The organism is Cupriavidus sp. TMH.W2 (assembly GCF_050847365.1).
Classification (GTDB): domain Bacteria; phylum Pseudomonadota; class Gammaproteobacteria; order Burkholderiales; family Burkholderiaceae; genus Cupriavidus.
Window position 1 is genome coordinate 1,417,579 of the sequence record NZ_CP193793.1, and the last position, 54,529, is coordinate 1,472,107.

General features: G+C 66.6%; 51 protein-coding genes, 1 pseudogene and 1 riboswitch (2 of these 53 running past the window's edge). Of the genes and pseudogenes, 20 read left to right on the top strand and 32 right to left on the bottom strand.

Features of this window, described 5'->3' with window-relative positions:
* The 6 genes from ACREYQ_RS24015 to ACREYQ_RS24040 form a co-directional block, all read right to left on the bottom strand.
* A protein-coding gene (locus ACREYQ_RS24015; protein ID WP_432260494.1) for a Rieske 2Fe-2S domain-containing protein crosses the window boundary here: on the bottom strand, positions 1-537 show its 5' portion. It extends 513 nt beyond the left edge of the window; 537 of the gene's 1,050 nt are visible here — the first part of the coding sequence; it begins with the start codon at positions 535-537; its stop codon lies off the left edge, out of view.
* A gap of 34 nt (positions 538-571) precedes the next feature.
* Positions 572-1,555: a PDR/VanB family oxidoreductase gene (locus tag ACREYQ_RS24020; RefSeq protein WP_432260495.1), complete on the bottom strand. Its 984-nt coding sequence runs from the start codon at positions 1,553-1,555 to the stop codon at positions 572-574.
* A gap of 118 nt (positions 1,556-1,673) precedes the next feature.
* Positions 1,674-1,820, bottom strand: a complete 147-nt coding sequence (locus tag ACREYQ_RS24025; RefSeq protein ID WP_432260496.1) for a hypothetical protein — start codon at positions 1,818-1,820, stop codon at positions 1,674-1,676.
* A gap of 144 nt (positions 1,821-1,964) precedes the next feature.
* The gene (locus tag ACREYQ_RS24030) at positions 1,965-2,885 is read right to left on the bottom strand and encodes a LysR family transcriptional regulator (RefSeq protein WP_432260497.1); all 921 of its coding nucleotides are present in this window, start codon (positions 2,883-2,885) and stop codon (positions 1,965-1,967) included.
* Positions 2,886-2,941: 56 nt separating this feature from the next.
* A complete protein-coding gene (locus ACREYQ_RS24035) occupies positions 2,942-4,330 on the bottom strand; it encodes an NTP/NDP exchange transporter (protein WP_432260498.1) in 1,389 nt (462 codons plus the stop codon).
* A 12-nt stretch (positions 4,331-4,342) separates the two neighbouring features.
* Positions 4,343-5,260, bottom strand: a complete 918-nt coding sequence (locus ACREYQ_RS24040) for an aldo/keto reductase (protein WP_432260499.1) — start codon at positions 5,258-5,260, stop codon at positions 4,343-4,345.
* 198 nt (positions 5,261-5,458) lie between these two features.
* Between ACREYQ_RS24040 and ACREYQ_RS24045 the strand changes: the two genes are divergently transcribed.
* Genes ACREYQ_RS24045 through ACREYQ_RS24060 form a run of 4 tightly spaced genes read left to right on the top strand, consistent with a single transcriptional unit; the run spans position 5,459 to position 8,802 of the window.
* Complete coding sequence (locus ACREYQ_RS24045; RefSeq protein ID WP_432260500.1) at positions 5,459-6,322, top strand: branched-chain amino acid ABC transporter permease; 864 nt, start codon at positions 5,459-5,461, stop codon at positions 6,320-6,322.
* On the top strand, positions 6,319-7,341 hold the full coding sequence (locus tag ACREYQ_RS24050; protein WP_432260501.1) for a branched-chain amino acid ABC transporter permease: 1,023 nt from the start codon (positions 6,319-6,321) through the stop codon (positions 7,339-7,341). Before ACREYQ_RS24045 ends, ACREYQ_RS24050 begins: the two co-directional genes overlap by 4 nt.
* On the top strand, positions 7,338-8,090 hold the full coding sequence (locus ACREYQ_RS24055) for an ABC transporter ATP-binding protein (protein WP_432260502.1): 753 nt from the start codon (positions 7,338-7,340) through the stop codon (positions 8,088-8,090). The genes ACREYQ_RS24050 and ACREYQ_RS24055 overlap by 4 nt, the downstream gene beginning before the upstream one ends.
* Positions 8,083-8,802, top strand: coding sequence for an ABC transporter ATP-binding protein (locus ACREYQ_RS24060; RefSeq protein ID WP_432260503.1), 720 nt, complete (start codon positions 8,083-8,085; stop codon positions 8,800-8,802). The genes ACREYQ_RS24055 and ACREYQ_RS24060 overlap by 8 nt, the downstream gene beginning before the upstream one ends.
* Position 8,803: 1 nt before the next feature.
* Here ACREYQ_RS24060 and ACREYQ_RS24065 read toward each other — a convergent pair whose 3' ends face one another.
* The 7 genes from ACREYQ_RS24065 to ACREYQ_RS24095 all read right to left on the bottom strand — a co-directional run bounded on the left by ACREYQ_RS24065 (position 8,804) and on the right by ACREYQ_RS24095 (position 15,340).
* The gene (locus ACREYQ_RS24065) at positions 8,804-9,184 is read right to left on the bottom strand and encodes a type II toxin-antitoxin system VapC family toxin (protein WP_432260504.1); all 381 of its coding nucleotides are present in this window, start codon (positions 9,182-9,184) and stop codon (positions 8,804-8,806) included.
* Positions 9,181-9,387 (bottom strand): type II toxin-antitoxin system VapB family antitoxin, encoded by a 207-nt coding sequence (locus ACREYQ_RS24070; protein ID WP_432260505.1) that lies wholly within the window; start codon positions 9,385-9,387, stop codon positions 9,181-9,183. Before ACREYQ_RS24070 ends, ACREYQ_RS24065 begins: the two co-directional genes overlap by 4 nt.
* Before the next feature lie 219 nt (positions 9,388-9,606).
* Positions 9,607-10,779 carry an ABC transporter substrate-binding protein gene (locus ACREYQ_RS24075; protein WP_432260506.1) on the bottom strand — a complete coding sequence of 391 codons (1,173 nt, stop codon included), beginning with the start codon at positions 10,777-10,779 and terminating at the stop codon, positions 9,607-9,609.
* 150 nt (positions 10,780-10,929) lie between these two features.
* On the bottom strand, positions 10,930-12,291 hold the full coding sequence (locus ACREYQ_RS24080) for a GntP family permease (RefSeq protein ID WP_432260507.1): 1,362 nt from the start codon (positions 12,289-12,291) through the stop codon (positions 10,930-10,932).
* A 223-nt stretch (positions 12,292-12,514) separates the two neighbouring features.
* The gene (locus tag ACREYQ_RS24085) at positions 12,515-12,907 is read right to left on the bottom strand and encodes a RidA family protein (RefSeq protein ID WP_432260508.1); all 393 of its coding nucleotides are present in this window, start codon (positions 12,905-12,907) and stop codon (positions 12,515-12,517) included.
* A gap of 52 nt (positions 12,908-12,959) precedes the next feature.
* Positions 12,960-14,432, bottom strand: a complete 1,473-nt coding sequence (locus ACREYQ_RS24090; protein WP_432260509.1) for an N-acyl-D-amino-acid deacylase family protein — start codon at positions 14,430-14,432, stop codon at positions 12,960-12,962.
* A gap of 2 nt (positions 14,433-14,434) precedes the next feature.
* On the bottom strand, positions 14,435-15,340 hold the full coding sequence (locus ACREYQ_RS24095; protein WP_432260510.1) for a MurR/RpiR family transcriptional regulator: 906 nt from the start codon (positions 15,338-15,340) through the stop codon (positions 14,435-14,437).
* Between the two features lie 239 nt (positions 15,341-15,579).
* Here ACREYQ_RS24095 and ACREYQ_RS24100 point away from each other — a divergent pair, with 239 nt between their 5' ends.
* The 3 genes from ACREYQ_RS24100 to ACREYQ_RS24110 are packed head-to-tail and all read left to right on the top strand — an operon-like array spanning position 15,580 to position 18,495.
* The gene (locus ACREYQ_RS24100; protein ID WP_432260511.1) at positions 15,580-16,848 is read left to right on the top strand and encodes an amino acid deaminase; all 1,269 of its coding nucleotides are present in this window, start codon (positions 15,580-15,582) and stop codon (positions 16,846-16,848) included.
* Between the two features lie 13 nt (positions 16,849-16,861).
* Positions 16,862-17,797 carry a sugar kinase gene (locus ACREYQ_RS24105; protein WP_432260512.1) on the top strand — a complete coding sequence of 312 codons (936 nt, stop codon included), beginning with the start codon at positions 16,862-16,864 and terminating at the stop codon, positions 17,795-17,797.
* A 53-nt stretch (positions 17,798-17,850) separates the two neighbouring features.
* Complete coding sequence (locus ACREYQ_RS24110) at positions 17,851-18,495, top strand: bifunctional 4-hydroxy-2-oxoglutarate aldolase/2-dehydro-3-deoxy-phosphogluconate aldolase (RefSeq protein WP_432260513.1); 645 nt, start codon at positions 17,851-17,853, stop codon at positions 18,493-18,495.
* Positions 18,496-18,585: 90 nt separating this feature from the next.
* Here ACREYQ_RS24110 and ACREYQ_RS24115 read toward each other — a convergent pair whose 3' ends face one another.
* From ACREYQ_RS24115 to ACREYQ_RS24150, 8 genes and pseudogenes are all read right to left on the bottom strand, one after another.
* Positions 18,586-18,717 (bottom strand): entericidin A/B family lipoprotein, encoded by a 132-nt coding sequence (locus ACREYQ_RS24115; RefSeq protein WP_010814145.1) that lies wholly within the window; start codon positions 18,715-18,717, stop codon positions 18,586-18,588.
* Positions 18,718-18,877: 160 nt separating this feature from the next.
* Positions 18,878-20,194 carry a GGDEF domain-containing protein gene (locus ACREYQ_RS24120; RefSeq protein WP_432260514.1) on the bottom strand — a complete coding sequence of 439 codons (1,317 nt, stop codon included), beginning with the start codon at positions 20,192-20,194 and terminating at the stop codon, positions 18,878-18,880.
* Positions 20,195-20,487: 293 nt separating this feature from the next.
* Entirely contained in the window at positions 20,488-21,801 is a 1,314-nt protein-coding gene (locus ACREYQ_RS24125) for a hemolysin family protein (protein ID WP_432260515.1), read from the bottom strand.
* 228 nt (positions 21,802-22,029) lie between these two features.
* On the bottom strand, positions 22,030-22,371 hold the full coding sequence (locus ACREYQ_RS24130) for a PAAR domain-containing protein (protein WP_432260516.1): 342 nt from the start codon (positions 22,369-22,371) through the stop codon (positions 22,030-22,032).
* Positions 22,337-23,002, bottom strand: coding sequence for a hypothetical protein (locus tag ACREYQ_RS24135; RefSeq protein WP_432260517.1), 666 nt, complete (start codon positions 23,000-23,002; stop codon positions 22,337-22,339). The genes ACREYQ_RS24130 and ACREYQ_RS24135 overlap by 35 nt, the downstream gene beginning before the upstream one ends.
* 219 nt (positions 23,003-23,221) lie before the next feature.
* Positions 23,222-23,764 (bottom strand): hypothetical protein, encoded by a 543-nt coding sequence (locus ACREYQ_RS24140; protein WP_432260518.1) that lies wholly within the window; start codon positions 23,762-23,764, stop codon positions 23,222-23,224.
* The gene (locus ACREYQ_RS24145; protein ID WP_432260519.1) at positions 23,758-26,580 is read right to left on the bottom strand and encodes a glycoside hydrolase family 19 protein; all 2,823 of its coding nucleotides are present in this window, start codon (positions 26,578-26,580) and stop codon (positions 23,758-23,760) included. Before ACREYQ_RS24145 ends, ACREYQ_RS24140 begins: the two co-directional genes overlap by 7 nt.
* A gap of 57 nt (positions 26,581-26,637) precedes the next feature.
* Positions 26,638-28,971: pseudogene (locus ACREYQ_RS24150) on the bottom strand (type VI secretion system Vgr family protein).
* 301 nt (positions 28,972-29,272) lie between these two features.
* Here ACREYQ_RS24150 and ACREYQ_RS24155 point away from each other — a divergent pair.
* A complete protein-coding gene (locus ACREYQ_RS24155) occupies positions 29,273-30,166 on the top strand; it encodes a helix-turn-helix domain-containing protein (protein ID WP_432260520.1) in 894 nt (297 codons plus the stop codon).
* Here the strand turns inward: ACREYQ_RS24155 and ACREYQ_RS24160 are convergent.
* Positions 30,141-30,548 (bottom strand): acyloxyacyl hydrolase, encoded by a 408-nt coding sequence (locus ACREYQ_RS24160; RefSeq protein WP_432260521.1) that lies wholly within the window; start codon positions 30,546-30,548, stop codon positions 30,141-30,143. The two genes, ACREYQ_RS24155 and ACREYQ_RS24160, sit on opposite strands and share 26 nt — an antisense overlap.
* Positions 30,549-30,995: 447 nt before the next feature.
* A riboswitch (FMN riboswitch) is annotated at positions 30,996-31,154 on the top strand.
* Positions 31,155-31,326: 172 nt separating this feature from the next.
* Between ACREYQ_RS24160 and ribB the strand changes: the two genes are divergently transcribed.
* The 4 genes from ribB to ACREYQ_RS24180 all read left to right on the top strand — a co-directional run bounded on the left by ribB (position 31,327) and on the right by ACREYQ_RS24180 (position 35,119).
* The gene (gene ribB, locus ACREYQ_RS24165) at positions 31,327-32,022 is read left to right on the top strand and encodes a 3,4-dihydroxy-2-butanone-4-phosphate synthase (protein WP_432260522.1); all 696 of its coding nucleotides are present in this window, start codon (positions 31,327-31,329) and stop codon (positions 32,020-32,022) included.
* A 102-nt stretch (positions 32,023-32,124) separates the two neighbouring features.
* Positions 32,125-32,634, top strand: coding sequence for a surface-adhesin E family protein (locus ACREYQ_RS24170; protein ID WP_432260523.1), 510 nt, complete (start codon positions 32,125-32,127; stop codon positions 32,632-32,634).
* Positions 32,635-32,797: 163 nt separating this feature from the next.
* Positions 32,798-33,025, top strand: a complete 228-nt coding sequence (locus ACREYQ_RS24175; protein ID WP_432260524.1) for a hypothetical protein — start codon at positions 32,798-32,800, stop codon at positions 33,023-33,025.
* A gap of 402 nt (positions 33,026-33,427) precedes the next feature.
* On the top strand, positions 33,428-35,119 hold the full coding sequence (locus ACREYQ_RS24180; RefSeq protein ID WP_432260525.1) for a mechanosensitive ion channel family protein: 1,692 nt from the start codon (positions 33,428-33,430) through the stop codon (positions 35,117-35,119).
* A 26-nt stretch (positions 35,120-35,145) separates the two neighbouring features.
* Here the strand turns inward: ACREYQ_RS24180 and ACREYQ_RS24185 are convergent, their stop codons facing one another.
* Positions 35,146-35,568: an RT0821/Lpp0805 family surface protein gene (locus tag ACREYQ_RS24185; protein ID WP_432260526.1), complete on the bottom strand. Its 423-nt coding sequence runs from the start codon at positions 35,566-35,568 to the stop codon at positions 35,146-35,148.
* A gap of 197 nt (positions 35,569-35,765) precedes the next feature.
* Between ACREYQ_RS24185 and ACREYQ_RS24190 the strand changes: the two genes are divergently transcribed.
* From ACREYQ_RS24190 to mdoH, 3 genes are all read left to right on the top strand, one after another.
* Entirely contained in the window at positions 35,766-36,101 is a 336-nt protein-coding gene (locus ACREYQ_RS24190; protein WP_432260527.1) for a hypothetical protein, read from the top strand.
* Positions 36,102-36,482: 381 nt separating this feature from the next.
* Positions 36,483-38,081 carry a glucan biosynthesis protein G gene (locus tag ACREYQ_RS24195; protein WP_432260528.1) on the top strand — a complete coding sequence of 533 codons (1,599 nt, stop codon included), beginning with the start codon at positions 36,483-36,485 and terminating at the stop codon, positions 38,079-38,081.
* Positions 38,054-40,657 (top strand): glucans biosynthesis glucosyltransferase MdoH, encoded by a 2,604-nt coding sequence (gene mdoH, locus ACREYQ_RS24200; protein WP_432260529.1) that lies wholly within the window; start codon positions 38,054-38,056, stop codon positions 40,655-40,657. The genes ACREYQ_RS24195 and mdoH overlap by 28 nt, the downstream gene beginning before the upstream one ends.
* Before the next feature lie 109 nt (positions 40,658-40,766).
* Here mdoH and ACREYQ_RS24205 read toward each other — a convergent pair whose 3' ends face one another.
* Positions 40,767-41,354, bottom strand: a complete 588-nt coding sequence (locus tag ACREYQ_RS24205) for a hypothetical protein (protein WP_432260530.1) — start codon at positions 41,352-41,354, stop codon at positions 40,767-40,769.
* Between the two features lie 392 nt (positions 41,355-41,746).
* Between ACREYQ_RS24205 and ACREYQ_RS24210 the strand changes: the two genes are divergently transcribed.
* A complete protein-coding gene (locus ACREYQ_RS24210; RefSeq protein WP_432260531.1) occupies positions 41,747-42,952 on the top strand; it encodes a Bcr/CflA family multidrug efflux MFS transporter in 1,206 nt (401 codons plus the stop codon).
* 11 nt (positions 42,953-42,963) lie between these two features.
* Here the strand turns inward: ACREYQ_RS24210 and ACREYQ_RS24215 are convergent, their stop codons facing one another.
* On the bottom strand, positions 42,964-43,824 hold the full coding sequence (locus ACREYQ_RS24215; protein ID WP_432260532.1) for a mechanosensitive ion channel family protein: 861 nt from the start codon (positions 43,822-43,824) through the stop codon (positions 42,964-42,966).
* 212 nt (positions 43,825-44,036) lie between these two features.
* Positions 44,037-45,239, bottom strand: a complete 1,203-nt coding sequence (locus tag ACREYQ_RS24220; RefSeq protein WP_432260533.1) for an ammonium transporter — start codon at positions 45,237-45,239, stop codon at positions 44,037-44,039.
* A 467-nt stretch (positions 45,240-45,706) separates the two neighbouring features.
* Between ACREYQ_RS24220 and ACREYQ_RS24225 the strand changes: the two genes are divergently transcribed.
* The 3 genes from ACREYQ_RS24225 to ACREYQ_RS24235 all read left to right on the top strand — a co-directional run bounded on the left by ACREYQ_RS24225 (position 45,707) and on the right by ACREYQ_RS24235 (position 47,174).
* Positions 45,707-45,988 carry an HU family DNA-binding protein gene (locus tag ACREYQ_RS24225; protein WP_010814166.1) on the top strand — a complete coding sequence of 94 codons (282 nt, stop codon included), beginning with the start codon at positions 45,707-45,709 and terminating at the stop codon, positions 45,986-45,988.
* A 169-nt stretch (positions 45,989-46,157) separates the two neighbouring features.
* The gene (locus ACREYQ_RS24230; RefSeq protein ID WP_432260534.1) at positions 46,158-46,643 is read left to right on the top strand and encodes an acyl-CoA thioesterase; all 486 of its coding nucleotides are present in this window, start codon (positions 46,158-46,160) and stop codon (positions 46,641-46,643) included.
* Positions 46,644-46,667: 24 nt separating this feature from the next.
* Positions 46,668-47,174 (top strand): CreA family protein, encoded by a 507-nt coding sequence (locus ACREYQ_RS24235; RefSeq protein ID WP_432262643.1) that lies wholly within the window; start codon positions 46,668-46,670, stop codon positions 47,172-47,174.
* 19 nt (positions 47,175-47,193) lie between these two features.
* On the opposite strand, the gene ACREYQ_RS24240 is transcribed toward ACREYQ_RS24235, so the two are convergent.
* From ACREYQ_RS24240 to ACREYQ_RS24260, 5 genes are all read right to left on the bottom strand, one after another.
* The gene (locus tag ACREYQ_RS24240; RefSeq protein ID WP_432260535.1) at positions 47,194-48,036 is read right to left on the bottom strand and encodes an acid phosphatase; all 843 of its coding nucleotides are present in this window, start codon (positions 48,034-48,036) and stop codon (positions 47,194-47,196) included.
* A 33-nt stretch (positions 48,037-48,069) separates the two neighbouring features.
* Positions 48,070-49,818, bottom strand: a complete 1,749-nt coding sequence (locus ACREYQ_RS24245) for a class I adenylate-forming enzyme family protein (protein ID WP_432260536.1) — start codon at positions 49,816-49,818, stop codon at positions 48,070-48,072.
* Between the two features lie 97 nt (positions 49,819-49,915).
* A complete protein-coding gene (locus ACREYQ_RS24250; RefSeq protein ID WP_432260537.1) occupies positions 49,916-50,680 on the bottom strand; it encodes an SDR family oxidoreductase in 765 nt (254 codons plus the stop codon).
* Positions 50,681-50,911: 231 nt separating this feature from the next.
* Entirely contained in the window at positions 50,912-51,778 is an 867-nt protein-coding gene (locus ACREYQ_RS24255) for an arylamine N-acetyltransferase family protein (protein ID WP_432260538.1), read from the bottom strand.
* 27 nt (positions 51,779-51,805) lie between these two features.
* A complete protein-coding gene (locus ACREYQ_RS24260; RefSeq protein WP_432260539.1) occupies positions 51,806-52,576 on the bottom strand; it encodes a Crp/Fnr family transcriptional regulator in 771 nt (256 codons plus the stop codon).
* A gap of 200 nt (positions 52,577-52,776) precedes the next feature.
* On the opposite strand from ACREYQ_RS24260, the gene ACREYQ_RS24265 reads away from it, so the two are divergent.
* Positions 52,777-53,274, top strand: coding sequence for a DUF962 domain-containing protein (locus ACREYQ_RS24265; protein ID WP_432260540.1), 498 nt, complete (start codon positions 52,777-52,779; stop codon positions 53,272-53,274).
* Here ACREYQ_RS24265 and ACREYQ_RS24270 read toward each other — a convergent pair whose 3' ends face one another.
* On the bottom strand, positions 53,275-54,529 hold the 3' portion of the coding sequence (locus ACREYQ_RS24270) for a sensor histidine kinase (protein WP_432260541.1). It continues 86 nt past the right edge of the window; 1,255 of the gene's 1,341 nt are visible here — the last part of the coding sequence; the start codon falls outside the window, past its right edge; it ends in the stop codon at positions 53,275-53,277. It lies immediately after the preceding gene.

Here is a 54,529-nt window from a genome sequence, read left to right on the forward strand (position 1 = left end):
GACGCCCACATCCTCGCCGGCGGCGTTGCCGATGGTCTTCTTGTGCACGTAGGTGGTGTGCGCCGGATCGACCAGGTTGTCGGTGATATTCAGGTAGTTGGAGCGGAAATGCAGGTACTGGCCATCGACCAGGCCCCAGCCGGGCTCGCCGTAGCGCGGCACCTCGACGATGGCCGCCGGGTCCGCCAGCGCGGGGTCGCCCATCCAGATCCACACGGCGTTATAGCGCTCATGCAAGGGATAGGCGCGCACGCGCGCGGTGGGTGGAATGTTCTGCTGGCCCGGCACCCGCACGCAACTGCCGGTGCAGTCGAAGGTCATGCCGTGGTAGCCGCACTGGACATGGTCGCCCTTGAGCTCGCCCAGCGACAGCGGCGCCAGCTTGTGCGGGCAGCGGTCGACCAGCGCCGCGGGCTGGCCGTCTTCGCGCCGGTACAGCAATACGGGGTCGCCAAGAATGGTGCGCGCCAGCAGCTGGCGGCCCACTTCATGGCTCCAGGCGGCGACGTACCAGGCGTTTCTGACAAAGGTCGACATAAAGGTCTCCGTTCTCGATGGCGTTACGTGGTGTTCAGGCGTCGAGGACCAGTTCGCCGCGGGCGCGTGACACGCACACGCACATCAGGCGTTCCACCTCGTGCTGCCCGGTGCTCAGGGCATAGTCGCGATGGTCCGGCTCGCCGCGCAGCACGCGCTGGGCGCAGACGCCGCATTCACCGCGCCGGCAGTCGAACATCGGGTCCAGCCCGGCGCCGATCATGGCGTCGAGGATGCTTTGCGCGGCCGGCACCTCCAGCGTGATGCCGCTGCGCGCCAGCACCACCCGGCAGGGCTGGTCGCCCGCCTGGGGCACCGTGTTGCCGAACAGTTCGAGATGCACGTTCTCTGCCGGCCAGTGATACGCGCGGGCAGCCGAAACCACGGCATCGATCAACGGGCGCGGGCCGCATACGTAGACATGCCGCCCGGCGGCTGGCGCGCCCAGGATCTGCTCCAGCGGCATGCCGCGCGAAGGCTCGCCGTGGTCGAAATACAGCGTGGCCCGCGCGCTGCCCAGCGCCGCGGCTTCGTCGCGGTAGGGCATGGCCCGCGGCGTGCGGGCCGCGTAATGCAGCTGGAAGGGCTGGCCCGCGCGGTCCAGCCAGCGCGCCATCGACAGGATGGGTGTGATGCCGATGCCGCCGGCAATGAGCACCGCATGATGCGGCGCGGCGTGCAGCGCGAAATCGTTCTTCGGCATGCCGGCGCGCAGGCGGTCGCCGGGTGCCAGGGCGTGCATGAAGCGCGAGCCGCCCGCGCCATGGGCTTCATGCTTGACAGCAATCTCGTAGTGGCCGGACTGTGCGGTGCTGTTGAGCAGCGAGTAGGCGCGCTGCGCGGCGCTGCCGGTGCCATGGGGCTGCACGCAGACCGCAAGGTGCGCCCCGGCGCTGAATGCCGGCAGGGCGCCGCCGTCCGCGGCGCGCAGGATGAGCTGGCGCACCTCGGCGGTCAGCGGCGTGGTCTGCGCCACCACCAGATCAAGGGGCCACTGGATATTGGGTTCGTTGGACATTGCCATGCTCCCGATTGACGAATGCAGGGATCCGGCCGCTGCCGCATGACGCGGCGGCGCAGAGATATCACCGGGGAAGACGGGGGTGCCGGCGCGGCTGCGCTAGCCCCCGTGCAGGTCAGCCGCGCGGGGGCGCGTTGCGCATGGCGTTGCGATAGGCAATCGGAGCGGGGGCGTGCTTCTTGCGCCAGGCCAGCGGGACGCGCCGCAACTGGTGTTGCGTGCGGTCATGCCGGCAGGCGGCGTCGATGGCAAAGTCTGGCATCGTCCTCTTCTTTGCGGGTGGAGGGCTGTAGCGGGATGGGGGAGCGGGGCAAGGCCCGCGCCAGCCATGGATGGCAAGATAAAGGACTTCGCCGTGGCCGCATAGCGGCAAATTTGCAGCGCGCCGATGCAATAAATGCAGTGCTCAGGCGGCCACCGCGCCGGCTTCTTCTTGCTGCAGCCGGCACAGTTCGTCGCGGGCAATCGCAAGGAAGGCGCTGACGGCCGGCGGCAGGGAGCGTCCCGCGCGGACATGGATGCCCAGCGGCGCCGCGGGTGCCGTGCCGGCCAGCGGCACATACGCCAGCTTGTGCGCGGCGCACAGGCTGTCCAGGCCGATGCGGGTCTGGAAGGCAATGCCGACGCCCCGCATGGCCAGCTGGCGCATCAGCTCGAGCGACCCGGTGTGGATGGGCGGATGCGCACCCGTTTCCATGCCGGCCAGCAGTGGGGTGCAGAGGGCATGCAGCGCCAGTTCCGGGTTGGCCAGGATCAGCGGGTAAGCCATGCACTCCGCCACCGTCACCTGCGCGCGGCCCGCCAGGGGGTGCGACGGGGCCATCACCGCGCCAAGGCGGAAATCGCCGCTGTCGATGGTCTGCAGGTCGGCTTGCTGCGCCAGCGCAAAGGCGATGCCGACGTCCGCATCACCGGCCAGCAGTTCGCCGGCGATGTCCCCTGAGCCTTGCGTGCGCAGGGTCAGGCGAACGTTGGGGTGGCGCCGCGCCATGGTTTCGATCACGGCGGGCAGGAAGTCGGCATTCAGGGCTTCAACGGCGGTCACGCGCACTTCGCCGCGTTCCACCCCCTGCAATTGCGCCAGTTCGGCAAGCAGCCGCTGCTCGTCCTGCAGGACGTGGAGCACGTGTTGCGAGAACAGCCGGCCGGCCTCGGTCAGACGCAGGCCGTTGGGCAGCCGGTCGAACAGCGCCGCGCCCAGTTCGTCTTCCAGGTTCAGCAGTTGCCGGTTGACCGCCGAAGCATCCACATGCAGCTTGCGCGCGGCCTCGCGGATCGATCCTGCGCGGGCTATGGCTTCGAAGTAGCGGATGGATTTGGCGTGCATAGTGGTGGCCGATGGTAGCAGAAGCCATCCGGGCATGGCCGCCAGCCGCGGTGGCGTTAGTGCGGCGATGTCGGTGCCCGTGCGGCGGGGCCCGCGCTTGCGTGGTTCCCCGCCTGGGTGTCAGTCGGTCCCGGCTGTCCCTCATGCCGTCGCCCCAGCCACCATCCCAGTGCGGCCCATGCCAGCGCCAGCGCGGCACCCGCCAGCGCCACCGTGGCCGGATGCCCCGACAGGGCATCGACTGCTGTCTTGACCCAGGCGCTGACCGCATCGCCCGCACGGTAGACGGCGGTGTCGATCACGTTCTTGGCCTTGTACTTGGTCTCGGGATCGACCACGGTGAACAACATCTCGCGCCCGGGGCGCAGCAGGGCGTATTCGCCGACGCGGCGCAGGATCATCGCGCCTGCAAGCACGTTGAAAGTTGGCAACATCGCCAGCACGAGAAAGCCGCAGGCCACGGCCAGCGGTACTGCCGTGAGCAGCACGCTGACACCATAGCGGCGTGCCATGCGGCCGGTGAAAAAAAGCTGGACCAGGATGGTCAGCGCCTGTACGGCGGCGTCCAGCGCGCTGAAGACCTGGGTCTGGCGGGTGCGCTCGGGAAATGCCTCGGACACCAGCCGAGCCTGCTCGAAATACAGGAAGGTGCTGGCCGTGGCCAGCAGGATTACGAACAGGCCGATGCCGAGCAGGTAGCGCGAGCGCAGCAGCAGCGACAGCCCGGCCAGCAGCCCGCCGCCGATCGGTTTGGCAGGATCCTGCACCGCGCCGGTGGCGGCTTCGCCTGGCTGCACCACGCCTGCGCCGGCGCGTCGGCGCCAGCCGAACAGCCAGCCCACGCCCGGCAGCGTTGCGGCCAGCAATGTGGCCGACAGCAGCATCAGCCCGGTCAGGCCGATCTGCGGCACCAGCCAGCCGCCCAGCACCGGCCCGGTCAGCCCGCCCGCGCTGGCGCCGGCGGCCAGCAGCGCGAACAGCCGGCGCGCCTGCTCGGGCCGGAACACATCGGCCATCAGGCTCCAGGCCACCGACACCACGAACAGGTTGAACACCGACAGCCAGACGTAGAACACGCGCGCCAGCCAGATGTTGTCGGGCAGGGCGCGCGTGGCCAGCGCAAAGCCCAGCAGGTTGGCGATAAAGAAGGCGTACACCCAGGGCACAAAGCGGCGCCGCGGCAGCCAGGCGCAGACCGCGCCGTACAGCGGGATCGCGGCCAGCATCACCACAAAGGTGGCGGTGAACAGCCACTGCAGGTTCTTCACGCCGCCGGCGATGCCCATGGTCTCGCGCACCGGCCGCAGCATGAAATAGCTGGCGAACAGGCAGAAGAAGAACAGGAAGCCGGCCACCACGGCGCTGGCCTCGCCGGGACGGATGCCGAAGCCGCGCCGCAGCCGGGCCAGGCCGCTGGCAGGCGCAGCGCGCGCCGGATCGTCCATGATCGACAACGCTCAGCGCAGCAGCGCGGCAATACGCTCGCGCTGGCCGGGGTCGGGCATGCGGCCCAGCCCGGCCCCAAGGTTGTCGGCCATGTTGCGTGGTTTGGAGGTGGCCGGGATCGCCGCCGTCACGGCCGGATGGCTGACGATGAACTTCAGGAACAGCTGGCTCCACGAGCCGCAGTCGATATCGCCGGCCCACTCCGGCAGCGGGTGGTCCCTGACCACACGGAACAGGCGCCCGTCCTGGAACGGCCGGTTGACCAGCACCGCCACGCCGCGCGCTTCGCACAGCGGCAGCAGCGTGCGTTCGGCATTGCGCTCGGCCACGGAGTAGTTGACCTGGACAAAGTCCACGCGCTCGCTGCGCACGATCTGTTCCAGCGCCTCGTGCGCGTCCTCGCGGTAATGGGTAATGCCCAGGTAGCGGATGCGGCCCTGTTCCTTCAGCTCGCGCAGCCAGCGCAGGTTGGCCTGCCAGTCGATCAGGTTATGCACCTGCAGCAGGTCGACCTTGTCCACGTGCAGGTCAGCCAGCGAGCGCGCCCATTGCGCCTGCGCCGGTGCACCGGACCGGGCCGAGATCTTGGTGGCCAGGAACACCCGGTTGCGGGCATTGACCGCGCTCAGCAGATCGCCCGTTACGGCTTCGGCGCTGCCGTAGCTGGGCGCGGTATCGATGACCGAACCCTCGGTCTGCAGCAGCAGCCCCAGCACCTCGGCCAGCGGCTTGCGTTCATCGGCGCCGGGGCCGACATTGAAGGTGTCGGCGGTGCCCATGCCGATCACGGGCAGGGCCTCGGTGGTGCCGGGGATGTTGCGGCGCATGGGGACGGCGACGGTGGCGGCATGGGCCGGCAGCACGGGGCCGAGGCCGGCAGCGGCCAGTCCGGCGGCCAGGCTGAGGAATGAGCGGCGGTCGATCGACATGGGGTGGTTCCCGGCAAGTCACTGACTGGTTGACCTTAGGCCGAGTGCGGGGCCTTGTAAACCGTTGCGTTGATGCGAGCGCACATAGCCACGCCGTGCATCGTGGCGCACCGCGTGCGACACTGCGGGGCGCCGGGACCTGCCGGCGACGTGTCAATCACCGCTGTTTCCAACCTTTTCCCCGGAGCCTCTGCGCGCATGGCGAGTCTTCTTGGCGTGTTGTTCGACGGCGTGGCCTACGGCAGCCTGTTGTTCCTGATCAGCGTGGGCCTGTCGGTGACCCTGGGCCTGATGAACTTTGTCAACCTGGCGCACGGCGCCTTTGCCATGCTGGGCGGCTATGTCGCAGTGGTGCTGATGAACCGCGCGGGCGTGCCGTTCCTGCTGGCGCTGCCGGTGGCGTTCGCCGGCGCGGCGGCCGCGGGCTGGCTGCTGGAGCGCACGCTGTACCGCCGGCTCTACCAGGCCAGCCACCTGGACCAGGTCCTGTTTTCCATCGGCCTGACCTTCATGGCGATGGCCGGCGCCAACTACCTGTTCGGTCCCGGCCAGCAGCCGGTGGAATTGCCGGAGATGCTGCGCGGGCAGGTGCGGGTGGGTACGCTGGAGCTTGGCGCCTACCGGCTCTTCCTGGTCGGCGTGGTGATAGTGATCACGCTGGCGCTGGGCTGGCTGGTGTCGCGCACGCGCTTCGGCGCGCAGGTGCGCGCGGCCGTGGACAACCAGCAGGCGGCGCGCGGGCTGGGCATCAACGTCGGCCGCGTGTTCAGCCTGACCTTTGCGCTGGGCTCTGGTCTGGCGGGATTGGGCGGCGGCCTGGGGGTCGATGTGCTGGGTCTCGATCCGTCCTTCCCGCTCAAGTACATGGTGTATTTCCTGCTGGTGGTGGCGGTGGGCGGTGCCGGCACCATGCGCGGGCCGCTGCTGGCGGCGCTGGTGCTGGGTATTGCCGACGTGGCCGGCAAGTACTACGTGCCCGCGGTGGGCGCGTTCGTGATCTACGCGATGATGGTGCTGCTGCTGGTCTTGTTCCCGGCCGGGCTGTACGGGAGGCGGGCATGAAGGCGCTGATCCGGTCGATGCGTGCGCCGGGTGCGGGCACGCGGCATGCACTGCCAGACGGGCGCTGGCATCCCGCTGAATTCGTCTTCTGGCTGGCGCCGGTGGCGGTGTTCTTCCTGCTGCCGGACTACCTGATCCTGGGCAGCCAGGTGCTGATCACCGGCCTGTTCGCGCTGTCGCTGGACCTGATCCTTGGCTACGCGGGCATCGTCTCGCTGGGCCATGCGGCGTTCTTCGGGCTCGGCGCCTATACGGCGGGGCTGCTCGCCGCGCATGGCTGGGGCGAGCCGCTGTCCGGGCTGATGGCCGCCGCCGCGGTCGCGGGGCTGGCGGGCTGGCTGTCGAGCTTCCTGGTGGTGCGCGGCGGCGACCTGACGCGGCTGATGGTCACGCTGGGCATCGGGCTGATGCTGTTCGAGGCTGCCAACAAGGCCGCCTTCCTGACTGGCGGCGTCGACGGGCTGTCCGGCGTGGCCATGGACAAGCTGCTGGGCGTGTTCGGGTTCGACCTGTTCGGCAAGACCGCCTACCTGTACAGCCTGGCCGTGAGCTTCGTGCTGTTCGTGCTGCTGAGGCGGCTCACGCAGTCGCCGTTCGGCCTGTCGCTGCGCGGAATCCGCGAAGGCGCGCGACGCATGCCGGCACTGGGTGCCAATGTGCCGCGCAGGCTGGGTGCGGTGTTTACGGTGTCGGCAGCGGTGGCGGGCGTGGCGGGCGGGCTGCTGGCGCAGACCACCCAGTTCGTCGGGCTCGACGTGCTGGGCTTTCCGCGCTCGGCGGAACTGCTGGTGATGCTGGTGCTGGGCGGCGCCGGGCGCCTCTACGGTGCACTGGCCGGCGCGGCGCTGTTCATGATTGCGCAGGATGTGCTGGCCGGCATCAACCCGGTCTACTGGCAGTTCTGGATCGGCCTGCTGCTGGTGGTGATGGTGCTGTTCGCGCGTGGCGGCGTGATGGGCGCGGTGGATGCGGTACGCACCCGCATTACGTCACGACGCGGGAAAGGAGAGGCGCCATGAGCCAGCGGCTGCAGACTGAAGGCCTGTCGCGCCACTGGGGCGCGTTTGCCGCAAACAGCGAGATCTCGCTGAGCTTCGCGCCCGGCGCGCGCCATGCGCTGATCGGCCCGAACGGCGCCGGCAAGACCACCTTCATCAACCTGCTGACCGGGGCCATCGCGCCCACGGCGGGCCGGATCTGGCTGGGGGAGCAGGACATCACGCGGCTGCCGCAGCATGCGCGGGTGCGCCTGGGCATGACGCGCACGTTCCAGATCAACACGCTGTTTCCCGGCCTGACGGTGCTGGAATCCGTGGTGCTGGCCGTGGCCGAGCGCACCGGCGCGGTCCGGATCTGGTCGCGCACAGTGGCCTCGCAGCGCGCGCTGGCCGACGAGGCCATGGCCGTGCTGGCCAGCCTGCGGCTCGATGCCGACGCCGATACCGAGACCCGCCGGCTGCCCTATGGCAAGCAGCGGCTGCTGGAGATCGCGCTGGCGCTGGCGACGCGGCCGTCGATCCTGCTGCTCGATGAGCCAGCCGCGGGCATTCCCGCCGCGCACAGCGCCGAGCTGTTCGAAGTCATCGCGGCGCTGCCACGCGACATCACCATCCTGTTTATCGAGCACGACATGGACCTGGTGTTCCGCTTTGCCGAGCGCATCACGGTGCTGGTCGGCGGCAAGGTGCTGACCGAAGGCACGCCCGCCGAGATCGCCGCCGACGCGCGCGTGAAGGAGGTCTACCTCGGGGAGGCCGCGCATGACTGAGCTGCTGCGCGTAGAGGGACTGTGTGCGGGCTATGGCGATGCCGTGGTGCTGGACGGCATCGACCTGACGCTCGACGCTGGCGACAGCCTGGCACTGCTGGGCCGCAACGGCGTAGGCAAAACCACGCTGCTGGCCACGCTGATGGGCATGACGCGGCTGCGCGGCGGCACGCTGCGCTGGCAGGGGCGGGACCTGGCGCGGCTGGCGCCGCACCAGCGCGCCCAGGCCGGCATCGGCTGGGTGCCGCAGGAGCGCTGGATGTTCCCGTCGCTGACGGTGGCAGAACACCTGAGCGCGGTGGCCCGGCCCGGGCACTGGAACGCCGCGCGCGTGTATGAGGTCTTTCCGCGCCTGCAGGAGCGGCGCCGCAACCTGGGCAACCAGCTATCCGGGGGCGAGCAGCAGATGCTGGCGATCGCCCGCGCGCTGGTGCTCAACCCCGCGCTGTTGCTGCTGGACGAACCGATGGAAGGCCTGGCGCCGATCATCGTGCAGGAACTGCAGCGGGTGGTCCGCCAACTGATCGGCCAGTCGGGCATGGCGGTGATCGTGGTGGAACAGCATGCGCGGCTGGCGCTGGCGATGACGCAGCGCGCGATGGTGCTGGACCGGGGGCGGGTAGTGCATGCGTCGGACAGCGCCGTGCTGCTGGCGGACAAGGCGCGGCTGGATGCGCTGGTGAGCGTGGGCGGGGGTGACGTGGCTGCGTGACCTAGTGAAGCCTGGGTCGATGCGCCACACCAAAACGCGCTGACAAATCGTCGAGACGCTGGTCCAGTGTCCATAGCCGCGCGCCTGGCGTAATCAAAGTGGAAGCCAGCAATGAGACCTCGACCAGGCCGCAGCCCAGTCCATACAGCTTCTCTTGCTCGATGAACGCCATCACCTCTGTCAGGCTCGCCTGCCTTGCAGGCTGCAGCAGGCCGATGTCGCCAAGTGTCCGGGCACGCGGTGCCGGGGGCGTCCCGCAAGCCAGTTCAACCAGGACCATGGGGTGGGTCAGCGCTTGATCCGACACAAGCAAGCTGAACAGTGCGTCATTGCGGCTCTTGAAATGGTCTATCCACACCGAGGTGTCGACAAGCACGCTCATTTCGCTTCAGGTTCCATGCGGCGACGTGGCACGTCTTCCATGGCGGGGGCGGCGCCACCCAGTGCCGCGAGGCGCTTGGCGGCTTGTACGCGAACGAAAGTCTTGATTGCCTCACGAAAAAGGTCAGATTTGTCCATGCCGGGGTCAGCCACCTCTAGTGCTTGTTCATACAGGGCGTCGTCGATCGTGACGGTCGTGCGCATATCATGCTCCTTGCATCAGATTTGATGTCATTTGGCATCAAAAATAGCATCCAGGCAAGGTTGTTCGCGGGTGTGACGGATCGTTCACGGATGACGCCACCAGTATTTGCTACCGGTGCAAGGGAATCGATGAGAGACGTCGCATTTCGATGGGCGGGGCGAAGTTTGATTCCTGCAGCCGAGTCAGGAATCGCCGACTATTGAAATTGCGCGTGCGGCTTACTTGCCCGAGTCCTTCACTTCCGCAAACTTGTCGAACTCAACGTTGTACAGCTCACCGTTGACCTTCTCGACCTTGCGGATGTAGACCGTCTGCACCACGTCGCGCGTCGCCGGGTCAATGGTGATGGGCCCGCGCGGGCTCTTGATCTTCATGCCCTTGAGCGCGCCGATGACCTTGTCGCCATCGGTGGCGCCGCCGGTCTTCTTCAGGGCCTCATAGATCGCGCCCATGCCGTCGAAGGCGGCCACGGCCATGAAGTTGGGGCGTCCGGCGCCGGGATTGGCCTCGGCAAACGCCTTCAGGAAGGCCTTGTTCTCGGGCGAGTCGTGCGCCATCGAGTAGTGGAACGAGGTGATCACGCCCAGCGTGGCATCGCCCATCGCCGGCAGCACGTGGTCGTCGGTCAGGTCGCCGGTGGCAATCACGCGGATGCCGGCCTGGGCCAGGCCGCGCTCGCGGAAGCCTTTCATGAAGGCCACGCCCTGTTCGCCGGCTGGCAGGAACAGGAATACTGCCTCGGGTTTGGCATCCTTGATGCGCTGGATGAAGGGGGCGAACTCCGGGTTGCGCAGCGGCACCCGGATCGATTCGATCACCTGTCCGCCGCCGCCGATGAAGTTGGTCTTGAACGCGGTCTCGGCGTCGATGCCGGGGGCATAGTCGGCCACCAGCGTGACCACCTTGCGCACGTTGTTCCTGACAGCCCAGGTGGCCATCGGCGCGGAGACCTGCGGCAGCGTCATCGACACGCGCGCGATGTAGTTCGACTTGGTGGTGATGATCGAAGAGGCGGCGTTGAAGATCACCATCGGCTTTTTCGCCTGCTCGGCGATGGGCGCCACCGCCAGGGCCTCGGGCGTGAGGCCGAAGCCGGCCAGCATGTCCACCTTGTCGCGCACCACCAGTTCCTGCGCCAGGCGCTTGGCCACGTCCGGCGCCGGGCCGGTGGTGTCCTTCATGATGATCTGCACCTTGCGGCCGGCCACGGTGTCGCCGTGCAGCTTCTGCCAGGCCTTCACGCCGCCTTCCATCTGCTTGCCGTAGTCGGCGAAGCTGCCGGAGAAGGGCGCGATCAGGCCGATCCTGACCGGTTCGGCGGCCTGGGCGGCAGGCAGCAGGGCAAGCAGGCTGCAGGCCGCGATGGCGCGCAGCAGCGGGGCGATGGTCATGGGATGGTCTCCTCGGTTGGCGCGCGGCGCTGGCGGCCGCATCGAGGAGGCAGTGTATGGGGGCCACGCAGGCAAGGCAATCCCGGCTGATACCGGGGTCTGCCGGCCGCCCGGCGCGCCCCCGGGGCGCGGGGGCGCGGGAGGAAACGCTCAGACCAGCGTGGCCAGGCCCAGCGTCAGCAGCAGTGCCACCACCGAGATGATGGTTTCGCAGACCGACCAGGTCTTGAAGGTCTGGGTCACGGTCATGTTGAAGTACTCCTTGACCAGCCAGAAGCCGCCGTCGTTCACGTGCGACAGGATCAGCGAGCCGGCGCCGGTGGTCAGCACCAGCAGTTCCGGGCGCGTGCCGGGCACGCTGGCGGCGATCGGCGCGACGATGCCGGCAGCGGTGGTCATGGCCACGGTGGCGGAGCCGGTGGCGATGCGGATCATCACCGCGACCAGCCAGCCCAGCAGCAGCACCGAGACATGCGCGTTGGTGGCGACGTCCACGATGGCGTTGGAGACGCCCGAGTCGCGCAGGATGCGCCCGAAGCCGCCGCCCGCGCCAACCACCAGCGTGATGATGGCCGTGGGTGCCACGCACTCGTTGGTGAACTTGAGGATCATTTCGCGGTTGAAGCCGCGCGCCTTGCCGAAGGTGTAGAAGCTAACCAGCGCGGCGATCAGCAGCGCCATCACCGAGTTGCCGATCAGCTTGAGGAAGTCGTTGGCAAAGGTCTTGGGCGTGGCGATCAGGTCGGCCCAGCTGCCGATCAGCATCAGGATCACGGGCAGCAAAATGGTGAACACCGTGATGCCAAAGCCCGGCAGCTGGTGCGAGGCCTTGACGCCTTCGTCTTCCTCGGTGAACTGCGCGGCCAGCGGGTTGACGTCAGGCAGCTTCACGTAGCGGTCCATCAGCTTGGCGAACAGCGGGCCGGCAATGGCGGCGGTCGGGATGCCCACGATCAGCGCGTACATGATGGTCTTGCCGATATCGGCGCCATAGGCCGTCACCGCCAGCAGCGCCGCCGGGTGCGGCGGGATCAGGCCGTGCACCACCGACAGGCCGGCCACCATCGGGATGCCGACCAGCACCATCGACGTGCCGGTGCGCTTGGCCACGTTGAAGGCGATCGGCACCAGCAGCACGAAGCCCACTTCGAAGAACACCGGCAGGCCGACGATAAAGGCGATGGTGACCATCGCCCAGTGCACGTTCTTCTCGCCAAAGAAATCGATCAGCGTGCGCGCGATGCGCTCGGCGCCGCCGGATTCGGCCATCATCTTGCCGAGCATGGTGCCCAGGCCGATCACCAGCGCGATATGGCCGAGGGTGCCGCCGACGCCGGCTTCGAACGACTTGATGATGTCGCCCATCGGCATGCCCACGGCAAAGCCGAGCAGGACCGAGACGACCACCAGGGTAATGAAGGGGTTGAGCTTGAAGCGCGCGATCAGCACCACCAGTGCGATCACTGCGATCAGCGCATACACCAAGAGCGTGGTTCCGGTGACGGCACCCATATTGTCTCCTTGCGTGGAATAAAGGCCGCTTGTGGCGGCAGGGGGTTAGGGTTATTTTTCTCCGCTCGTTGCAAGCGGGGGATAGACATGCATGGTGGCGAGCCCGACTTACGATCAAGCACCAACACGTTGTCCCCGCGAAGGCGGGGACCCAGCGGCTTTATCCCCGCAGGGGACGGGAAGACGCTGGATTCCCGCCTTCGCGGGAATGACGGAATGGGGCTCAGGCCGCCGGCTTCTTGTAGGCGATGCAGTCCACTTCGACCTTGCAGTCCACCACCATGCTCGACTGCACGCAGGCGCGCGCGGGCGGGTTGGCGCCGAAGTATTCCTTGAAGATCTTGTTGAACGAGGCAAAGTCGCGCGTGTCGTCCAGCCACACGCCGCAGCGCACCACGTGCTCGGGGCCGTAGCCGGCCTCGGCCAGGATGGCCAGCACGTTCCTGATGGCCTGGTGGGTCTGGGGCACGATGCCGCCGTCGATGACTTCGCCGTTGACCATCGGCACCTGGCCGGAGACATAGAGCCAGCCGTCGGCCGCGACCGCGCGGGCAAAGGGCATGTGCTGGCCGCCGGTACCGGTGCCGCCTTCGACGCCGAATCGTTTGATGTCCATGGATACTCCTGGGATGTATTGGATATGGGAAAGAAGGGAGGCGGCGCGCCGGTCAGGCCGCGCCGAACCCGGGCCGCGCGCCGCGCGGCAGGAACCGGCCGGCGCGCACGCCGGTGGGCTGGCGCTGCTGCCATGACAGCTCGCCGTTGACCCAGACCGCGGCAATGCCCTCGGCCGGCTGCATGGGATCGGTGAAGCTGGCCGCGTCGCGGATGGTGGCGGCGTCGAACAGCACCAGGTCGGCCCAGTAGCCTTCGCGCACGAAGCCGCGCTCCTGCAGCCCGAAGCGCTCGGCGGACATGCCGGTCATCTTGTTGACGGCCACCGTCAGCGGGAACAGCTCGCGGTCACGGGCGTAGTGGCCCAGCACGCGCGGGAAGGCACCCCAGAGGCGCGGATGCGGCAGCGGGTCGTTGGGCAGCCCGTCCGAACCGACCACCGTGGCCGGATGGCTCAGGATGCGGTCGACGTCGGCGTCTTCCATGCAGTGGTAGACCGCGCCGGCGGGCATCAGCCGGCGCGCGGCCTCGTGCAGGTCGACCTGCCATTCGGCGGCGATATCGGCCAGCAGGCGGCCGCCCATCTCGGGCGCGCCTTCGGACCAGGTCACCATGATGTCGAAGTCGCTGGTGACCTGTTTCAGGTCCAGCGTGGACGAGCTGGCGGTGTAGGGGTAGCAGTCGCAGCCCACCGGCTGCCAGCGCTGGGCGCCGTCGAGCGCGTCCAGCACCTCGGTGCTGCGGCCCCAGTTGTCCACGCCCGCGCATTTCAGGTGCGAGATCACCACCGGCACGCGCGCATGGCGGCCGATACGGAAGGCCTCGTCCATGGCGTCGAGGATCTCGGCAAACTCGCTGCGCAGGTGGGTGGCATAGAGCGCGCCGGCCTTGGCCAGGGGCTCGGCCAGCGCCAGCACTTCTTCGGTCGGTGCGTTGAAGGCATTGGCATAGGCCAGTCCCGTGGACAGGCCCAGCGCGCCGTGCCGCAGCGCTTCCTCGAGTTGCGCGCGCATCGCCGCGATTTCTTCCGGCGTGGCGGCGCGGTCGAAGCGGTCCATATGGTTGCTGCGCAGCGCGGTGTGGCCGACCAGCGCGGCGACATTGACCGCGGGCTGCGCGGCTGCCACCGCATCGACGTAGCTCTTGAAATCCGGATAGCGGAAAGCGTCGGCGTGGCCGAGCAGGTTCATCGGGTCGGGCGGCTCGCCCGCCAGCGCCACCGGCGCGGCGCTGATGCCGCAGTTGCCGACCACCACCGTGGTCACGCCCTGCGACAGCTTGGGCGTCATCTCGGGCTGGCGCACCACGTTGGTGTCGTCGTGCGTGTGCACGTCGATAAAGCCGGGTGCGAGTACCAGGCCGTCGCCTTCAACCACGTGCGCGGCGGCATCGGGGTCGATCGAACCGGGTTCGTCGATGCGGGCGATGCGGCCGTCGCGCAGGGCCACGTCGGCCAGGCGCGCGGCGGCGCCGGAGCCGTCGATCAGCGTGACGCAGCGGATCAGGGTATCGAACAAGTGTGGCATGGTCAGTCTCCCAGCGGCTGGCGGCTGTCGGGGCCCTTACCAGGGCCGCTTTCGCCGCGGTGGGTGTCCAGCACGTACTTGAGCCGGCGCAGGCGCTCCTTGCTCTGGTCCGGCTGCAACAGCGCGCATTGCGTGGCCAGCACGTCCAGCACCATCAGCATGGCGTAGCGCGATGCCGACGGCTTGAAAATGAAATCCGTCTCCAGCGTGCGCACCGGCAGCAGCACGTCGGCGCGCGCGGCCAGCGGCGAGCCCAGTGCGGTCACGGCCACCAGGCGGGCACCGTACTCGCGCGCGATATCGCAGCTGGCCAGCATCTCCGGCACGCGGCCGCTGGCCGAGAAGGCCAGCACCACGTCGTCGCGGCCCAGCGTGGCCGCCACCATCGTCTGCAGCAGGGCGTCCTGGTAGCTCGCCACCGGCTGCCCCAGGCGCGCCAGGCGATGGCGCGCCTCGTCGGCCATGAAGGACGAGCCGCCGCCCATGCCAAAAGCGTAGACCATGCGTGCGCCAAGCAACAGGCGCGCGGCCTGTTCGATGCGCTGGGCGTCCATCAGGCCGCGATTGACTTCCAGTGCGGTCAGGATGTCGGCATGGATGCTGTCGGCCAGCGTGGCCGGGGCGGCTTCACCGGTGGGGGCGGCGCCGGGCTGCAGGAAGCGCGCGCCCACCGCGGTCGCCTGGGCCAGGCGCAGCTTCAGGTCGCGCACGTCGCGGCAGCCAATGGCCTTGGCAAAGCGCGTCACGCTGGCCTCGCTGACGCCGGCCTTGCGCGCCAGTTCATTGATGCTGGCGGCGGCGGCGCCGGCCAGGTCCTCCAGCACCACCTGCGCCACCTTCTGCTCGGCCAGGCGCAGCGCGGGGCCGCGCTCGGCGATGCGGGTCAGGATGTCGAAAGGCGCGGTCATGGGCGGGCAGGTCGGGTCGGTAGACGGGTCGGAAATGCGAATCGGATCGAAATGTGACGGAAGCTGCAGTGGCCGCGGGCAGGGGCTATAACAGTGACTGGCACCTGGTGGAGGAGGGCCGTCGCATCGTCCCGGCTAGCCCTTCCCGGCCTCTGTATGTTACTTTATAACAAGGATGAAATATCTTATTTTCAGGGATATCATTACGTCAATCAGATTTTTTCAGGGTGATGACAAGCATGCGTGAAATAAAGTATCAGGCTGGCGTGATCGATCCGCTCAACAAGGCGCTGGGCCGTATGGAAGGCCCCATCGCCCCGGATGCGGCCGGACAGACCGGCTGGAACCTGTTGCAGGAAGAGTTGAGCCTGCCGGCCGCGGTGCTCTATGAAGACCGGCTTGCGCACAACCTGGAATGGATGCGCCGTTTCATGAACGAGTATGGCGTGCAGCTTGCGCCGCATGGCAAGACCACCATGGCGCCCAAGCTGTTTGCGCGCCAGCTCGGCGCCGGCGCGTGGGGCATCACGCTGGCCACCGCGCACCAGACCGCGGCCGCGCATGCGCACGGTGTCAAGCGCGTGCTGATGGCCAACCAGCTGGTGGGCCGCCGCAATATGGAAATCATCGCGGACCTGCTGCGCGATCCGGATTTCGAATTCTTCGCGCTGGTGGACTCCGCCGCGCTGGTCGACCAGCTCGGCAAGTTCTTCCAGGAACGCGGGCAGAAGCTGCAGGTGCTGCTGGAGCTGGGCGTGGAGGGCGGGCGCACCGGCGTGCGCGACGACGCGCAGCAGCAGGCCGTGCTCGACGCACTGGCGCGCTGGCCGGACGCGCTGTCGCTGGCCGGCGTGGAAATCTACGAGGGCGTGCTCAAGGAAGAGGCCGATATCCGCAAGTTCCTGCAGCGCACCGTGGCGGTAACGCGGCAACTGGCGCAGGAAGGGCGTTTCGGCCGCAGCCCGGTGGTGATGTCGGGCGCGGGCTCGGCCTGGTACGACGTGGTGGCCGAGGAATTCGCGCGCACCGAGATCGGCGCGCCGATCGACATCGTGCTGCGCCCCGGCTGCTACCTGACGCACGACGTGGGCATCTACCGCGCCGCGCAGCAGCGCATCCTGGCCAGCAACCCGGTCGCGCAGAAGATGCGCGAGGGCCTGCTGCCGGCGCTGCAGCTGTGGGCTTATGTGCAGTCGATCCCCGAGCCCGATCGCGTCATCATCGGCATGGGCAAGCGCGATGCGGCCTTCGACGCCGGCATGCCGATCCCCGCGCGCCTGTACCGCCCCGGCACCGAGGCGCCGGTGGACGTCCCTGCGCACTGGGAGGTCACCGGCATGATGGACCAGCACGCCTACCTGCAGGTCAGGCCGGGCGACGACGTGCAGGTCGGCGACATGATCGCCTTCGATATCTCGCACCCGTGCCTGACCTTCGACAAGTGGCGCCATATCCCGGTGCTGGACCGCGACATGCGCGTGATCGACATCATCCAAACCTTCTTCTGACGCAGGCCACCCCATGAGCATCGACATCCTGGCCTATGGCGAGCCGCTGGTGGAGTTCAACCAGCAGCCCGACGATCCGTCTCGCTACCTGCAGGGTTTTGGCGGCGATACTTCCAATTTCTGCATTGCCGCTGCGCGCCAGGGCGCCAGCACCGGCTATGTCTGCGCGGTAGGGGCCGACACCTTCGGCGAACGCCTGCGCGCGCTGTGGACGCAGGAGCGGGTCGACACCCGCCACGTGCACATCGACGCGGGCGCGCCCACCGGCGTCTACTTTGTCTCGCACGACAACCACGGCCACCGTTTCGACTACCTGCGTGAAGGCTCCGCCGCCAGCCGCTACCAGCATGAGCTGCTGCCGCTGGGCGCGATCGCCGCGGCGCGCTACCTGCACCTGTCGGGCATCAGCCTGGCCATCAGCACCAGCGCCTGCGATGCCGGCCTGGACGCGATGGAGCATGCGCGCAAGGCCGGCACCAAGGTCACGCTGGACACCAACCTGCGGCTGCGCCTGTGGTCGCTGGCGCGCGCGCGCGGCATCATGCGCGAGGCCTTCAGGATGACCGACGTGTGCCTGCCCAGCTGGGACGACATCACCGTGCTGACCGGCCTGGACGACCGCGACGCCATCGCCGACTACCTGCTCGGCTGCGGCATCAGCCTGGTCGCGCTGAAGCTGGGCGAGGAGGGCTCCTACGTGGCCACGCCCGAGTCGCGCGCACTGGTGCCGCCGTATCCGGTCAAGCCGGTGGATGCCACCGGCGCGGGCGACTGCTTCGGCGGCAGCTTTGTCGCGCGCCTGGCCGCGGGCGCCGATCCGTTCGACGCGGCACGCTATGCCAACGTGGCGGCGGCGCTGTCGACCACCGGCTATGGCGCGGTGGCGCCGATCCCCGATGCGCAGACCGTGCTGGCCCGGCTGGCGCAGTCGGTGTCGGTCATCGCGTGACACAGTCGCGCTGAATCCCTGTTTTCCTGCAACCCATCCACTCCGAGACAGCCATGCAAAACCAGACTTCCCCGCTGCTTCAACGCCTTGCCGATGTGCCGGTGATCCCGGTGCTGGAATTCCACTCGGTCGACGAGGCCCTGCACGTCAGCGAGGCGCTGGTCACCGGCGGCTTGCCGCTGCTTGAGATCACGCTGCGCACGCCGGTAGCGCTGGAAGCGATCAAGGCAGTGGCGGCAGCCTTGCCTCAGGCCTGCGTCGGCGCCGGCACGGTGCTGAACGTCGAGCAGCTGCACGCCGTGCGCGACGCGGGCGCGCAGTTTGCGGTTTCACCTGGCCTGACCCCGGCGCTGGCCGAGGGCGCGCAGGGCGCGGGCCTCGCGCTGCTGCCGGGCGTGGCCACCGCCAGCGAGGCCATGGCGGCGCTCGAAGCCGGCTTCACCTTCCTCAAGTTCTTCCCGGCGCAGGCCGCCGGCGGGGTGCCGATGCTGAAGTCGCTGGGCGGGCCGCTGCCGCAACTGCGCTTCTGCCCGACCGGCGGCATTGACGCCGCGCTGGCCCCGACCTATCTGGCGCTGCCCAACGTAGTGTGCGTGGGCGGTTCATGGGTGGTGCCCAAGGACGCCGTTGCCAGTGGCGACTGGGGCCGCATCCGCACGCTGGCCGAACAGGCGAAGGCGCTGCGCAACAAGGGCTGAGCACCTGCAGCGCAACAAAAAACGGCACGCCATGTGGCGTGCCGTTTTCATATCGACGCGGACCGGGCCGCATCGGACTGGGCTGGCGGCTTATTTGTGACGGTCCGCCGAGCTTTCGAGCTTCTGGCCACCGCGCTGAATGTCCTGGCCGAGCCCCGCCATCGTGTTGCAGCCAGCCAACAGGGTGGCAAACAAAACGCACCAGATCCAACCTTTCTTCACGCCGGGCTCCTTTTGAGATGTTTGAGAATCTAGAGATTCGTCGATTCAGGGATTGGCGCCAATTTTACCGCCGCTGCGAGCGGCATTGAAATCTGGTATGTGCCAATTTGTAAATCGTGCAACTCACACAACAGCCGGACCCGTGGTAGCGCCAAGGCGCTCAAGTGGCTGGCGTCAGCAGTTCCCGGGCGCGCTGCTGGATCGCCGCATGGGTCTGCAGCAGCCATGCGGCAGGGAACGGCTGCGCCAGCAGGTAGCCCTGGACGCTCTGGCAGTCCCAGGCGCGCACCGCATCCAGCTGCTGGCGGGTTTCGATGCCCTGGGCGCAGACCGACGCTCCGGCATGCCGCGCGAGCCGGCAGGCCTCGTGCAGGCTTGCCGCACGGTCGCCGGCCTGGCGCGCATGGCCCAGGCCCCGCGCGTCCAGCGTGACTTTGTCCGGGTGCAGCGCCGCCAGCGCCTGGCGGCAGGCGGGGCTGTCGTCGAAATTTCCCAGCGCCAGCTGCAGGCCGCGCCGGCGCAGGGCGGCAAAGCGGGCGATGATCTCGGCGTCGGCCGGCACCGCGCTGGCTGGCAGTTCGATACACAGCCGCTGCGGCGCAATGCCGCCCGCGTCGAGTGCCTGGGCCAGGGCTTCGACCATCTGGGGGCGGTGCAACTGCGCGCTCGAGGCCAGCAGCGTGAACTGAAACGGGGCGATCGCCTCGGCTGCGCGCACCAGCGGCAGCACGCTTTCCAGCAGCCAGTTGCCGATCCGGCCGACCAGACCGAGCGATTCCACCGCGGGCAGGAAAGCCTGCGGTGCCACGCGGCCGAGAAGCGGGTGCTGCCAGCGCAGCCGCACGGTGTAGCCGCTGACCGCGGCGCCGGCAAAGTCGGCGCGCGGCTGCAGCTGCAGGCTTAGCTCGCCGCGCTCCAGCGCGTCGGGCAGCGCCGCCAGCAACGGGGCGGCGGGTGGGGCGGCGGGCTTGTCGGCGCGCGCGAGGCCATCGCCGCCCTGGCGGTTGACCCGCAGCATGGCGTCGAAGGCCTGCTGCAGGCTGCGCTCGGCCGGGATGTCCGGATGGTCCATGGCTACGCCGATGCTGCAGGAAATAAACAGTTCGAAGCCATCGAGCGCAAACGGCCGGGACAGGTCGTCGGCCAGCCGGCTGGCTATGGGGCCCGGATCTGGCACGCCGTCGGGCAGTGCGGTGATGACCACCAGGTCCGCCGCCGCGATCCAGTGCATGATGGCCCCGGGCGGCAGCAGGCAGGCGATGCGGGCTTGCACGATGGCCTGCAGCCTGGCCGCACGCCGGGGGCCGAGGGTTTCGCAGACGCTGGCAAATCGGTCCAGGCGGATGGACAGGATGGCCGCCTGCTGGCCGGCGCGGGCGCGGCGTGCGGTCAGCGCGGATACCACGGCGGACGGCTGCATCGAGCCACTCACGCGCCAGGCAGGGGGCGCGGCGATCTCGTCGGCATCAGAATGCATGAATGGTGTTGCGGACAGCCAGGCAATAGCCCTTGCCATACCCGCGTCTCCCCGTACTAGTTATCGATTTCGTCAGCATGGCAACACCATGCGTGCCGCGGCCGCACGCGGGCCGCGAAGCCTGATCATAAGCCAAGGGGAGGGAGCAGATATCGCAAATTGCGCCAAGGTGACTGGTTCGCAACCTGCGTTTGATGTGGGTCAATGCGGCAGCAGTTGGGTGTGATTTGCGATTGACGCTGCCGCCGGAATTCTGCAGCGGCAGTCAACCTGACCAGTGCCGGCTTCGGCCATCAGCCGGTGGTTTCTTCCTCGGGACCGTCCTGCGGCGGCAGGCGCTGGGCCAGCACCTTGTCGATGCGCTTGCCGTCCATGTCCACGATCTCGAAACGCCAGTCGCCCCATTGCACGCTGTCGGCAATCTGAGGCAGGCGGCCCAGCAGCAGAAGCAGCATGCCGGACAGGGTGTGGTAACGCTCCTTTTCCTCCTCGGGCACCTGGCGCAGGCCGATGCGGTCCTTCAGTTCCGGGATCGGGATCAGGCCGTCGAGCAGCCACGAGCCGTCGTCGCGCTGCACCGCCCATTCCTCGCCGGCGGCGTCGGCCTTGAATTCGCCGGTGATGGCCTCGACCAGGTCTTGCAGCGTGACCAGGCCCAGCACTTCGCCGTATTCGTCGATGACAAAGGCCATCTGGCCACCCGAGCCGCGGAAGTTCTCCAGCAGTTCCATGCCCGTCACGCTCTCCGGCACGAACACCGCCGGCTGTGCCGCGCCCTTCAGGTCGGCTTCTTCGCCGCGCAGCCGGCGCGCCAGCAGCTGGCGCGCGCTGACCACGCCGATGATGTCGTGCATGCCGCCGCGCACCACCGGAAAGCGCGAGTGGTCGGATTCCTCGATGCGGTGCAGGTTTTCATCCAGCGTCTCTTCCACGTCCAGGTAGACGACGTCTCCGCGCGGCACCATCAGCGACGCCAACTGCCGGTCGTCCAGCCGGAACACGTTGCGCACCATGGTGTGCTCATGCTGCTCGATCACACCGGCTTCGGAGCCTTCGACCAGCAGCGCGTGGATTTCTTCCTCGGTCACGCCGGGGCCACGGTCGACCTTGGTGCCCAGCAGCCGCAGCACCAGTCGTGTGGAGCCGGACAGTAGCTTGACGAAGGGGGTCGAGGCTACCGCGAGCCAGCCGATCGGGCGTGCCACCAGGCGCGCAATGGCCTCGGGGGCCATCTGGCCCAGGCGCTTGGGCACCAGTTCACCCAGCACGATGGAAAAGTAGGTCAGGCCCGCCACCACGATGGCGGTTGCCACATAGCCGGCTGTCGTAGCCGGGATCCCGAAGCCCTGGAGCCAGATGCCCATTGGCTGCGCCAGCGTGGATTCGCCGACCACGCCGTTGAGCACGCCGATCGACGTGATGCCGATCTGCACGGTGGACAGGAAGCGGGTGGGATCCTCGCCCAGCTTGATCGCCGCAATGGCGCCGCGGTCGCCGTTCTCGATGTGGCGCTGCAGACGTGCCTTGCGGGCTGTGACCAGTGCGATCTCGGACATCGCAAACAGGCCGTTCAGCAGAATCAGCGCCAGTAGTATGGCAATTTCCATCAGGGTGCGCGCCCTCTGCGCGCCGGGTGTTTGAAAAGACCAAGCATACCATTCGCTTATGACGACCCCGCGCCGGGCAAGGTGGCGATGGTGGCGGCTGCCCCGGTCGCGCAGCGATAACCAGTGGAGATAGCTCGATGCCTAATATTCGATAGATAGTTATCGTTGGCAGCGTCAAACTTCTGTCCGTGGCAAAGGTTGGATTCTGCGATTTCGTGCGGCAGGGGCCTATGCAATGCTCACGGACTCGCCCTGCGATGCGATCAGGCGCGGCTTCGGATCACACTTGCACAGGCACCAGTCATAGCTCAACGCCTGTTCGCGGCCATCAGGCCCCCGATTGGGCAGCCGCTCGCCCACGCACACTATCTTGCCTGTTGTCTTGCATTTCGGGCACCAGACGGGGTCGCCCTCATACGCTAACGCCCGACCGTTAAGCATTTCGGCCCGGGAGGTCGCAATGACAGTACCGCTTGTCGTAGTAGTGTCGCCATTGAAAATGTCATGACGCCGGTTCATCGTCCATTCCTTGAAATCATGTCGTGCTGCTGTTGGGTTGCCTGCCGTCATCCAATTGAGAAGGCTTGGGCACGAAATGCCATTGCCCGAACTCCGGGTCGAACATGGCGATTTGATTGCAGTCGGCAATATCACCTGGCGTAAAGGCGATAGCTTCAGCGGCACGCTCAAGCGCCGTGGTCAGGCGGGTAGCGTCCCACATCAAGATTTCCCTGTTGGTTTCTTGCCAGGCAAACAGGCCTGCGGCTTCGCGCAACTTGGCAAATTCCGCCAGCGTTACCGCATCCGCTTCGAACCCTAGCGCCTCGCGCGCCCAGTGATGCATCTCGCGGGAGTATCTGCCGACTGCACCGCGTGGCGTCTGCAGCAGGCATCCGTCACATGCCGGCCAGCCAAGATGGATGTTGGCGATAAAGCCGGCGCCATCCGCGTCTCGAAATAAGTTTCCATCGAGAAGTGATGCTGGCGCTACTTGGCAGGCCTGCCCGAGTGCGCCCCTCATTCCTGCTTCGAGCATGGCATCGAATGGCGACAGGAAGCACGTGATGGCACGGCCATGCTCGGTGGTGGATGAGACAGCGCAGGCGTCTCCGTCATCGTCTTCGAAAATGAGCACGTAGGCGGGAATGTTTTGAAAGAATGCCATTGCCTTATAGCATTCCCCGTTTCTGGAGCCTGGCATGCCCCTCTCGATCAGTTATGCAGTACGTTCGGAAGCCAATTTTCATTATTAGATAATTGTATAAGGAGTAACGTTAATTCATTGTATTTTGAGGTTTTTCCATACTTCCTTTACCTTTGGCAAGGTGCGGCGAGGCATTGCACCAGTGTCCCTAACAACATCGCTGTCATCCCCTTCCAGCATGGAATATCAAGGCTGAGCCGAGCCACTGAATGAGTGTCACCGGCCATCCAATTGCCGGAGGCGTCTTCGAATGGAACTTGCATTCTTGTACGGATACGCGACAACGGCGCCTTTCTTCATTCCGTCCCAACCTTGCCCAAATTTATTCATGACCTTCTCTTGCTTTATAAATGGTGGTCCGTCTCCATCGTGGTTGTATTTGTATATATAAACCTTGTAGAAGTCCCCTTGAAAATCGGCGGCTTGAGAACTTATCGACCACTTTACCAGAACAACAAAACTATCTTTTCTCCAAAAAAGAACAGTAATAATCTGTGGACTTCCTCCTTCTGCATTATATCTATCTATTTCCGAAGATTTAGAATCTCCGCAAAACCAGTTTGTCACTATGTTGTACGGTTGCGTACCAAGTTCATTCATTGCGATCGGATATGGCTCCTGCTTGAACTCCAAGGCGCAACCGCGCTTTATTGACTCTGCTGGGAATATTTTTGATAATTCGCCTGCGGAAAGCGAGATTGACTGCGAAATTACGCCAACTAAAATCAAAAAAACGGCAGCTGCAGTTTTCCTTACCATCCGTTTGCCCCGGTTATTGCTGCATCCCAATCATGTTTGCATGGCTGCCCGTCTTTGTTGAGTATCTCAAAAGCTCGCCTGGCAGCAGCCTTTCTGCGCTCCAAATCTTTTAATGCCGGATTTATGATTTTTGTAACATATCTTGGATTATTTGCGTCGGCCAGAGGATTAAGTTTTCGGCTGCTCCAAAACCAAGCTGACGAGTCTGTGACTGCATGCCAGTTGCTTTCAAGCAATGCGGGATCGGTTGTTATGTCAAGGCCGGTGGCTTGTTTGTATTCGTTGTAGGATGCCAGCCATGTCAAATGCAGAAGGCCACGCCCCCGGTAATCTCTATTCGGATAGGTGTCATCTCCAAACAGAACCACGCCTAACTCACTGTCGTTGTTCACAAGATGGGATTTGGTGTAAGTTTCCATTTGCGCGACGGTCCAGTTCGAATGGAGTCGGCGCAAGCCATTTCTTATGGCGGTATTATATATCCTCCATAATCTGTCCCCGTCGCTATAACGCAGGCTCTCTCTGAATGCGGTGAAGCCGCCGCATTCAACTTCACATTGCCCAAAGAAATGAGAAATGCGGTTGCAGGTGTTTATCTTATATTTTGAGAATGCCGAATTCAATTCTGCAGGGAACGCGTTTGCGTTCAGCTCGCTTATGCTGGGGAATATTTTTTTCAGAATTTCAGACGTTATTCTTAGATCTGTACCGCAATGTGCGCATGATAGTGTCCCCGAAGACTGGAAATTGCTGATCAGCGCGATTGGATGAATATGCAGCACGGTCGCGCTGGCCGGAAAACCCGCCACCTTGCCCTTCACGTCATCCCACCATTGCAGCTTTTTGATCCGCTCCAGGTCGCACAGCCAGTTGTCCCTGGCATTGCGCATCAAGGGCGTGATGGAATTCCACCGGCTCATGTCGCCACCCCATTCGCTCTCGTAGCGGAGGATGACGTGCGATAGTGCCTGGGCGAGCGACGGCAGGCGCATGGCCAACTGGATGGCTCGCGCCGTGACCCTGCCGCCGCCCTTGCCTTTGCCATCCCCGGCGTCCAGTTTTGCTACCGTCTGCTCCAGCTTGAGCAACAGCGCGCTGTTGTTCACCGCCGCCAGCGACGGCTCGAACTCCTTCTGTTCCTTCCAGTTGGCAGCCCCGGTGATGACCAGATTGCGCCGGAAGGCATCGGCGATCTGGATGCCCGTGGCGTCCACGGTTTCGAAGCGGGGCCAGGCCCACGGGCTTTCCCATTTCGTGCCAGGGTGGTTCTTCTCGCATACCCAGCCCCATGCATTCTTGCCATCGGCGGTGCTGAACGGTACATGCCACCAGTTGACCTTCTGGTCGTCGGTGGCCTTGTCTTTGGCCTCCAGGGCGTCCAGTTGTCCGCGCGGGAGGATGAGCGGGAAGCCGTTGGCCGGTTCGGCGACGCCTTGCAGGTCCAGCGGGAACCGGCTCCAGGCCGGCGTGTCATCCCCGGCGTTTGCCAGCTTGGCGCGCTCGATCCAGACCGGCGGACCGTCAGACTGGTAGGCGACATCCATTCTTCCCAGATGCATCGACTGCACCTTGACCCACGGCCCGCCGGTCGGGCTGTCTGCGGTGGGTTCTACCTTCTTTACCGCATGGTAAAGCCGCAGCTTGCGGTCGGCTGCCGGAATGGCCTGCACCAGCTTTGCCCCGGCATTGATAACCAGCAAGCTGCGCTGGTCCGCCGGCAATTGCGCAGCCCTGGTGCGGCTCTTGGCAAGGAACGCGCTGAAGCCATCGTCGGCAAAGACTTCCAGGTGCAGTATCTGGCGCCGGGCGATGGGCGGCAGCGGTGTCGCGCGCTCGTAGTCGTGGTATTCGCCAAGCTGTCCCAGCGGCGTGCCAGCTTTCACCGGTATCGGCGTGACCGGTATGACGACCAGATCTAGCTGCCTGGGCTCCTTGGCGGGCTGGTGGCCACGCAGGTTGATCCAGCCCCAGTCGTCCTTGGGGGTGGTCGGCGCGTTGGGGGTGCCGTCCGGCGCTTCCCATGGCACGTTCAGGTCTTCCGAGCCAAATGTTCCCCCGGCGGTAGGGCTGATCATCGCGCCCTTGATGATGGAATGAATATGTCCCCACTCGCCGCGTTTCTCACCGACGGTAATCTCGCAGCTTGCCGGAAGGAAAGCGACCTGCTTTCCCGCCGTGAACTGGCCCCGCTTCCTGCCCGCCTTCGGCTCAGTCCAGACGAAGGCGCCGGCCGCGGCGGGTGCGTCGCCGCCGGGCGCCGGATGCTGATGGTCCTTGCCGAGAATCCGGAAGGCGTCAACGTCCCACCAGAACGGGCGGCGCAGCTTCTCGTCGGCCAGGTAAGTACTCCAATCAGCCATATGCAGGTACAGGCTGTAGACGTCTTGCTTTTCGTCGGCGGGCTGCGGCCCCGTGCTGTTTGGCGCCGGTGGCAAGGCCAGGTGATGGCGCACCAGTACGAAGCCCGTCGAGTACGCCGCCCATTTGCCATCTGCGAATTGCAAGTGCGGATTGCGATCAATGATCCGGTAAGCGACGATCTCGCCGTCCGCGATGCAGCGCACGCCGCCAGTCTGGTCGAGGCTGGGCGCGGTGCCGCCGCCGAAATGCGTGCCACCATGCGGGAAGCCATTCACCCCGAGCGGGAAGAGGCCGTCATCCATGAGCGACAAGGCGTGATAGAACTTTTGCGAATCAGTGATTTCCTTCTTCTGGGCGTCGGCAAAGGGATACGTCCAGGTCAGTGCGGCGGGCGCTGACGGGGCCGGGCGGGGCGCCGGTGACGGGGTGGGAGCGGGATGCGGTTGAGTGGCCATGTCTTGCGGTGTGTCTTCAAGGTAGATTCAGGGAATCGCGCGGCGTGGTCTCCGCCACTAGCCGGAGTGGCGGGAGCCGTGCGCCCCCGTATCGGGCAGATCGGTGCTATAAGGCAAGGACGGTTTCCGCACCTCCGCGCCCGGCTCTTGCCGCTGCCAGGACATGGCTTTCTCCCTCATGTCGCCCGGCGTCACCTGTTCGATACGGCAGGCGTTGATCCGGATATAGGAGCCACCCGCGCCAATCCAGATTTCCTTGTCTGCCGTCAGACTCAGCTTGCCGTCCGTGCTGGAAATGGTGAGGTCCTTCAGGGCTGACATGACAAGCTCATCGCTTTGCGCTTGAATCTGGACCTTGCCGCGTGCCGCAAACAGCTTGATGCCCAGGCTATGCGCGAACAGGGACAGGGCATCTCCCGCGGCCATCGCGATATTCTTCAGGGCGCTGACGGCAAAGCCGGTGCCCGTTGCCACGTTCACGCCATTCCCCGCGCCCACCGAGATGCGATCCGGCGTCGAGATCGCAATGCCCTTTGGTGCGGATAGCAGCATGACGGCCTCTTTCAACTCGTTTACGCTCGCCTTGAGCCAGGCATTTTCGGCCCTCAGGTCGGCAATCTCCGTCTTGGCGAGCTTGGCCGCATCTGCCAGCGTCTGCGCCTGCTCCAGCGCGAGGGTTAGCTGACGCATCGCGGCGGCGGTGTCGTTCTGCTTGCCATTCGCCCGCTGCTGGATATCTGCCGACAGCAGCAGGCCGCCCCCTGCGCGTATCGCGCCTTGCGCATCGGTGCGCAATTCAAAGCCTTCACCTCTCTTCTGTCGCTTGCCGTTGACGATGTGGCCGAGGGTCAGCTAGCTCTTCCCCGAATGCTCGGTGGAGAACTTGATGTGTTCCTCGCCCGGCCAATCCTCGATCTCGAATTTGCTGTCGCCCTGTGTGCGGATGACGTTGCGCGACAGCCAGCGGTCCTGATTCGTGATCAGGTCGGCGTGCTGGCTGTTGTGCTGCACGTGGGCGATGTACGGCTTGTTGGGGTTGCCGTCGCGGAAGGCCACGTCCACGTAGGTGCCATCGATCAGCGGGAAGTGGAAGCCCGTCTGGTTTGCCCCCGCGAACGGCTTGGCGAACGCGAGCGGCACGCTCTCGCCACTGTTGGGCCATTCATCAAAGTCGAAGTCGAAGCGGACGACATATCTGCCTTCTTGTGTGAGGTAGGCGTATTTGTACTGGCCGGGAGATGTGACGCGGGCGCTCAGCGTGCCCGAAATGCGCGGCCAGTTCGCTTCGTCCATCGGCAGGCGGAAACGCCGGTCACATGGAATCGCCTGGTAGGTATTACGGTAGGCGGCATCGCGCCCGCCGCTGTGGATGACCTCGGTGATCACCTGGCCGTTGGGCGCATCGGGCAGTGCCCGGTCCATGCGCAGGATGCGTGCCGGGCACAATGCCAGCACGTTACTCTGGCCCGCGAAGATCAACTGCCCGGCAAACTCCACCTCATGGCGCAATTGCGCCTCCCACCTGGCCCCTTCGAAGTCCAAGTGGTGAGTGCCGTAGATATAAGACTGGCCGTAGGTCGTCTTCTCCTTGCGCGCGACGTTGGCCTCGCCGGTGGGGCGCTCCCAGGCCTTGTCGGGGTTGAAGTCCGCAACCCGGAACGATTCCGGTATGGTCTTCGCGTGCATGTTTAGCGAGAACACCGCTTCCTTGCCGGATTCCAGTCCGGCCGTCTCGCGATAGGGTACGTGCAGTTCCGGCTGGTAAATGTAGTGGTCGATGTCGTCGCCAAACACAACCATCTCGCCAAACTTGCCGGGGGTGAAATAAAAGTAGAGTCCCTCCTGTTCGCATAGCAGTCGGATGTATGCCAGATCAGACAGCTCGTACTGCATGCGGAACCTGTGCTGCGGATATTTGCGGCGAATCTTGAAGGCGAACTGGTGGCCCTTCAGGCCGTGGCGGCGCAGGATTGCCTCGATGATCTGCGGGGCGGTCTGCTGCTGATAGATGCGGCTGGCGCGCGTGAGCTTCAATCGCGCGACGAGCGGCTCGACTACGATCTCGTAGCCGCTGAAGTCCCGGGTCTGCCGGGTCCTGGAGAAGCGCGTGATGCAGCCCGCGAACTTGCGCGGCGCGCTGCCATCGCCGTCGTCAATCAGGAAGGTTGCGTCCTTGTTGAGGTAGTCGGCGCGATCCAGTTCCAGTGGGTGGGTAAGCTGGATGGTCACGGCATAAGTCTCGCCCATCCGCTCCACGGCCTCAAACGACACCACCGACAGCGCGGCGGCGCTTGCGATGCCGGACACTTGCAGGAAGTAAGCCTGCCGCCGGGTCAGTCCCTTGAGCAGCGCATCTCCATATGTCCTCCGTTCCTCAGGCAAATCCGCCATTGCGTGCGCTCCGTTGTCAGCGTTATCGAACTTGCTGCAGGCACTACGCATCCTGCGACGCATGGTCCCGCGCGTCGCAAGTTAGCGGCATTCCGTAAGGCCGGAAACACTGTAGGACGGCGCTGATGCACCTTTTCAACCTGCATCAACGTCTACGCGCAAATCGGAGACGTCCTATATCGGCTGTATCTCGTCTGTGTTAGTCATCGCCGGGGCCTGGCGGGGCGCCTGCGCTGCCTGAATTGCAGCCATTACCCACCAGGTAATCGTCATCCCTCGTCATCCATGCTGTAATGCAGCCATGGAAACGCTGACCCCCGCCTCCGAAGCCACCCTCGACTTCCCCGGCCTGCTGCGCTACTGGCGCGGCAAGCGCGGCTACAGCCAGCTGGCGCTGTCGCTGGCCGCCGGGGTGTCGCAGCGGCACATCTCCTTCCTTGAATCCGGGCGCGCCCGCCCCAGCCGCGAAATGGTGCTGGCGCTGGCCGAGCGCCTGGGCGTGCCGCTGCGCCAGCGCAACCGGCTGCTGCTGGCCAGCGGTTTTGCCCCGGCCTACAGCGAGCACGCGCTGGCCTCGCCGCCGCTGCAGATGGTGCAGCAGGCGATCGCACTGATCCTGGCCAAGCAGGAGCCGTACCCGGCCGTGGTGCTGGACCGCTTCTGGAACCTGGTGGATGCCAATGCGGCGTACCGCGGCATGCTCGACACGCTGCTGGGCGGTCGTCCGCCGGCGTCGCTGGCCGAGGACACGCGCCGCATCAACCTGATGCTGACGGTGTTCGATCCCGATGGCCTGTGGCCGGTCATCGAAAACGCGCGCCAGGTCGGCCGTTACCTGTTGCGGCGCGTCTGGCAGGAACTACAGGTGCAGGCGCACGACCAGACCGCGCGCGAGATCTTCGGGCGCATTGCCGACTGGCATCCGGACATGGTGGGGCCGGGCGGCGTGCTGCTGCCCGAGGACGACGGCACCGATGGCCCGCCGCCGCCGTTGCTGCCGGTGGTGCTGCATGCCGGCGCGTTCCGGGCGTCGCTGTTCTCGACGCTGACCACGCTCGGCATTCCGCAGGACATCACGTTGCAGGAACTGCGCATCGAATGCTTCTTTCCGGCCGACGACGCCACGCGCACCCTGTTTGAAGCGCGGGGCGGGCCGCGGCAACCCGCCGTCAGAAGTGGTAGCGAAGGTAGATGACGTGGAAGGTGGTGCCAGGATTGGGCTCCTTGATGCCGGCATTGGACAGGTGCTGGAAGCGGTAGCCCGCGGTAAAGTTCCGGTTCTTGCCGACCGTCATGCCGATCCCGGCGTATTCCGAAAACTGGAACGCAGAGGAAATGACATGGTCATCCGAGGTGCGCGTGCCGGTCAGCAGCCGCGGGCCAACCGATAGCTCGACGAACGGCACCCAGGTGTGCCGCCACCATGCGACCCGCACCACCGGCGAGGCGCCAAACTCCCACAGGTTGTTCGGGTTCTTGTCGCTGGTGCTGCGCCAGTGCGCGACGTTGACCTCCCATTGCAGGTCCACCTGCCAGCCCTGCGGGTTGCCCCACGCAAAGCCTGAATCCCACAGCATGGCGACCTCCGCCTTCTGCACGTGGTGGGAATCGTCAAACCCGTAGCCAAGCTGCACAGCAGGTGCCGCGAACGCTGACGCACACCAGCACCAGGGCAGGGCAAACAGTCCGGCGATCGTTGCGCGATGCGGCCAGCGGCGCCGGTGGGTGGGCGAAGTCGGGGTGGAAGACAAACTACTCGCACGGCTGTCTTGTCTGGCTTCTTGTTCTGGTGGGCGCATTGGGAGCACGTTGAAAAGATGCTGCGTTGTTGTCAGGCAAGGATTGGGGCGGCCGCCGCTGGTGGCACCACATGCGCTGCCTCCTTCCCATATTTGTAGTACACGGCACGACACATTGCAGCAACGGCGTGTGACCGACACCGCGCAGCAACAGCGGCGAAGCAACAATAACAATCGTGCTAACATTCGCGGTCCGGTGCCGGCCGCATGGCCGCACCGGTTTCGTTACGTCTTCAGGGCGGGGTGAAAGTCCCCACCGGCGGTATGCCGCGGCGCGCAGTGCGTGTCCGGCGAGCCCGCGAGCGCTCGCATTCCCGTGCGAGGTCAGCAGACCTGGTGAGAGGCCAGGGCCGACGGTCATAGTCCGGATGAAAGAAGATGGGCGGAGCTTGCCCGCGCGGCCTGGCGTCTTGCCTGGTCTTGCGGTCCGCTGTTGCCTTGCGCTGCGCGCCGGGCATGGCTGCTCGCGCTTGCGCTTCTGGCGCGGTGTGCGGGCGCTGCGGCTCCGTTGACCCTTCCCCTGGAACGCCCATTGATGCTGAACCCGGAGCGTTTCATGTCTAGCCTTTCCACCGAAGCTGTTGCACCCGGGGTGTCCGCGGATCTTGCCGCCGATGCCGCTGTTGATGCCGATGCCCGTTCCCTGGCCGCGCGCATCGCGCAGGCGCTGGACGCCATGCGCGAAGGCCGTCCGGTCGTGTTGCTCGACGACGACGACCGCGAGAACGAGGCCGACCTGATCCTGGCCGCAGAACGTCTGACCCAGGCCAATATGGCCATGATGATCCGCGAATGCAGCGGCATCGTCTGCCTGTGCCTGCCCACGGACAAGGTGCGCAGCCTCGGCTTGCGGCCGATGGTCGAGCACAACCGCAGCCAGTACGGCACGGCCTTTACTGTGTCGATTGAAGCCCGCGAAGGCGTCAGCACAGGCGTCAGCGCCGCTGACCGCATCACCACCATCCGCGCCGCCATTGCCGAGGAAGCCGGCACCGACGCGGTGGTCAGCCCTGGCCATGTGTTTCCGCTGGTGGCGCGCGACGGCGGTGTGCTGGAGCGCCGCGGCCATACCGAGGGGTCGGTCGACCTGGCCCGCATGGCCGGGCTCTCGCCGGCCGCGGTGCTGTGCGAGCTGATGAACCCGGACGGCACCATGGCGCGCCGCCCGGAGGCGCTGACCTTTGCCGAGATGTACCGGTTGCCGGTGCTGACCATCGAGGACCTGGTTGCCTGGCGGCGGCTGCACGGCTGAAAAGGCCTTTCCTGCATGCATTGCGGCGGGCAAAGCTGCCGGAATGCATGCTCCTGTGCGACAATACGGATCGATTTTTCCCGTCTATACGAGGGCGATTCCATGATGTTCCGCATTTTTAGGCGCGCAGCCGCGCTGGCTGGCTGCGTGTTGGGACTGGCCGTGCCGCAGGCGCATGCCGATGACGGCGCCGCGCCGGCCCCGTCCACCGCTTCCGCCGCTTCGGCTTTCGCCTCCCGCCCGGCCGCACCCGATCCCGGCGCCCCCGATCCGCAGCGCTGGCTTCCCCTGATGGGCGCCAATGGCGTGATCTCTTATTTCGACCAGTCCGCGGTGCGCCGCCAGGGCACCGAAGTGGGCGTGGTGGTGATGCGCAATGCGCCGTCCGGCGTGATCCGCACCGCCAGCGGCGACCCGATCCGCTCGTCGCTCAAGCGCATGGTGCTGAACTGCGCCACGTCGATGTTCGCCGTGGTCGAGCAGACGCTCTACAGCAAGCGCTTTGCGCGCGGCGACTCGCTCTATACCATCCGGGCCCCGCAGTACGGCACCTTCCAGGCCGCCGGCCCCGGCACGATCGCCGGGGAACTGCTGCGCAAACTGTGCCGGTGAACTGAGCGCCGCAGGGCACTCCATCGTGCCATCTCAGGGTTTGTCCCGGTCAACGGTGAGCGAACCCTCCTCGTTGATGCTGATGACAGGACGCGAGCCAATGGCGTCCGTTGTGGCAGGCATTGCTGCTACCCCTACCAGCAAGACAAAGGAGGAGATGGAAATGAAGAAATGGATCGTCATGCTGTCGCTGGCAATGTTCGGTGCGGGCGCGATGGCGCAGGCGCCGGCAACTCCGGCCACGCCTGCCACCCCGGCTGCGCCGGCGGCAGCGCCGACTGACAAGGCCGCGCCGGCCAAGGCAGACAGCAGCAAGGCCAAGGCCAAGAAGACCAGCGCCAAGAAAAAGAAGAGCCACGCCAAAGCCCCGATGACAAACAAAGGCGCCTGAGCGCGCCGCTGATGGCGGCGGGCGCACGGCTCCCCGGCAAGCGGGGACGCAGGCTGCGCCCGTGACGGCCATGCCGCCAAGCAGATAGAGGCTGGCCGCGCCGGCAAGGCGCGGCACTGCCGTGCATGGGGCAGCCTTGCGGCACGCATCGCGTGCTGTCCGGGGGGAAAGGGCAAGGGCTGTCCGGCGGATCGCAACAGGAGGCTTCGGCCTCCTTTTTTTGTCTGCCGCCGGCGTAGCCACGCCACCGGCTTTGCGTGCGCGCCAGCGCACGTTATGCTTGCGGGCAACGTGCCGGGCCTGGCGTGGAGCCATCGCGCCGGCACAAGCGAACTTGACCGGAGCGTATTTATGGCAGCGCTAGCAGCCTGGCGGCGGTGGCCGCGGTTGGCGGCAATGTGGATGGCTGGACTGGGTTGGGTGGCATGCGTGCTGTGGGCGCACGGCAGCCTGGCGGCGCCTGCATCCGTGCCCGCAACCGCGCAGGCATCGACTGCGGTGCGCAGCGGCAATGCGGTCGAGCTGCGGCTGATGGATCGGCCCATCGCCACGCTGCGCGCAGAGATCGCGGGCGCCACGCCCGCCATGCGGGCCGCACGTGCCCAGCAAGTGTTCGGTGACCTGGCCGAACGCGACCTGGCACTGCCGCTGGTGCAGGTCAGCGGCACCGTCGACGGCGCGCCGATGATCGGCTTCCGGCTCGGCGACCAGTTGCTGTTCGCGCTTACCGCGCAAGACCTCTCCCCCGAAGACAGCCTGACCCTTGAGGCCGCCGCCGCGCGCGCGGCGGCGGGCGCGCGCGCGGCCATCGGCGCGCGGCGTGCCCATCTGCACTGGCCCAATCTGCTGCGCGGCGCCGCGCTGAGCCTGCTTGGCCTGGCTGTGCTGGCCGCGCTGACCTCGGGCGTGGCGCGCGCCGGCGTGGCCCTGCGCGCACGCTTGCAACTGGCATTGGAGCGGCACCTGGCGCGGCGGGTCAGCGGGCAGTTCGACTGGACCGGCGCGCTTTACCAGCTGGTCGCCCGCATCGTGCAGATCCTGACGATCGGCCTGGTGCTGGTGCTGGCCTTTATCTGGCTGGAATTCGCCCTCGAGCAGTTTCCGCTGACGCAGCCGATGGGCGACCGCATGGGCGCCTTCATCATTGGCCTGCTGTCGCAGATCGCGCTGTCGATGGTGTCTGCGGTGCCGGGCCTGGTTACGGTGGCGGTGATCCTGCTGATCACGCGCGCGGTGCAGCGGCTGGTGTCGAACATCTTCAAGGCGGTGCAGAAGGGCCAGATCACAGTGCCCGGCCTGCATCCGGAGACGGCCGGCGCCACGCGGCGGCTGGCGGCGGCGGTGATCTGGGCGCTGGGCTTCACCTTTGCCTACCCGTATATCCCCGGGTCGCAAAGCGATGTGTTCAAGGGGCTGTCGGTGCTGCTCGGCTTCATGGTGACGCTCGGGTCGGCCAATGTGGTCAACCAGCTGATGAGCGGCATGGTGGTGGTGTATTCGCGCGCGCTGCGGCGCGGCGACATGGTGTGCATCGGCGACACGGTGGGCACTGTGGCCTCGCTTGACGCGCTCTCGGTCAAGGTGATCAACCTGCGCAACGAAGAGGTGACGCTACCCAATGCGGTGGTGGTCGGCAGTGCCATCCACAACTACACGCGCCACGGCAGCGTGCGCGACCCCGCCGCGCAGGAGAGCTGGCAGGCAGCGCTGGTTTCCACCTCGGTCACGATCGGCTACGACACGCCGTGGCGGCAGGTCCATGCGATGCTGCTGGCCGCCGCCGCCGAGGCGGCGCACATCGCGCCGTCGCCCACGCCGTTCGTGCTGCAGCGGGGGCTGGCGGACTTCTACGTCGAGTATGAGCTGTTTGCCGCGCTGGACCATCCGCGCAACCGCTTCTACGCGCTGTCGGCCCTGCACGCTGCGATCCAGGACCAGTTCAACACCCACGGCGTGCAGATCATGTCGCCGCACTTCATTGCGCAGCCGGACAACACGGTCTATGTCCCGGAAGCCAAGTGGTATGAGCGTCCCGGTTCGCCACGGGTAGATCCTGCTGCACGGCCGCATCGCGCACCGTCGAACGCGGCGTGAGCGCCGGCGGTGCGGCCCAGCACCGCTTATTCACCCACGTGGCGCGATTTCCATTGCCCGTTCGACTGCTTGCAGAACCAGCCGCTCCAGTGCTCTTCGGCACTGCCGCGCTTGAGGTCCGACTTCAGGCGCCGGCAGGGCTGGCCCTTGTCGGTCTTGCTTTCGACCGGCGTGATGGTGCCGTCGACCTGCAGGCGCCGCCCGGCGGCCGGGAAGGTCCATTCGACGGCCTGGCCATCGGCCGTATCGTTCAGCGCCTTGCGCACGGACTGGGCCAGCGACGCGCCTTCCTTGTCGTTGAGCGTGCCGATGATGGTGCCGGTCAGGTAATTGTCGAAGTACGCCTGCGCCGGTGCGGCGGCAGCAAGCAGCAGGGTGGCACCGAGTGCGCCGGCGATGGCGGCACGCAGGGCAGGGCGGGCGATAGCGTCGGTTTGCCGAGGGAGCATGACGATTCCTTGTAGCGTCGTGGTGGCGTTTGGGTGGCATTGTAAGCGCAATGCAGGCCCGCGGCGCGCGCGGGGCGGTTGACTCCTGCCTGGCCCTGACCTAGCGTTGATTGCTGCCCCGCGCGCTGCGTTGGCCAGCAGCGGCGCACCCTGTGCCCTATGCATGGCAGGCGCCTTTCCTGCGAGAGGAGATCCCCATGAAGCTGCGCTACCTCACCATCGGACTGGCCGCCGCCTGCGCCTTCGGCGCGTTGCAGGCCCAGACCGCGGGCAAGACCGATAAATTCAACCCGTACACCGACGGCGCCAGGCAGGACAAATTCAGCCCGTACTCGGATGGCGCAAAAAGCGATAACGCGAACTCGCTGAACCCGGGCGCGCGCCCCGACCAGATGGAGCCGATCCAGGGCGGCGCGCAGAAATCCTTTGACTCCTACAGCCAGGGCGGCATGAACAGCGGCAAATTCGATCCGTATTCCGAAGGCGCCAAGAGTGGGAAGTTCGACCCGTACAGCGAAGGTGCTAAAAAGTAACAGTGTATTAAGAGGGCCGGGCGCCGCCCGCCCCGGATCTGTGCCAGGCGACCGCGACCGGCAGGTGCCGTTCCCGCCGATGCTCGCGGCAGTGTGACCCCGGCGCCCGGAAACCCTTGCCCGGAGCGGCTTTCGGGTAACCCCGCCAACATTTTGTTTCAAACCTTGCGTGATCGAAACGTGACTTCTGCGTCTCGAATTGTTATGGTTTATTGCGCATTGCAACAAACCGGACACAGTGCCCCGCGGGCCGTCTGCCCCGGCTGTTCTTCCCCGTTTCCGGGCCTCGCCACTCGGCGCCGGGCCCGTCTCTTGCTGTGTCCTCCTTCGTTCTGACCGCCGATGCCGGTCACGCCGATTCAACCGCTCACCCTGGCATACATGTCACAGATCGCCACGCCACGATTTACAGAACCGCTTACCCGGCCCGCCACCGGGCCGGGTGCCCGTCGCTGCGCGGCGCGGGCCGGTGCGCGGATCGCGGCCTGGCTCGGGGGCGGGGCGCTGGCGCTGTGTGCCATGGCGGCCCATGCCTTCGACTTCGACACGGTCGCGGCGCGCGCGCGCCAGCTGGCAGCCGCGCCCTACAAGGCGCCGCCGCAGAATCTGCCGCGCGAACTGCGCGAGCTTTCCTACGAGCGCTACCGCGAGATCGAATACAAGCCCGAGCGCTTTGCCTGGCGCGGCACGCGCTCGCCGTTCGAGCTGTCGTTCTTCCACGAGGGCATGGTGTTCGATCAGCCCGTGCGCATCCATGAAGTGGTGGGCGACACCGTGCGCGAATTCCGCTTCGACCCTTCCGCGTTCAACTACGGCCCGCACAAGGTCGATGCCGCCAAGCTCAAGGGGCTGGGCTACGCGGGTTTCCGCATCCTGTATCCGCTGAACCCGGGCAAGCGCAAGGATGAGCTGGCGTCGTTCCTCGGCGCTAGCTACTTCCGCGCGCTCGGCAAGGACCAGTGGTACGGGCTCTCGGCGCGCGGCCTGGCGGTGGACACCGCGCTCAACTCGGGCGAGGAGTTCCCGCGCTTTGTCGAATACTGGATCGAACGCCCGGGACCGAATGCGAAGGACATCACGATCTACGCGCTGATGGATTCGCGCCGCATGAGCGGCGCGTACCGCTTGACCATCAAGCCCGGCGCGGAGACCGCGATGGAGGTCAAGGCGCGCCTCTACCTGCGCGAGAACGTGACCAAGCTGGGGCTGGCGCCGCTGACCAGCATGTTCCTGTATGGCGAGAACCAGCCGTCGGCCGCGCAGGATTTCCGGCCCGAGGTGCATGACTCCGACGGCCTGTCGATCCACCTGGGCACCGGCGAATGGGTCTGGCGTCCGCTGGTCAATCCCAAGCGCCTGCTGGTGACCTCATTCGCGGCGTCCAATCCGCTGGGTTTCGGGCTGATGCAGCGCGACCGCAGTTTCAACAGCTACCAGGAGATCGGCGCCTGGTATGAACGCCGGCCCAGCGGCTGGGTGCAGCCGCGCGGCAACTGGGGCTCGGGCCGTGTGGAATTGGTGCAGATCCCGACGCCGGACGAGACCAATGACAACATCGTCGCCTATTGGGTGCCCGACAACCCGCCCAAGCCGAAGCAACCCTTCGATTATGAGTACCGGCTGCTGTGGCAGAAGGACGGCGAACAACAGCCGCCGCTGTCGTGGGTGACCCAGACCCGCCTGGGCCAGGGCCAGACCCGCGATAAGGAAGACACGAGCTTTTCGCTGGTGGTGGACTTCGAAGGCCCGGCCTTGCGCAAGCTGCCGGCGGACGTGCGCATCGACCCGGTGGTTTCGGCCGATGCCAACGGTGAACTGCTGAAAACGTCGGTGCAACGCAATGACGCGACCGGCGGCTGGCGCATGACCATGGTGATGCGCCGCAAGGACGAAACCAAGCCGGTAGAGTTGCGCGGCTATCTTCGCAACGGCAATACAACCCTGTCCGAGACGTGGAGCTACATCTTACCCCCAGGCTAAAGCAGCGCCCGGCCCAGGCGGCGGCATGCGAGCGCTATGTCGACCGCCTGCCCGTATCGCCTGAAGTGCGCAGCGAACTGCTGGCGGACGGCCCGAGCATGGCCGCTGCGCCGGTCGCGCCGGTGACTTCCGGTGCCCCGGTGATCAACGTAGACGGGCGCGACGCGCAGGAAGCGATCGCGCGCCTGCAGTCGCGCCTGGCCGCCAGGGACACGCCGCCGGCGCAAGGCAGCAGCGCCTATGCCTCGGTAGGCCGGCGCTTCGCCATCGCGTACGGCAATCCGCAGGTTGACGGCGCGCCGCTGCTGCAGCGGCGCGAAGACGGCACCGTGAAAGTCGATACCGGCCCCGAACCCGAGCGCAGCTCGATGGTGCCGCGCCAGTGGCCGCCGCATATCGTCACGGGCTGGCTGCGCAATACCTGGCGCCGCATGCTGGGCCGCCCGCCCGTGCCCAAGACCTGGGACACGCTGCATGACGGCCCCGACGCCGAAGGCAAATGGCACCCGGCAGGCTCGCACCGCCGCTGGTTCCTGCTGGGCCTGGTCGTGATGCAGACCGTGCTGGCCACGTACTTCATGCGCAACGTGCTGCCGTACCACGGCGCGGATCCGCTTGAATTTGCCATCCTGGTGCTGTTCGCCATCCTGTTCTCGTGGGTATCGGCAGGCTTCTGGACCGCGATGATGGGTTTCCTGGTGCTGGCCAAGGGTGGCGACCGGCATCTGATTTCGCGCTCCGCCGCGCCGGATGGGCCGATCGCGCCCGAGGCGCGCACCGCGATCATCATGCCGATCTGCAATGAGGACGTGACGCGCGTGTTCGCCGGCCTGCGCGCCACCTATGAATCGCTGGCGCGCACCCCGCACCTGTCCAATTTCGATTTCATTGTGCTGTCGGACAGCGGCAACCCTGACCTGCGCACCGCCGAGCATGATGCGTGGATGGAGTTGTGCCGCGCCGTCGGCGGCTTCGGGCGCATCTTCTACCGCTGGCGCCGCCACCGCGTGAAGCGCAAGACCGGCAACGTGGCCGACTTCTGCCGCCGCTGGGGCAGCAAGTACCGCTACATGGTGGTGCTCGATGCCGACAGCGTGATGAGCGGCGACTGCCTGGCCACGCTGGTGCGGCTGATGGAAGCCAATCCCGGCGCCGGCATCATCCAGTCCGCACCGCTGGCGGTGGGCCGCGAGACCCTGTATGCCCGCGTGCAGCAGTTCGCCACGCGCGTGTACGGGCCGCTGTTCACGGCCGGCCTGCATTACTGGCAGCTGGGGGAATCGCACTACTGGGGCCATAACGCCATCATCCGCGTGCACCCGTTCATTGAGCACTGCGCGCTGGCGCCGCTGCCCGGCCGCGGCCCGCTGTCGGGCGAAATCCTCTCCCACGATTTCGTCGAAGCCGCGCTGATGCGCCGTGCCGGCTGGGGCGTGTGGATTGCCTATGACCTGGAAGGGTCGTACGAGGAGCTGCCGCCGAACCTGCTGGACGAGGTCAAGCGCGATCGCCGCTGGTGCCAGGGCAACCTGATGAATTTCCGGCTGTGGCTCAAGCAGGGCTTCCATGTGGTGCACCGCGCGGTGTTCCTGACCGGCATCATGGCCTACCTGTCGGCACCGCTGTGGCTGCTGTTCCTGTTGCTTTCCACCGCGATGCTGGCCAAGCACGCGCTGGTGCCGCCGGAATACTTCACGCAGCAATACCAGTTGTTCCCGACCTGGCCGGAATGGCATCCGGAAAAGGCACTAGCGCTGTTCTCGGCTACCGCCACGCTGCTGTTCCTGCCCAAGCTGGCGAGCGTGGTGCTGCTGATGAAGCAGGCGCGGCGCTATGGCGGCGCGGTGCAGCTCCTTGCCAGCATGCTGATCGAGGTGCTGCTGTCCGCGCTGCTGGCGCCCACCCGCATGCTGTTCCATACCAAGTTCGTGATCGCCGCGTACAGCGGCTGGGGCATTTCCTGGAAGTCCCCCCCGCGCGAAGACGCCGAGACCACCTGGGGCGAAGCCTTACGCCGCCACGGCTGGCATACGGCGCTGGGGCTGGCGTGGGGCGGGCTGGTGTACTGGCTGAACCCGGCCTATGTGCTGTGGCTGCTGCCGATCGTGGGTTCCCTGGCGCTGTCGATCCCGCTGTCGGTGTTGCTGTCGCGCGTGTCGCTGGGCCGTGCCTCGCGCAATGCAGGCTTGTTCATGATCCCCGAGGAAACGCTGGTGCCGCGCGAGATCGTCGAGACGCAGCGGCATGTCGAAGACGCGGCCGAAACCCCGGACTTCGTCGATGCCGTGGTGGACCCGGTCACCAATGCGCTGATGTGCGCGACCGCCACGCCGCGCGGGGTCCAGCCGGAGTCGGCGCGCAGGCGCCACGAGTCGCTGGTCCAGCATGCGCTCACGAATGGCCCGCGCGCGCTCACGCCCGCACAGAAGCATGTCTTGCTGGGCAATCCGTTCGCGCTGGCGCGCCTGCATGAACTGGTGTGGGGCTCGCCGCTGGCCGACGCCGGCTGGAAGGACACGCGCATCCTGGTGCGGCGTGCCGCCAACGTGCTGCCGCTGCGCCCGCGCGCGGCCTGACCGAGGCTGTTTGGAATAACAACGGCCCGCAGATGCGGGCCGTTGTTCATCGCGCGGGCGGCGTGCCGGCCCGTTTCAGATGCAATCGATTCTTGTTCGTGTTGGTGTCTTAACGCAGCGCCGCAGTGCAGATAGGCGCGTTGATATAGACGTCGCCGATGCGGCGCTCGCCGCGGTCCTTGCGGGTCATGTAGCGGAACATCAGGCTGACGCCGAGCTTGGTCAGGATCTCGACGTCGCGGTTCGCGCAGATATTGCGCTGCAACGGCGCGGCGTAGTTGACTTCGAAACTGGCCAGATCCAGCATCGGACCGCGGTAATTGGTGAGTTCCAGCTGGAACAGCACGTGTTTGCCCGGAATCGACTGGCAGCGGCGCAGGCGCGTCTCGCCGTCGATTTCGATGGGCAGGACGTCGTTGAGCTGGCGGCAGGCACGCGCGAGCACGTTGTCCGGGCGCGTGGTGTTGCGCAGCAGTTCAGGCACGCCGGCAGCGCCGGTGTTCTGGCCGGTGGCGGCACCCTTGAGCATGCGCGACAAAGGGTCGGCTTCATCGACCACGGGGGCGGGCACCGAGGCTGCGGCGTTGCGCAACTGGGCCGGCGCTGCCCTGGCTGTCCGGGGCAGTGGCAACAGCAGCGCGGCCGCGAGTGCGGCCAGGCCAAGCGAAGCGGAAAGCGGCGTGTGTCGTATTCTCATGCAGGCTAATGTTGCCGGGACTGATACTGTCGTCCCTCTCTGCGAGGCCGACGGCGAGTCTTACGCCGACAGGCTGGCATTGTACCCTCCACCTTGCGGCGCATGAAAGTCGCGCCCCAGGCAAGGACTTGCACAATGCTGTTCCTATTGATGCAATGACCGCAATGCCCTGCCACCACTATTCACCAATACTGCCAAGCTTGCCAGCTTCATCGAACCCGACTTTGGCAGGGCGATCTGTCAGGGGCAGTTTTTCTGAAGGATTGTTTCAAAACGCTGAATGCCGGTGCCGGGCTGTCTTGGTTATGGTGTGCAACAATTGCGCTTTTTCAGGGGTTGCCCGTGCGGACCGGCCGCGCATGGCGACGCCTTTGCCCCGGATAGTGTCCTCCATGCCTCATTCCCCGAGCGCTGCCTCGCCGGCGCGCTTTCCTGCCTGGCTGCTGATCTGCGGCTCGCTGATGGCGATCGCGCCGCTGTCGATCGATATGTACCTGCCGAGCTTTCCGTCGCTGGCCGGCGACCTTGGTGTCGACATCGGCCAGGTCCAGCTGACCCTCGGCACGTTCCTGGTCGGGCTGGCACTCGGGCAGGCTTTCTATGGCCCGTTCAGCGACCGCTTCGGACGCAAGCCGCCGCTCTATGTCGGGCTGTGCCTCTATGTGCTGGCCGCCATCGGTTGCGCACTGGCACGCAACGTGGAGTCGCTGATGCTATGGCGCTTCCTGCAGGCGCTGGGCGGCTGCGCCGGCATGGTGATGGCGCGCGCGGTGATCCGCGACCGGCTCGAGGCGCATGAATCCGCGCGTGCGTTCTCGTCGCTGATGCTGGTGATGGGGGTCGCGCCGATCCTGGCCCCGATCATCGGCGGCACCATTCTCACCGTGTCGGGCTGGCGCGCGATCTTCTGGGTGCTGGCGGTGGCCGGGCTGCTGATCCTGCTGGTGGTCCATCTGCGCATGGAAGAGTCGCTGGACCGGCGCCATGCGGTGCCGCTGCGGCTCGGCACCGTGGCGAAGAGCTACGCCGAACTGCTGCGCGATCGGGAATTCCTGGGCTATTCGCTGTCTGCGGGTTTCGGCTCGGCGGGCATGTTCGCGTATATCTCCGGCTCGCCGTTCGTGCTGATCGAGCTGCACGGGATTGCGCCGTCGCACTATGGCTTTGTGTTCGGCGCCAATGCGCTGGGGCTGATCACGATGTCGCAGCTCAACGCCAGGCTGGTGCGTGGCCGCTCGCTCGATCATGTGCTGGGCGGCGCGCTGCTGGCGGCCTTTGCCGCGGGACTGGCGCTGGCAGTTGCCGCGCTCGCGGGCGTGGCAGTGTTGCCGGTGCTGCTGGCCGGCTTCTTCGTCTTTATCGGCGCGCTCGGGTGCGTATCGCCGAATGCGTCGGCACTGTCGCTCGCCCATCAGGGCCATCGCGCCGGCACGGCCTCGGCGCTGATGGGTACGCTGCAGTTTTCACTCGGCACGCTGGGCGGCGCGGCGGTCAGCGTGTGGCGGGACGGCACCGCGCTGCCGCTGGGCGTGGTGATGGCCGTCTGCGGCGCCGGCGCGGTGCTGATGCGCTATTACGGGCGTTCAGGCACGCGCTGAGGGCGCCGGCATCAGGCAGCCTGCTGCGTGGGGGCCTGATGCACCGCGGCCGGCGACTGCTGCACGACCACCATCTGCGCGGGCATGGGTGCCGCGTAGCCAGCCTGGCCGAAGCTCTCGCGGATGATGCGGTTGGTGTCGAAGTAGACCTGCCAGTAGTGGTCGTTGTGGCAGTGCGGGCGCACCGCCAGCACTGGGCCGACCAGCGTGAATTCCAGGATCTCGACGTCCACCGGCGGCTCGGCGAGCACGTTGGGGATCTCCGCGATGCGCGCCTTGAGCAAGGCCACGGCGTCCGCGACGTCGGTGCTGCCGGCAAGCTGTGCCTTCAGTTCCACGCGCCGGAACGAATTGGCGGTGAAGTTCTGAATGGTGTCGCTGAAGATCTTGTTGTTGCCGATCACGGTCTGGACATTGTCCGGCGTGTCCAGCGTGGTCGCGAACAGGCCGATCTCGCGCACCGTGCCGGTCACCCCGCCGATGGTCACGAAGTCGCCCACCTTGAACGGGCGCAGCACCACCAGGAAGGCGCCGGCGGCGAAGTTCGCCATCAGTCCCGACCAGGCCATGCCGATGGCCACGCCCGCGGCGGCGATCAGCGCGGCAAAGGTGGTGGTCTGGATGCCGAAGAAGCCCAGGATGCCGATCACCAGTACCACGTTCAGTGTCACGGTGACGATCGAGCCGACATAGCGCAGCAGCGTGGGATCGACCTTCTGCTTGCCGAGCGCGTTCTGCACCATGCGCACGACAAAATGGATCAGCCAGCGGCCGACGACCCAGAAGGCAAGGGCGGCCAGGATCTTTACTCCGAATTCCGTCGCGTAGGCGACAACCAGGGTCTTGAGGTTGTCGAAGGTAGAGGCATCCATCGGCGTATTCCTTTCGTGTTGGTGTAACCGGCCAGCCGCCGACCCAACATCCCCCGAACCAGCCGGCTGCCGCGTGAGAGCCCTGCGCGCTGTTGCGGCGCAATACATGGCACGGCAATTATTGAGACGCCGTGCCGGAAGTGCAAGCAAATTATTGTCAAGACAAGCTGCGGTGCGCAGCTTGTCTTGACATTAGATAGCGCTGACGGGCATCACCAGTTGGTTTCCCGCTCGGGGGTCGCGGAGATCCGGTGCAGCGTCAGGTCGGCACCGTTGAATTCGCCCTCGGCATCGAGCCGGATGCCGACCAGCTTTTTGAGAGTGCCGTAGACCAGCGTGCCACCGACCAGCGCCACCACAATGCCGAGCACGGTGCCGAGTGCCTGGGCGCCCAGCGACACGCCGCCCAGTCCGCCCAGCGCCTTCGCGCCGAAAATACCCGCGGCCATGCCACCCCAGGCACCGCAGAGCCCGTGCAGCGGCCAGACCCCGAGCACGTCATCGATATGCCATTTGTTCTGCGCCAGCGTGAACATATAGACGAAGAGGGCGCCCGCCACCGCGCCGGTGACCAGCGCGCCGAGCGGGTGCATCAGGTCCGAACCTGCGCATACCGCCACCAGCCCGGCCAGGGGGCCGTTGTAGGAAAAGCCCGGGTCATTGCGTCCGGCCGCCCAGGCCGCCAGCGTGCCGCCGACCATGGCCATCAGTGAGTTGATCGCCACCAGGCCGCTGATCTTGTCGACGGTCTGCGCGCTCATCACGTTGAAGCCGAACCAGCCCACCGCCAGCACCCAGGCGCCCAGTGCCAGGAAGGGAATGTTCGACGGCGGATGGGCGCTGATGCGGCCATCCTTCTGGTAGCGCCCGCGCCGCGCACCCAGCAGCAGCACCGCGGGCAGCGCGATCCAGCCGCCCAGCGCATGGACCACCACCGAGCCGGCAAAGTCGTGGAAGGGCGCGCCGGCCACGTGCGTGATCCAGTCCTGCACGCCGTAGCGCTGGTTCCAGGCAATGCCTTCGAAGAACGGGTAGACAAAGCCCACCAGTACGAACGTGGCGACCAGTTGCGGGTTGAAGCGCGAACGCTCGGCAATACCGCCCGAGATAATCGCCGGAATGGCCGCGGCAAATGTCGCCAGGAAAAAGAACTTGACCAGTTCGTAGCCGTTCTTCTGGACCAGTGTTGCCGCGCCGGAAAAGAATTGCACTCCGTACGCAATGGTGTAGCCGATAAAGAAATAAGCAATGGTGGAGACCGCAAAATCCACCAGGATCTTTACCAGCGCGTTGACTTGGTTTTTCTTGCGCACCGTCCCGAGCTCCAGGAATGCAAAGCCGGCGTGCATGGCCAGCACCATGATGGCGCCAAGCAAGATAAACAAGGCGTCGGTGCCGGTCTTCCAGTTGTCCATTTTGACCTCATGCTCAAAATGGGCGCATGGGCATGCAAAAAGCGTTCCAGAGACGGCCACATCCTGGTGCCGATTGCACCGTATCGGGTAAAAACCGCACCGGAATGCCGCGCACGCGCTGCGACCTGGGGCGGAGCCGGCAGGCATCGAGTTCTCGGCGGACTGCGGATGCGCCAGAATGGAGCCTTCTGGCCCGGTGATGCCGACCCGTTATGGTGCGTTGCCCCATTTGTGGGCATTGGTCCTGTGCCCAATGATTGCGGCCGGCCAAAGATGGCGCCTGGCAAGCGGAAACAGCGAGGGAAATTGCCCGCTAACCGGCCTCAAGCAAGGATTTGCGGGTTTTTTTGTCGCATTGGTGCCACTGGGGATTGCTCAACGCGCAACGGGCAGATTAGACTGCGCCGATCGATGGCTTGCCGCGAGGCGCGCACATCGGTGACGACGACCAACAAGGGAAATCAGCCATGAATAAAGGTGAACTGGTATCGGCCATCGCCGCGGAAGCAGAACTGAGCAATGCCGCCGCCGAGCGCGCGCTCAACGCAGCGCTGGACAGTATCAAGAAGGCAGTGGCAAAGGGTGATTCGGTGACGCTGGTGGGCTTTGGCAGCTTCAGCGCCGGCAAGCGCGCTGCCCGCACCGGCCGCAATCCGCGCACCGGCGAAACCATCAAGATTCCGGCCGCCAAGACGGTCAAGTTCTCGGCCGGCCAGGGTTTCAAGGACGCGGTGAACAAGAAGAAGTAAGCAGTTTTGCGTCCAAAGTGAAAGAAGCGGCCTGGCAGGCCGCTTTTTTTTGTTGGCGGCATGGTTTGCCGGACGGCGTTGCCGCCGGCAACAATGGCGGAGATCCGGGTTAAACTGCCGGCGCCCCCATGCCGGCAATTCCGCCCCCGCAATCTTTGTATCCCGCATCATGAACGACCTGTCCCACCAGCTTTCCATGACCGTGCTGATGACGCCGGACATGGCCAATTTCTCCGGCAACGTCCACGGCGGCACCATCCTCAAGTACCTGGACATGGTGGCCTACGCCTGTGCCAGCCGCTACGCCGGCCGCTACGTGGTTACGCTGTCGGTTGACCAGGTGGTGTTCCGCCAGCCCATCCACGTGGGCGAGCTGGTGACCTTCCTGGCCTCGGTCAACTACACCGGCCGCAGCTCGATGGAAATCGGCATCAAGGTGGTGACCGAGAACATCCGCAGCAAGCTGGTGCGCCATACCAACAGCTGCTACTTCACCATGGTGGCCGTGGACGACAACGGCACCCCGGCCGAGGTGCCGCCGCTGGAGCCGCGCGACGAGGCGGAGCGCCAGCGCTTTGCCGCCGCGCAGCAGCGCCGCGCGCTGCGCCAGGAAATGGAAAAGCGCCACGACGATATCAAGGCGTCGGTGAACTGAGTATCGATGAATCCCGATCGAGCCATGAAGCGCCATCGCAACCACATCCGTGCCATCCTGGCCGCTGCTTGCGTGGCCGTGGCCGTGGCCGTGGCCGTGGCCGCGGCTACGGGCGCCAATGCCGAGGAAATCGGCAGCGTCAGCACCAATTTCCGCATGACGGGATCCGACAAGGTCGTGATCGAGGCCTATGACGACCCGCAGGTGGACGGCATTACCTGCTACGTGTCGCGCGCCCGTACTGGCGGGATCAAGGGCCAGCTGGGCATGGCGGAAGACCCGCCGGAGGCGTCGATCGCCTGCCGCCAGGTCGGCACCATCAGTTTCAAGGGGCCGGTCAGGCAGCAGGACAACGTCTTCTCCGAGCGCATGTCGATCCTGTTCAAGGCGCTGCATGTGGTGCGCGCGGTCGACCGCAAGCGCAATACGCTGGTATACCTGACGTATTCCGATCGCATCGTCACCGGCAGTCCGCAGAACAGCGTGACCGCCGTGCCGGTGCCGGCCGGCACGGTGATCCCTGTGAAATAGCCCTTCGGATACGGGCGGGTCAGGGCGCCAGCGCCGCGCTCTCTGCCTGGCAGTCGCGCGACGGCCGCGCGCCGCTGGCGCGTGCCGCCGCCACTTCACGGCGGGCCTGTTCCAGGTCGGCGCGGAAGGTGGGATCGGCGTTCAGCCGCGCCACGGTGGCGGCGGCCATCATGCGGCCTTCGTTGACATCGCTCTGCCAGTGCACGTTGCACACCACGCGGCTCTGGCCAAAGGCACGGCCGCGCGCCAGGATCTCGTTGGCGCGTGCCGGCTCGACTTCGGTCAGGATCAGTGCCCAGGCCCAGCCGATGGCGCTGTGGCCGGACGGGTAGGAACCGTCCTTTTCCAGCTTGGCGGCCTCGGCCGGCGTGCACATCCGGGTCTTGTTGACCACGAAGGGACGGGTGCGCTGGTAGTGGTCCTTGGCCTTGTACGTGGACAGGCCGGCATCGACCAGGCTGCGGCGCAGCAGGATGTTCAGGTAAGGCGTCTCCTTCTCGCTGACCGGCACGCCCAGCGCGCATGAGAAGGCGCTGGCGGCCTGCGGGAAGTTCAGCACGGCATCCTCGCTGGCCAGCTGCCAGCGCGGCGAACCGCGCAGCGTGCCAGCCTGGCGCGCGGCATCTTGATCCAGCGCCAGCGCGGGCGAGCCCTGCGCCGGCGGGGCGGGCAGCAGCTTCAGGCTGTCCGGGCGCGCGTCGGCCGCCAGGTAGCCGGCCGCCACGCCGGGGCGCAGTTCCGGCACCGCGGACAGGTTGGTGCCGCCGGCGGCGCAGCCCGCCAGCACCGCGGCGAGCGCCACGGCGCCGATGGCCCGCACCGGGCTGGACAGCATCTGTTCCCGCTTCGCTTGCTCAGTCAATTTGTCGTTCCTTGTTGTTGTGTCGATTCCGACTTACGCCGCGGCGTCAAACAGCTTGCGCAGGTTCGACTTCATGATCTTGCCATTGGCATTGCGCGGCAGCATCTCGTGGTAAATCAGGATACGCACCGGCACCTTGAACGCCGCCAGCCGTTCGCGCACGAAAGCCTGCAGATCGGCTTCGGTCGCGTGCATGCCGGGCTTCAGGCTGACCACGGCGGCCGGCTCTTCGCCCAGCGTCCTGTGCGCAAGGCCGACCACCGAGGCATCCATGACCGCGGGATGCTCGTACAGCGCGCTTTCCACTTCGATGCAGTAGATGTTCTCGCCGCCGCGGATCAGCATGTCCTTCATCCGGTCGACGATATAGACGTAGCCTTCTTCGTCCAGCCGCGCAATGTCGCCGGTGCGCAGCCAGCCCTCGACAAAGGTCTGCGCGGTGGCCTCGGGCTTGTTCCAGTAGCCGCGCACGACATTGGCGCCGCGCGCCATCAGCTCGCCGGTTTCGCCGGGCGGCAACGCCTGGCCGTGTCCGTCGACCACCTTCATCTCGCCGATGGGCAGGGCCGGGCCGCTGCTGTCCGGGCGCAGCACGTATTCTTCGGCGCTGTGGCTGGTGAAGGTGGATGAGGTTTCCGTCATGCCCCAGCCGATGCCGGGTGCGGCCCGCGGGAATACCTCGCCGATGCGCCGCACCAGTTCGGGCGAGGCCGGCGCGCCGCCGTAGTTGACGTTCTCCAGCGACGACAGGTCGAAGCGTCCGCGTTCCGGATGCTCCAGGATCTGCCACGCGATGGTGGGCACGCCGCCGGCCGCGGTGCAGCGCTCGCGCTCGATCAGTTCCATGCCGCGCAGGGCGTCCCAGCGATGCATCAGCACGATCTTGCCGCCGGTGGCGATGGCGCCGTTGAGCACCGCCATGCAGCCGGTGACATGGAAGAACGGCACCGCCAGCAGCATGCTCTTTTGCGGCGCGGCGGGGTCCGGTGCCGGAATCGGCTCGCCCCGGCGCAGCAGGTTGCGGACCGGGCTGAAGCTGCCTGCGACCGCCACCGTGGTGGAGTTGCGGTGCGTGCCGAGCGCGCCTTTGGGTTTGCCGGTGGTGCCCGAGGTGTAGAAAATGGTGGCGTCGTCGTCGGGTTCGATATCGACCTGCGGCGGCGGCTGGTCCGGCAGCGACGCCCAGCTGGCCGTTGGCCCGATCACGCTTTCCAGCGCCGTCACGCGGGGATCGGCCAGCGTCGCGCCGGCACGCGATACGTAGACGCGTTCCAGCGCCGGGCAGCCTGGCAGGTGTTCGAGGATGCGGCCGAGCCGTTCGGCATCGACAATCGCCACGCGGCTGCCCGAATCGGCCAGCCCATACTCCAGCTCCTGGCCGGTCCACCACGCATTGAGCGGCGTCACGATGGCCCCTGTCAGCAGCGCGCCATAGAACGCCACCGGCCATTCCGGCAGGTTGCGCATGGCAACCGCCACGCGGTCGCCCTTGCGCACGCCGTCGCGCACCAGCGCATGGGCCATGGCGATGGCGGCGCGCAGGAAGGCATCGTAGGAGACGCGCTCATCCTCGTAGACCACGAAGGTGCGCTCGGCAAACGCGCGCGTGGCCAGCAGCAGCTCGCGCAGCGTCGGCGGCGCGTTCTTCCAGACCGTGGTGGGGATGCCGCGGATCACGCGCGTTTCGGTTTCGAACGGCGCGCCGGGCGCGGTAAGCCGGGCGTGGGCCTCGGCCAGGGACATGACCGGCCAGGTGCCGGCCAACTGCGGATTGCTCGACATGGACTGCCTCCCGGAGCTGCACTGCAGGTTGAGGGAAATGCAGGAAAGCGGCGGCGCCGGCCACCGCCGGCGCCCGCGCAACGCTTGCGTCAGAAGCTCAGATGGTCACGCCGCCGTCCACGACCATGGCTTGACCGGTCATGAAGGTGCTGGCCGCGGAGGCCAGGAACACGGCCGCGCCGGCGATCTCGACGGGCTCGCCGATGCGGCGCAGCGGGGCGCCCTGGGTGGATTGCTTGTAGCGCTCGGGGTCTTCCCACAGCGCGCGCGCGAAGTCGGTCTTGATCAGCCCCGGCGCGATGCAGTTGACACGCACGTTGTGCGGCCCGAACTCGACCGCCAGGTTGCGCGCCAGCTGGAAGTCGGCGGCCTTGGAGATGTTGTACACGCCGATGGTGGGCGAGCCGCGCAGGCCGCCGATCGACGACACGATGATGATCGAGCCGTCCTTGCGGTCGATCATCTGCGGCGCCACCATCTGGATCAGCCAGTGGTTGGAGATGACGTTGTTGTCCAGCACCTTGCGGAACTGGTCGTCCGACACGCCGCTCATGGGCCCGTAGTACGGGTTGGACGCGGCATTGCAGACCAGCACGTCGATCTTGCCGAACGCGCGGTTGGTCTCGTCGACCAGGTGCTGCAGGTCATCCTTCGAAGAAATGTTGGCGGGGACCGCGATCGCCGTGCCGGCGCCGTGGCCGGCGTTGATGGCATCCACCACTTCCTGGCAGGCCTCGGCCTTGCGCGAAGAAATCACCACCCTGGCGCCCTGCACGGCCATCTGCTCGGCGATGGCGCGGCCGATGCCGCGGGAAGAGCCGGTGACGATGGCAACCTTGCCCGTCAGATCGAACAATGACATGGAGTCTCCTGTATGACTGCGCCGGCATCAGGGGCCGGCCTTGTGCTGGCGGCAGGTGCCGCACTGTGGTCCAGCGGACGCGCCCGCAGGCGGCATCGCCAGGACATTATGGTGGGGCGCAAGTGCCCAAGTCCACAGTGCCGGGTGCCGTGATCAGGCCATATCAGCATTCTTTCTGCGGGCAATGCGCGCCGTGCATGGAGAGCATGCTGCAGCGCGGAACCGCATGGTTCAGTTGCCGGAAGATGGCGTGGCGGGGACCAGCAAAGGAGGCAGGGCAGCCATCAGGCCGCGCCGCAGGTCGTCATCCAGCAGCAGGCCGATGCGGTCGGACAAGACCTGTACGACGGCCTCGGCGGACACCAGTTGCGTGTGCCGCACACTGCCGTCCGGCGCGCGCTCGGCCAGTTCGCCGTTGGCCAGCGTCACGCGCGTGCCGCCGTCGGTGCGCGCGGCCATCAGCCGCTGTAAAAAGATGCTGTCCGGGTGCGTCGACACATACCAGTTGCGCGGCTCGAAATCGATCCACGGCTGGGGCGTCAGGTCGAAGCGGTAGACCTTGATCCAGCCGGCGTCGCCGCGCACCTCCAGGTCGTAGCTGTGGAACGCGGTGGCGCCCGCCTGCGGCGGCGAAGGCGCCAGCCGGTACGGCAAGCCGTCATCGACAGGCTCGGACAGCGGCATCGCCCGGAACGGCGTGGGGCCGCCGAAGCCGACATCGGCCAGGTAGCTGCGGTGCGCCACTTCCACGCGCAGCAGCATGTGCGAAGTCACGGTCGGCACGTCATCGGGAACGCCCCAGCGCACGCGCGCGGCCAGCGGCGTCACCGCGTAGCCGAGTGCGCCGAGGCCGGCCGCCAGCAGGGTATTGAGTTCAAAGCAGTAGCCGCCGCGCCGGCGGGTCACCAGCTTGTCGAACACCCCATCCAGTTCGATCCGCACCGGGCGGCGCAGCAGCGGATCGACGTTCTCGAACGGAATGCTGGCCAGGTGCGCGGCCAGTACGGCGTCCAGCGCCTCCAGCGTGGGCGAGGGCGGGGCGGCGATGCCGAGGCGCGCCAACCAGGCGTCCAGTTGCGCTGCGTTCAGGTTAGTCATGGTGTGCGGGGCTCCGGTGCGATGCGTTCAGTTGAGCGCTTCCAGCGCGGGCAGATCGAGCAATTCGATGCCGCCGTATTCCAGCCGCAGCAGGCCGCGCGCTTCCAGTTCGCGCAGCGCGTGGTTCACGGTCTGGCGCGACAGGCCCAGCATCTGCGCGAGCTGCTCCTGCGGGATGCGCACGCGCTGCGTGGTCCGGGCCTGTGGCAGGTTGCCATAGCCACGGGCGATCGCGGCCAGGCGCCGGGCGATGCGGGCCGCCGGCTGCAGCAGCTGCGCTTCCTCGACATAGTTGAAGGCCTGGCGCGTCTTGGCTGCCAGCAGTTGCCCGAAGGCCTGCCACCACGCCGGCTGCTGCGCCAGGCGCCGCTCCAGGCTGGCGCGCGGCACGTGCCACAGCACGGTGGCGCTGACCGCGCGCGCGTCATGGGTGCGCGGCAGGCCGTCGAACAGGCAGATCTCGCCGAACCAGGTGCCGGGCTCCAGCAGGCCCAGCAACGCCGCCTTGCCCGATTCGCCGCTGGCGTGGATCTGCATGGTGCCGCTGGCGACACAAAACAGGCCGTCGAATCGGTCGCCGCGGGCAAACAGGGTCTCGCCGGCCACCAGCCGGCGCAGGCTGCCGTCATCGAGCAGCGCCTGGCGCAGGGCCGGCGGCAACTGACTGAACCAGGCCCCGGCGCGCACCGCGGCGAGCGGGTCTTGGTCTGGAAGCCTGGTGCCGGGAACCGCGCCCGCAGTTGGCGGCTGGGGGCGTGGGGGTGGGTGGGGTCGTTCAGGCGGGCTCGCCACTCCCATGCTGGTCTCCTTTTATCTGTGCGGTGCCGCGTGTCAGCAGGGGCACACGATGGCACGCCGCGCCCGGCGGACTGTCAAAAACCTGACAGACCGGCCGGTGCGCGACCACTACTATAAATCCACATCGCGCCCGCCGCGCAGCAGCAGGCGGCAGCCCTTCGGCGCCGCGCGCACGCCTGCACGGACAAGGAGATATCCCCGTGAAAACCCTGATCGAACACCTGGCCAACTACGCCGCCTACCATCGCGACCCGCGCAACGTGCTCACGCATTTCATCGGCATCCCGATGATCGTGCTGGCGGTGACGACGCTGCTGGCGCGCCCGGCGATGGCGCTGGGCGACGGTTCAGGCTACCTGACGCCGGCCATGCTGTTGTATATCCTGTCGTGTCTGTTCTACCTGCGCCTGTCGCTTGGCTTCGGGGTGGCGATGGCGCTGATCCTGGCGTTCTTCCTCTACGCCGGCTCGCACATCGCGGCGATGCCGACTGCCTGGTGGCTGGTCATCGGCATCGGGCTGTTTGTGGCGGGATGGGTGATCCAGTTCATCGGCCACTATTACGAAGGGCGCAAGCCCGCGTTCGTCGACGACATGGCCGGCCTGCTGATCGGCCCGCTGTTCCTGGTGGCTGAAACCGCCTTTGCGCTGGGCCTGGCACGCGACACGCGCGACGCAATGGCCGCCCGCGCGCCCTGATCAGGGCAGGCCCGCCGGCAACCGCAGCCGGGCGGACAGGCCGCCCAGCGGGCTGGATGCCAGCGCCAGGCTGCCGTCATACATCGCGGCGATTTCCGTGACGATGGCCAGGCCCAGGCCGCTGCCGGTGGCGGCCTCGTCGAGCCGGCCAAAGCGGGCGGTCGCCAGCGCCCGCGCCTCGGGCGGCATGCCCGTGCCGTCGTCCTCGACCAGGATTTCCAGCTCGCCAGCCGCCTCCCGCAGCGTGACGCGCACGCGCGTGCGCGCCCACTGGCAGGCGTTGTCGAGCAGGTTGCCGACCATCTCGATCAAGTCCTGGCGATCACCGGCGAAATGCCCGGCACCCTCGACCGCCAGTTCCAGCGCCCGTTCACTGTGAAGCCGCCCCAGGGCGCGCGTCAGCTCCCGCACCGCGGGGCCGGCGTCGATGCGCTGGCCCCGCGCGGCCGCGGCGCCGGCGGCACGGGCACGTGCCAGGTGCCGATCCACCTGCCGGCGCATGGCTTCGACCTGGGCCGACACTGCCTGCGCCGCGGCACCCGGCAGTGCCGCGGCCTCATTGGCCAGCACCGCCAGCGGCGTCTTGACCGCATGCGCCAGGTCGGCAGCCTGCCGGCGCGAGCGCTCCAGCGCCTGTGTATTGCGCGCCAGCAGGGCATTGATCTCGGTCACCAGCGGGTCGACTTCAGTGGGCCAGTCGCCGCCCAGCCGGGCTTCGCGCCGCGCCTGCATCGCGCCCAGCGCGCGCCGCAGCCGCGCCAGCGGCGCCAGGCCAAACCGTACCTGCGCCGCCACGGCCAGCATCAGGCCCAGCCCAAGGGCCGTCAGCGACCACGCCAGCGTCTGGTCGAAGCTGCGGCGCGCGGCGCGCAACTCCGTGCGGTCCAGCGCCACCGAGATCTCCACCGGCGTATCGGCGGACGGCAGCACCAGTTGCCGCGACACCACCAGCAGCGACTGGTGGCTGGGGCCCGGGCGCACGTCGGCCTGCGCGCCGGGAAGGCGGCGTTCCACCGTTGCCGGCATTTCCGTATCCCACAGCGAGCGCGAGCGCAGCAGCGCGCCGGGTGCCCGCGCCTGCCAGTAGGCGCCGGAATAGGGCAGCTCGTAGCGGGGATCGGCGGGGCTGCGGGTGAGGACAAGCTTGCCGTCGGCACTCCAGTCCAGGGCCGCTGCCAGGCTTGCCAGCTGGTGGTCGAGCTGGCGCACATAGGTGTTGTTGACGTGGCGCTCGAACAAGGTCGACAGCAGCCAG

Coding starts and splice junctions, on each gene's coding strand:
- ACREYQ_RS24225 (WP_010814166.1), top strand. CDS start 45,707: ATGAATAAAGGTGAACTGGTATCGGCCATCGCCGCGGAAGCAGAACTG.
- ACREYQ_RS24255 (WP_432260538.1), bottom strand. CDS start 51,778: ATGACTAACCTGAACGCAGCGCAACTGGACGCCTGGTTGGCGCGCCTC.
- ribB (WP_432260522.1), top strand. CDS start 31,327: ATGTCTAGCCTTTCCACCGAAGCTGTTGCACCCGGGGTGTCCGCGGAT.
- ACREYQ_RS24210 (WP_432260531.1), top strand. CDS start 41,747: ATGCCTCATTCCCCGAGCGCTGCCTCGCCGGCGCGCTTTCCTGCCTGG.
- ACREYQ_RS24045 (WP_432260500.1), top strand. CDS start 5,459: ATGGCGAGTCTTCTTGGCGTGTTGTTCGACGGCGTGGCCTACGGCAGC.
- ACREYQ_RS24055 (WP_432260502.1), top strand. CDS start 7,338: ATGAGCCAGCGGCTGCAGACTGAAGGCCTGTCGCGCCACTGGGGCGCG.
- ACREYQ_RS24060 (WP_432260503.1), top strand. CDS start 8,083: ATGACTGAGCTGCTGCGCGTAGAGGGACTGTGTGCGGGCTATGGCGAT.
- ACREYQ_RS24120 (WP_432260514.1), bottom strand. CDS start 20,194: ATGCATTCTGATGCCGACGAGATCGCCGCGCCCCCTGCCTGGCGCGTG.
- ACREYQ_RS24080 (WP_432260507.1), bottom strand. CDS start 12,291: ATGGGTGCCGTCACCGGAACCACGCTCTTGGTGTATGCGCTGATCGCA.
- ACREYQ_RS24035 (WP_432260498.1), bottom strand. CDS start 4,330: ATGGACGATCCGGCGCGCGCTGCGCCTGCCAGCGGCCTGGCCCGGCTG.
- ACREYQ_RS24065 (WP_432260504.1), bottom strand. CDS start 9,184: ATGAGCGTGCTTGTCGACACCTCGGTGTGGATAGACCATTTCAAGAGC.
- ACREYQ_RS24145 (WP_432260519.1), bottom strand. CDS start 26,580: ATGGCCACTCAACCGCATCCCGCTCCCACCCCGTCACCGGCGCCCCGC.
- ACREYQ_RS24155 (WP_432260520.1), top strand. CDS start 29,273: ATGGAAACGCTGACCCCCGCCTCCGAAGCCACCCTCGACTTCCCCGGC.
- ACREYQ_RS24250 (WP_432260537.1), bottom strand. CDS start 50,680: ATGTCATTGTTCGATCTGACGGGCAAGGTTGCCATCGTCACCGGCTCT.
- ACREYQ_RS24215 (WP_432260532.1), bottom strand. CDS start 43,824: ATGGATGCCTCTACCTTCGACAACCTCAAGACCCTGGTTGTCGCCTAC.
- ACREYQ_RS24245 (WP_432260536.1), bottom strand. CDS start 49,818: ATGTCGAGCAATCCGCAGTTGGCCGGCACCTGGCCGGTCATGTCCCTG.
- ACREYQ_RS24260 (WP_432260539.1), bottom strand. CDS start 52,576: ATGGGAGTGGCGAGCCCGCCTGAACGACCCCACCCACCCCCACGCCCC.
- ACREYQ_RS24130 (WP_432260516.1), bottom strand. CDS start 22,371: ATGACGGCAGGCAACCCAACAGCAGCACGACATGATTTCAAGGAATGG.
- ACREYQ_RS24110 (WP_432260513.1), top strand. CDS start 17,851: ATGCAAAACCAGACTTCCCCGCTGCTTCAACGCCTTGCCGATGTGCCG.
- ACREYQ_RS24170 (WP_432260523.1), top strand. CDS start 32,125: ATGATGTTCCGCATTTTTAGGCGCGCAGCCGCGCTGGCTGGCTGCGTG.
- ACREYQ_RS24185 (WP_432260526.1), bottom strand. CDS start 35,568: ATGCTCCCTCGGCAAACCGACGCTATCGCCCGCCCTGCCCTGCGTGCC.
- ACREYQ_RS24050 (WP_432260501.1), top strand. CDS start 6,319: ATGAAGGCGCTGATCCGGTCGATGCGTGCGCCGGGTGCGGGCACGCGG.
- ACREYQ_RS24090 (WP_432260509.1), bottom strand. CDS start 14,432: ATGCCACACTTGTTCGATACCCTGATCCGCTGCGTCACGCTGATCGAC.
- ACREYQ_RS24220 (WP_432260533.1), bottom strand. CDS start 45,239: ATGGACAACTGGAAGACCGGCACCGACGCCTTGTTTATCTTGCTTGGC.
- ACREYQ_RS24125 (WP_432260515.1), bottom strand. CDS start 21,801: ATGGAAATTGCCATACTACTGGCGCTGATTCTGCTGAACGGCCTGTTT.
- ACREYQ_RS24205 (WP_432260530.1), bottom strand. CDS start 41,354: ATGAGAATACGACACACGCCGCTTTCCGCTTCGCTTGGCCTGGCCGCA.
- ACREYQ_RS24160 (WP_432260521.1), bottom strand. CDS start 30,548: ATGCTGTGGGATTCAGGCTTTGCGTGGGGCAACCCGCAGGGCTGGCAG.
- ACREYQ_RS24195 (WP_432260528.1), top strand. CDS start 36,483: ATGTCACAGATCGCCACGCCACGATTTACAGAACCGCTTACCCGGCCC.
- ACREYQ_RS24190 (WP_432260527.1), top strand. CDS start 35,766: ATGAAGCTGCGCTACCTCACCATCGGACTGGCCGCCGCCTGCGCCTTC.
- ACREYQ_RS24180 (WP_432260525.1), top strand. CDS start 33,428: ATGGCTGGACTGGGTTGGGTGGCATGCGTGCTGTGGGCGCACGGCAGC.
- ACREYQ_RS24175 (WP_432260524.1), top strand. CDS start 32,798: ATGAAGAAATGGATCGTCATGCTGTCGCTGGCAATGTTCGGTGCGGGC.
- ACREYQ_RS24235 (WP_432262643.1), top strand. CDS start 46,668: ATGAAGCGCCATCGCAACCACATCCGTGCCATCCTGGCCGCTGCTTGC.
- ACREYQ_RS24040 (WP_432260499.1), bottom strand. CDS start 5,260: ATGTCGATCGACCGCCGCTCATTCCTCAGCCTGGCCGCCGGACTGGCC.
- ACREYQ_RS24070 (WP_432260505.1), bottom strand. CDS start 9,387: ATGCGCACGACCGTCACGATCGACGACGCCCTGTATGAACAAGCACTA.
- ACREYQ_RS24105 (WP_432260512.1), top strand. CDS start 16,862: ATGAGCATCGACATCCTGGCCTATGGCGAGCCGCTGGTGGAGTTCAAC.
- ACREYQ_RS24085 (WP_432260508.1), bottom strand. CDS start 12,907: ATGGACATCAAACGATTCGGCGTCGAAGGCGGCACCGGTACCGGCGGC.
- ACREYQ_RS24100 (WP_432260511.1), top strand. CDS start 15,580: ATGCGTGAAATAAAGTATCAGGCTGGCGTGATCGATCCGCTCAACAAG.
- ACREYQ_RS24075 (WP_432260506.1), bottom strand. CDS start 10,779: ATGACCATCGCCCCGCTGCTGCGCGCCATCGCGGCCTGCAGCCTGCTT.
- ACREYQ_RS24140 (WP_432260518.1), bottom strand. CDS start 23,764: ATGGTAAGGAAAACTGCAGCTGCCGTTTTTTTGATTTTAGTTGGCGTA.
- ACREYQ_RS24230 (WP_432260534.1), top strand. CDS start 46,158: ATGAACGACCTGTCCCACCAGCTTTCCATGACCGTGCTGATGACGCCG.
- ACREYQ_RS24135 (WP_432260517.1), bottom strand. CDS start 23,002: ATGCCAGGCTCCAGAAACGGGGAATGCTATAAGGCAATGGCATTCTTT.
- ACREYQ_RS24030 (WP_432260497.1), bottom strand. CDS start 2,885: ATGCACGCCAAATCCATCCGCTACTTCGAAGCCATAGCCCGCGCAGGA.
- ACREYQ_RS24025 (WP_432260496.1), bottom strand. CDS start 1,820: ATGCCAGACTTTGCCATCGACGCCGCCTGCCGGCATGACCGCACGCAA.
- ACREYQ_RS24020 (WP_432260495.1), bottom strand. CDS start 1,555: ATGTCCAACGAACCCAATATCCAGTGGCCCCTTGATCTGGTGGTGGCG.
- ACREYQ_RS24095 (WP_432260510.1), bottom strand. CDS start 15,340: ATGACCGCGCCTTTCGACATCCTGACCCGCATCGCCGAGCGCGGCCCC.